General features: G+C 62.9%; 58 protein-coding genes (2 of these 58 cut by a window edge). 29 read left to right on the top strand and 29 right to left on the bottom strand.

Features of this window, described 5'->3' with window-relative positions; translation table 11 throughout:
- A protein-coding gene (locus KUW18_RS05900) for a PaaI family thioesterase (protein WP_206942244.1) crosses the window boundary here: on the bottom strand, window positions 1-142 show its 5' end (the start). The gene continues 272 nt to the left of window position 1, outside the view; 142 of the gene's 414 nt are visible here — the first part of the coding sequence; it begins with the start codon at window positions 140-142; its stop codon lies off the left edge, out of view.
- A gap of 151 nt (window positions 143-293) precedes the next feature.
- Window positions 294-2,480: a malate synthase G gene (locus KUW18_RS05895; RefSeq protein ID WP_222560991.1), complete on the bottom strand. Its 2,187-nt coding sequence runs from the start codon at window positions 2,478-2,480 to the stop codon at window positions 294-296.
- A 450-nt stretch (window positions 2,481-2,930) separates the two neighbouring features.
- Here KUW18_RS05895 and KUW18_RS05890 point away from each other — a divergent pair, with 450 nt between their 5' ends.
- Both KUW18_RS05890 and KUW18_RS05885 read left to right on the top strand, forming a co-directional pair.
- Window positions 2,931-3,956, top strand: a complete 1,026-nt coding sequence (locus KUW18_RS05890; RefSeq protein ID WP_222560990.1) for an alpha/beta hydrolase — start codon at window positions 2,931-2,933, stop codon at window positions 3,954-3,956.
- The gene (locus tag KUW18_RS05885) at window positions 3,941-4,501 is read left to right on the top strand and encodes a hypothetical protein (RefSeq protein WP_261396430.1); all 561 of its coding nucleotides are present in this window, start codon (window positions 3,941-3,943) and stop codon (window positions 4,499-4,501) included. The genes KUW18_RS05890 and KUW18_RS05885 overlap by 16 nt, the downstream gene beginning before the upstream one ends.
- Window positions 4,502-4,582: 81 nt before the next feature.
- On the opposite strand, the gene KUW18_RS05880 is transcribed toward KUW18_RS05885, so the two are convergent.
- Both KUW18_RS05880 and KUW18_RS19720 read right to left on the bottom strand, forming a co-directional pair.
- The gene (locus tag KUW18_RS05880) at window positions 4,583-6,088 is read right to left on the bottom strand and encodes a YifB family Mg chelatase-like AAA ATPase (RefSeq protein ID WP_222162199.1); all 1,506 of its coding nucleotides are present in this window, start codon (window positions 6,086-6,088) and stop codon (window positions 4,583-4,585) included.
- A 141-nt stretch (window positions 6,089-6,229) separates the two neighbouring features.
- Complete coding sequence (locus tag KUW18_RS19720; protein ID WP_224851911.1) at window positions 6,230-6,604, bottom strand: accessory factor UbiK family protein; 375 nt, start codon at window positions 6,602-6,604, stop codon at window positions 6,230-6,232.
- A 399-nt stretch (window positions 6,605-7,003) separates the two neighbouring features.
- Here KUW18_RS19720 and KUW18_RS05870 point away from each other — a divergent pair, with 399 nt between their 5' ends.
- The 3 genes from KUW18_RS05870 (at window position 7,004) to glnK (ending at window position 9,169) form a co-directional block, all read left to right on the top strand.
- The gene (locus KUW18_RS05870) at window positions 7,004-7,342 is read left to right on the top strand and encodes a P-II family nitrogen regulator (protein WP_206942240.1); all 339 of its coding nucleotides are present in this window, start codon (window positions 7,004-7,006) and stop codon (window positions 7,340-7,342) included.
- Window positions 7,343-7,389: 47 nt separating this feature from the next.
- Window positions 7,390-8,640, top strand: coding sequence for an ammonium transporter (locus tag KUW18_RS05865; protein ID WP_206942239.1), 1,251 nt, complete (start codon window positions 7,390-7,392; stop codon window positions 8,638-8,640).
- A gap of 190 nt (window positions 8,641-8,830) precedes the next feature.
- The gene (glnK, locus tag KUW18_RS05860) at window positions 8,831-9,169 is read left to right on the top strand and encodes a P-II family nitrogen regulator (RefSeq protein WP_206942236.1); all 339 of its coding nucleotides are present in this window, start codon (window positions 8,831-8,833) and stop codon (window positions 9,167-9,169) included.
- A 274-nt stretch (window positions 9,170-9,443) separates the two neighbouring features.
- On the opposite strand, the gene KUW18_RS05855 is transcribed toward glnK, so the two are convergent.
- Window positions 9,444-9,659 (bottom strand): DUF3820 family protein, encoded by a 216-nt coding sequence (locus KUW18_RS05855; RefSeq protein WP_045993906.1) that lies wholly within the window; start codon window positions 9,657-9,659, stop codon window positions 9,444-9,446.
- 139 nt (window positions 9,660-9,798) lie between these two features.
- On the opposite strand from KUW18_RS05855, the gene KUW18_RS05850 reads away from it, so the two are divergent.
- Window positions 9,799-10,434, top strand: coding sequence for an SDR family oxidoreductase (locus KUW18_RS05850; RefSeq protein WP_222560989.1), 636 nt, complete (start codon window positions 9,799-9,801; stop codon window positions 10,432-10,434).
- A gap of 108 nt (window positions 10,435-10,542) precedes the next feature.
- Here the strand turns inward: KUW18_RS05850 and KUW18_RS05845 are convergent, their stop codons facing one another.
- The gene (locus KUW18_RS05845) at window positions 10,543-11,319 is read right to left on the bottom strand and encodes a ferredoxin--NADP reductase (RefSeq protein WP_045993904.1); all 777 of its coding nucleotides are present in this window, start codon (window positions 11,317-11,319) and stop codon (window positions 10,543-10,545) included.
- 204 nt (window positions 11,320-11,523) lie between these two features.
- Here KUW18_RS05845 and KUW18_RS05840 point away from each other — a divergent pair, with 204 nt between their 5' ends.
- Entirely contained in the window at window positions 11,524-12,450 is a 927-nt protein-coding gene (locus KUW18_RS05840) for a LysR family transcriptional regulator (protein WP_206942223.1), read from the top strand.
- 53 nt (window positions 12,451-12,503) lie between these two features.
- Here the strand turns inward: KUW18_RS05840 and KUW18_RS05835 are convergent, their stop codons facing one another.
- A complete protein-coding gene (locus KUW18_RS05835) occupies window positions 12,504-12,932 on the bottom strand; it encodes a host attachment protein (protein WP_206942221.1) in 429 nt (142 codons plus the stop codon).
- Window positions 12,933-13,201: 269 nt separating this feature from the next.
- On the opposite strand from KUW18_RS05835, the gene KUW18_RS05830 reads away from it, so the two are divergent.
- Window positions 13,202-13,702, top strand: coding sequence for a hypothetical protein (locus tag KUW18_RS05830; protein ID WP_206942219.1), 501 nt, complete (start codon window positions 13,202-13,204; stop codon window positions 13,700-13,702).
- 19 nt (window positions 13,703-13,721) lie between these two features.
- Here KUW18_RS05830 and KUW18_RS05825 read toward each other — a convergent pair whose 3' ends face one another.
- Both KUW18_RS05825 and hemE read right to left on the bottom strand, forming a co-directional pair.
- Entirely contained in the window at window positions 13,722-14,054 is a 333-nt protein-coding gene (locus tag KUW18_RS05825) for a VanZ family protein (RefSeq protein ID WP_224851913.1), read from the bottom strand.
- Window positions 14,055-14,106: 52 nt separating this feature from the next.
- On the bottom strand, window positions 14,107-15,183 hold the full coding sequence (hemE, locus tag KUW18_RS05820) for a uroporphyrinogen decarboxylase (RefSeq protein ID WP_206942215.1): 1,077 nt from the start codon (window positions 15,181-15,183) through the stop codon (window positions 14,107-14,109).
- Window positions 15,184-15,361: 178 nt separating this feature from the next.
- On the opposite strand from hemE, the gene ribA reads away from it, so the two are divergent.
- From ribA to KUW18_RS05790, 6 genes are all read left to right on the top strand, one after another.
- Window positions 15,362-15,997 carry a GTP cyclohydrolase II gene (ribA, locus tag KUW18_RS05815; RefSeq protein WP_206942213.1) on the top strand — a complete coding sequence of 212 codons (636 nt, stop codon included), beginning with the start codon at window positions 15,362-15,364 and terminating at the stop codon, window positions 15,995-15,997.
- 86 nt (window positions 15,998-16,083) lie between these two features.
- Window positions 16,084-16,362, top strand: a complete 279-nt coding sequence (locus tag KUW18_RS05810) for a hypothetical protein (RefSeq protein WP_222162202.1) — start codon at window positions 16,084-16,086, stop codon at window positions 16,360-16,362.
- 188 nt (window positions 16,363-16,550) lie between these two features.
- Complete coding sequence (locus KUW18_RS05805) at window positions 16,551-16,751, top strand: hypothetical protein (RefSeq protein ID WP_222560988.1); 201 nt, start codon at window positions 16,551-16,553, stop codon at window positions 16,749-16,751.
- A 347-nt stretch (window positions 16,752-17,098) separates the two neighbouring features.
- Window positions 17,099-17,392, top strand: coding sequence for a hypothetical protein (locus tag KUW18_RS05800; protein ID WP_206942208.1), 294 nt, complete (start codon window positions 17,099-17,101; stop codon window positions 17,390-17,392).
- 271 nt (window positions 17,393-17,663) lie between these two features.
- Window positions 17,664-17,957: a hypothetical protein gene (locus KUW18_RS05795; RefSeq protein ID WP_222560987.1), complete on the top strand. Its 294-nt coding sequence runs from the start codon at window positions 17,664-17,666 to the stop codon at window positions 17,955-17,957.
- 121 nt (window positions 17,958-18,078) lie between these two features.
- Window positions 18,079-18,372, top strand: a complete 294-nt coding sequence (locus KUW18_RS05790) for a hypothetical protein (protein WP_222484323.1) — start codon at window positions 18,079-18,081, stop codon at window positions 18,370-18,372.
- A 207-nt stretch (window positions 18,373-18,579) separates the two neighbouring features.
- On the opposite strand, the gene KUW18_RS05785 is transcribed toward KUW18_RS05790, so the two are convergent.
- Together KUW18_RS05785 and KUW18_RS05780 are read right to left on the bottom strand one after the other, a co-directional pair.
- A complete protein-coding gene (locus KUW18_RS05785) occupies window positions 18,580-20,139 on the bottom strand; it encodes a Na+/H+ antiporter NhaC family protein (protein WP_206942202.1) in 1,560 nt (519 codons plus the stop codon).
- Between the two features lie 163 nt (window positions 20,140-20,302).
- The gene (locus tag KUW18_RS05780; protein ID WP_222237959.1) at window positions 20,303-21,319 is read right to left on the bottom strand and encodes an aldo/keto reductase; all 1,017 of its coding nucleotides are present in this window, start codon (window positions 21,317-21,319) and stop codon (window positions 20,303-20,305) included.
- A 215-nt stretch (window positions 21,320-21,534) separates the two neighbouring features.
- Here KUW18_RS05780 and KUW18_RS05775 point away from each other — a divergent pair, with 215 nt between their 5' ends.
- Window positions 21,535-22,455: a LysR family transcriptional regulator gene (locus KUW18_RS05775; RefSeq protein ID WP_222560986.1), complete on the top strand. Its 921-nt coding sequence runs from the start codon at window positions 21,535-21,537 to the stop codon at window positions 22,453-22,455.
- Window positions 22,456-22,535: 80 nt separating this feature from the next.
- On the opposite strand, the gene djlA is transcribed toward KUW18_RS05775, so the two are convergent.
- From djlA to KUW18_RS05755, 4 genes are all read right to left on the bottom strand, one after another.
- Window positions 22,536-23,315, bottom strand: a complete 780-nt coding sequence (gene djlA, locus KUW18_RS05770) for a co-chaperone DjlA (RefSeq protein WP_206942196.1) — start codon at window positions 23,313-23,315, stop codon at window positions 22,536-22,538.
- Between the two features lie 476 nt (window positions 23,316-23,791).
- A complete protein-coding gene (dxs, locus tag KUW18_RS05765) occupies window positions 23,792-25,693 on the bottom strand; it encodes a 1-deoxy-D-xylulose-5-phosphate synthase (protein WP_222560985.1) in 1,902 nt (633 codons plus the stop codon).
- A 16-nt stretch (window positions 25,694-25,709) separates the two neighbouring features.
- Complete coding sequence (gene ispA / locus KUW18_RS05760) at window positions 25,710-26,579, bottom strand: (2E,6E)-farnesyl diphosphate synthase (protein ID WP_222162508.1); 870 nt, start codon at window positions 26,577-26,579, stop codon at window positions 25,710-25,712.
- Between the two features lie 4 nt (window positions 26,580-26,583).
- Complete coding sequence (locus KUW18_RS05755; protein ID WP_206942185.1) at window positions 26,584-26,862, bottom strand: exodeoxyribonuclease VII small subunit; 279 nt, start codon at window positions 26,860-26,862, stop codon at window positions 26,584-26,586.
- Window positions 26,863-27,199: 337 nt separating this feature from the next.
- Here KUW18_RS05755 and serA point away from each other — a divergent pair, with 337 nt between their 5' ends.
- The 4 genes from serA (at window position 27,200) to KUW18_RS05735 (ending at window position 32,729) form a co-directional block, all read left to right on the top strand.
- On the top strand, window positions 27,200-28,450 hold the full coding sequence (serA, locus tag KUW18_RS05750; RefSeq protein WP_206942183.1) for a phosphoglycerate dehydrogenase: 1,251 nt from the start codon (window positions 27,200-27,202) through the stop codon (window positions 28,448-28,450).
- Between the two features lie 149 nt (window positions 28,451-28,599).
- Window positions 28,600-29,502 carry a DMT family transporter gene (locus KUW18_RS05745; protein ID WP_206942182.1) on the top strand — a complete coding sequence of 301 codons (903 nt, stop codon included), beginning with the start codon at window positions 28,600-28,602 and terminating at the stop codon, window positions 29,500-29,502.
- Between the two features lie 322 nt (window positions 29,503-29,824).
- Window positions 29,825-31,180 carry an 8-oxoguanine deaminase gene (locus KUW18_RS05740; protein ID WP_222560984.1) on the top strand — a complete coding sequence of 452 codons (1,356 nt, stop codon included), beginning with the start codon at window positions 29,825-29,827 and terminating at the stop codon, window positions 31,178-31,180.
- A 199-nt stretch (window positions 31,181-31,379) separates the two neighbouring features.
- Window positions 31,380-32,729, top strand: a complete 1,350-nt coding sequence (locus KUW18_RS05735; protein WP_222560983.1) for a uracil-xanthine permease family protein — start codon at window positions 31,380-31,382, stop codon at window positions 32,727-32,729.
- 116 nt (window positions 32,730-32,845) lie between these two features.
- Here the strand turns inward: KUW18_RS05735 and KUW18_RS05730 are convergent, their stop codons facing one another.
- Window positions 32,846-33,406, bottom strand: a complete 561-nt coding sequence (locus tag KUW18_RS05730) for a GNAT family N-acetyltransferase (protein WP_222484318.1) — start codon at window positions 33,404-33,406, stop codon at window positions 32,846-32,848.
- A gap of 231 nt (window positions 33,407-33,637) precedes the next feature.
- Here KUW18_RS05730 and KUW18_RS05725 point away from each other — a divergent pair, with 231 nt between their 5' ends.
- The 4 genes from KUW18_RS05725 (at window position 33,638) to KUW18_RS05710 (ending at window position 36,449) form a co-directional block, all read left to right on the top strand.
- Window positions 33,638-34,447, top strand: coding sequence for an enoyl-CoA hydratase (locus tag KUW18_RS05725; protein WP_222162213.1), 810 nt, complete (start codon window positions 33,638-33,640; stop codon window positions 34,445-34,447).
- A 154-nt stretch (window positions 34,448-34,601) separates the two neighbouring features.
- Window positions 34,602-35,438 carry an IclR family transcriptional regulator gene (locus KUW18_RS05720; RefSeq protein ID WP_222162214.1) on the top strand — a complete coding sequence of 279 codons (837 nt, stop codon included), beginning with the start codon at window positions 34,602-34,604 and terminating at the stop codon, window positions 35,436-35,438.
- A 43-nt stretch (window positions 35,439-35,481) separates the two neighbouring features.
- Entirely contained in the window at window positions 35,482-35,856 is a 375-nt protein-coding gene (locus tag KUW18_RS05715) for a Rieske (2Fe-2S) protein (protein WP_222237949.1), read from the top strand.
- Between the two features lie 92 nt (window positions 35,857-35,948).
- Window positions 35,949-36,449 carry a nucleotidyltransferase family protein gene (locus tag KUW18_RS05710; RefSeq protein ID WP_222238054.1) on the top strand — a complete coding sequence of 167 codons (501 nt, stop codon included), beginning with the start codon at window positions 35,949-35,951 and terminating at the stop codon, window positions 36,447-36,449.
- Window positions 36,450-36,571: 122 nt separating this feature from the next.
- Here KUW18_RS05710 and KUW18_RS05705 read toward each other — a convergent pair whose 3' ends face one another.
- Window positions 36,572-37,078, bottom strand: coding sequence for a MarR family winged helix-turn-helix transcriptional regulator (locus KUW18_RS05705; RefSeq protein WP_206942173.1), 507 nt, complete (start codon window positions 37,076-37,078; stop codon window positions 36,572-36,574).
- Window positions 37,079-37,307: 229 nt separating this feature from the next.
- Complete coding sequence (locus KUW18_RS05700) at window positions 37,308-38,516, bottom strand: GGDEF domain-containing protein (protein ID WP_261396429.1); 1,209 nt, start codon at window positions 38,514-38,516, stop codon at window positions 37,308-37,310.
- Between the two features lie 524 nt (window positions 38,517-39,040).
- Between KUW18_RS05700 and hmgA the strand changes: the two genes are divergently transcribed.
- The 4 genes from hmgA (at window position 39,041) to KUW18_RS05680 (ending at window position 43,472) form a co-directional block, all read left to right on the top strand.
- Window positions 39,041-40,360 carry a homogentisate 1,2-dioxygenase gene (gene hmgA, locus KUW18_RS05695; protein ID WP_222486937.1) on the top strand — a complete coding sequence of 440 codons (1,320 nt, stop codon included), beginning with the start codon at window positions 39,041-39,043 and terminating at the stop codon, window positions 40,358-40,360.
- A gap of 26 nt (window positions 40,361-40,386) precedes the next feature.
- Complete coding sequence (locus tag KUW18_RS05690) at window positions 40,387-41,403, top strand: fumarylacetoacetate hydrolase family protein (protein WP_222484310.1); 1,017 nt, start codon at window positions 40,387-40,389, stop codon at window positions 41,401-41,403.
- Window positions 41,404-41,424: 21 nt separating this feature from the next.
- On the top strand, window positions 41,425-42,060 hold the full coding sequence (gene maiA, locus KUW18_RS05685; RefSeq protein ID WP_222486936.1) for a maleylacetoacetate isomerase: 636 nt from the start codon (window positions 41,425-41,427) through the stop codon (window positions 42,058-42,060).
- A gap of 197 nt (window positions 42,061-42,257) precedes the next feature.
- Window positions 42,258-43,472 carry a multidrug effflux MFS transporter gene (locus KUW18_RS05680; RefSeq protein ID WP_222560982.1) on the top strand — a complete coding sequence of 405 codons (1,215 nt, stop codon included), beginning with the start codon at window positions 42,258-42,260 and terminating at the stop codon, window positions 43,470-43,472.
- A gap of 73 nt (window positions 43,473-43,545) precedes the next feature.
- Here KUW18_RS05680 and KUW18_RS05675 read toward each other — a convergent pair whose 3' ends face one another.
- Together KUW18_RS05675 and KUW18_RS05670 are read right to left on the bottom strand one after the other, a co-directional pair.
- Entirely contained in the window at window positions 43,546-43,950 is a 405-nt protein-coding gene (locus KUW18_RS05675; protein WP_206942163.1) for a hypothetical protein, read from the bottom strand.
- Between the two features lie 198 nt (window positions 43,951-44,148).
- Complete coding sequence (locus KUW18_RS05670; protein WP_206942161.1) at window positions 44,149-45,048, bottom strand: PhzF family phenazine biosynthesis protein; 900 nt, start codon at window positions 45,046-45,048, stop codon at window positions 44,149-44,151.
- A gap of 264 nt (window positions 45,049-45,312) precedes the next feature.
- Between KUW18_RS05670 and pyrB the strand changes: the two genes are divergently transcribed.
- Window positions 45,313-46,341 (top strand): aspartate carbamoyltransferase, encoded by a 1,029-nt coding sequence (pyrB, locus tag KUW18_RS05665; RefSeq protein ID WP_206942159.1) that lies wholly within the window; start codon window positions 45,313-45,315, stop codon window positions 46,339-46,341.
- A 173-nt stretch (window positions 46,342-46,514) separates the two neighbouring features.
- On the opposite strand, the gene KUW18_RS05660 is transcribed toward pyrB, so the two are convergent.
- Window positions 46,515-47,474 carry a DMT family transporter gene (locus KUW18_RS05660; RefSeq protein WP_222560981.1) on the bottom strand — a complete coding sequence of 320 codons (960 nt, stop codon included), beginning with the start codon at window positions 47,472-47,474 and terminating at the stop codon, window positions 46,515-46,517.
- Window positions 47,475-47,821: 347 nt separating this feature from the next.
- Between KUW18_RS05660 and ada the strand changes: the two genes are divergently transcribed.
- Window positions 47,822-48,913, top strand: coding sequence for a bifunctional DNA-binding transcriptional regulator/O6-methylguanine-DNA methyltransferase Ada (gene ada / locus KUW18_RS05655; protein ID WP_206942155.1), 1,092 nt, complete (start codon window positions 47,822-47,824; stop codon window positions 48,911-48,913).
- Between the two features lie 36 nt (window positions 48,914-48,949).
- On the opposite strand, the gene ruvX is transcribed toward ada, so the two are convergent.
- From ruvX to KUW18_RS05615, 8 genes are all read right to left on the bottom strand, one after another.
- A complete protein-coding gene (ruvX, locus tag KUW18_RS05650) occupies window positions 48,950-49,405 on the bottom strand; it encodes a Holliday junction resolvase RuvX (RefSeq protein WP_206942154.1) in 456 nt (151 codons plus the stop codon).
- Window positions 49,405-49,962, bottom strand: coding sequence for a YqgE/AlgH family protein (locus tag KUW18_RS05645; RefSeq protein WP_206942153.1), 558 nt, complete (start codon window positions 49,960-49,962; stop codon window positions 49,405-49,407). Before KUW18_RS05645 ends, ruvX begins: the two co-directional genes overlap by 1 nt.
- Before the next feature lie 177 nt (window positions 49,963-50,139).
- Entirely contained in the window at window positions 50,140-51,114 is a 975-nt protein-coding gene (gene gshB / locus KUW18_RS05640) for a glutathione synthase (protein ID WP_206942152.1), read from the bottom strand.
- 64 nt (window positions 51,115-51,178) lie between these two features.
- Window positions 51,179-51,931 carry a S1 RNA-binding domain-containing protein gene (locus tag KUW18_RS05635; RefSeq protein ID WP_206942151.1) on the bottom strand — a complete coding sequence of 251 codons (753 nt, stop codon included), beginning with the start codon at window positions 51,929-51,931 and terminating at the stop codon, window positions 51,179-51,181.
- Between the two features lie 109 nt (window positions 51,932-52,040).
- The gene (locus KUW18_RS05630) at window positions 52,041-52,385 is read right to left on the bottom strand and encodes a hypothetical protein (RefSeq protein WP_222560980.1); all 345 of its coding nucleotides are present in this window, start codon (window positions 52,383-52,385) and stop codon (window positions 52,041-52,043) included.
- A 102-nt stretch (window positions 52,386-52,487) separates the two neighbouring features.
- A complete protein-coding gene (locus KUW18_RS05625; RefSeq protein WP_222560979.1) occupies window positions 52,488-53,405 on the bottom strand; it encodes an amidohydrolase family protein in 918 nt (305 codons plus the stop codon).
- Window positions 53,406-53,414: 9 nt separating this feature from the next.
- Window positions 53,415-54,695 (bottom strand): TRAP transporter large permease subunit, encoded by a 1,281-nt coding sequence (locus KUW18_RS05620; RefSeq protein ID WP_222162238.1) that lies wholly within the window; start codon window positions 54,693-54,695, stop codon window positions 53,415-53,417.
- Window positions 54,692-54,915 carry the end of a TRAP transporter small permease gene (locus tag KUW18_RS05615; protein WP_222560978.1) on the bottom strand. The gene runs 334 nt beyond the window's last position, so only the last 224 of its 558 coding nucleotides appear in the window; its start codon lies off the right edge, out of view — the gene reads right to left on this strand; the stop codon is at window positions 54,692-54,694. The genes KUW18_RS05620 and KUW18_RS05615 overlap by 4 nt, the downstream gene beginning before the upstream one ends.

Here is a 54,915-nt window from a genome sequence, read left to right as displayed (position 1 = left end):
TGGCACCGGGCCGCAAATGCTCGTCCTCGATGGCCAGACTCATGGTCGCACGCATCTCGGACACGGCCTCGATGGTGCCACAGCGCTGTGGGAAGACATCATCGAGAAAATCCTCGATGGCGGCGGCGGTCATCACGGTCATGGCTCTCTCCCTGAAAGCAGTCCAGCGACTTCACCATACCCCAAGGCGCGACACCATACCTCAACGCCCTTGCCACCAGGGCACAACGCAGCACCCCCGGAAACAGGGTTCCGGGGGTGCTGGTGATGCGCTCGACAACGTCTTGAGCGTCTTACTTCGCCTTGTGGACCTGGCGCCAGTGGTGCAGCAGCGGCTCGGTGTAGCCGGCAGGCTGCTCACGCCCCTTGAAGATCAGATCGCTGGCGGCCTGGAAAGCGCTGGAGTTGGCAAAGTCCGGGCTCATCGGCGTGTAGGCCGGGTCGCCTTCATTCTGCCCATCCACCACCTTCGCCATGCGCTTGAGCGTCTCTTCCACCCGCGCAGCATCCACTACGCCGTGATAGAGCCAGTTAGCAATATGCTGGCTGGAAATACGCAGCGTGGCACGATCTTCCATCAGGCCCACGTCATGAATGTCCGGCACCTTGGAAGCACCAACGCCTTGCTCGACCCAGCGCACCACGTAGCCAAGAATACCCTGGCAGTTGTTGTCCAGCTCCTGCTGAATCGCCTCATCGGACCAGTCCGCGGAGCTGACCACCGGTATCGTCAGCAGGGCCTTGAGCAGCTCTTCACGCTGCTCGCTTTCATCCAGTTCCTCGAGCTCGCGCTGCACCTGGGCCACGTCGACCTGGTGGTAGTGAAGCGCGTGCAGTGCCGCCGCCGTCGGAGACGGCACCCATGCGGTGTTGGCACCGGCCTTGGGGTGACCAATCTTCTGCTCGATCATGGCCGCCATCAGGTCCGGCATGGCCCACATGCCCTTGCCGATCTGAGCACGACCACGCAGGCCACAGGCCAGTCCGACCAGCACATTGCTGCGCTCGTAAGCCTGGATCCAGTCGGCACCTTTCATGTCACCCTTGCGCAGCATCGGGCCCGCTTCCATGGCGGTATGCATCTCGTCGCCGGTGCGATCCAGGAAGCCGGTGTTGATGAACACCACGCGACTGGTGGCTTCATTGATGCAGGCCTTGAGGTTCACCGAGGTACGCCGCTCCTCGTCCATGATCCCCATCTTGAGGGTATGGCGAGCCATGCCCAGCAGGTCTTCGACGCGTCCAAACAGCGTGTTGGCGAACGCCACTTCCTTCGGACCGTGCATCTTCGGCTTGACGATATAGACAGAGCCGGTGCGCGAGTTGCGCGGCTGATCATCGCTCTTGTTGAGGTCATGCAGCGCAATCAATGAGGTCATGATGGCGTCGAGAATGCCCTCGGGCAATTCGTTGCCGTCAGCATCCAGCACGGCCGGGTTGGTCATCAGGTGACCAACGTTGCGCACGAACAGCAGCGAGCGGCCGGGCAGCGTCAGCTCGCCACCATCCGGTGTCAGGTACTGACGGTCCGGGTTCAGGCGACGGGTGAAGGAACTGCCGCCCTTCGACACCTCGGCCGTCAGGTCTCCTTTCATCAGGCCCAGCCAACTGGCATAGACCCCCACCTTGTCCTCGGCGTCCACCGCCGCAACCGAGTCCTCACAGTCCATGATGGAGGTCAGCGCGGCCTCGACGACCACATCTTTGACATGAGCCGGATCGGTCTTGCCGATGGGGTGGCTGTCGTCCACCTGAATTTCCAGGTGCAGGCCGTGGTGGGACAGCAGCACAGCGCTGGGCGCAGCGGCATCTCCCTGATATCCCACCAGCTTGCCGGGCTCCTTCAGACCGGTCTCGCGTCCACCTTCCAGTGAGACGACCAGGTGTCCGTCGCGCAGGAAGTACTTCACCGCATCACGATGTGAGCCTGTGGCCAGCGGCGCCGCCTGGTCCAGCACATTGCGAGCGTAGGCCACCACCTTTGCCCCACGCTTGGGATTGAAGCTCGAGCCTTTCTCGCAACCGTCCTCCTCGGAGATCGCGTCTGTGCCGTACAAAGCATCATAAAGGCTGCCCCAACGCGCATTGGCCGCATTCAGGGAATAGCGAGCATTGTTGACCGGAACCACCAGCTGCGGGCCGGCTTGAGACGCGATCTCGCGGTCCACGTTCTCGGTAGTAACCTCGACCTTGGCAGGCGGGTCCACCAGATATCCGATGTCCTTCAGGAAGGCTTGATACGCCGCCATGTCACTGACCGGGCCGGGGTGCTCGCGATGCCAGGTATCAAGCTTGAGCTGCAGGGCATCACGTTCGGCCAGCAACTCACGATTCTCGGGCGCCAGGTCGTGAAAGATCGCGTCTACGCCTTTCCAGAAGTCCTCGGGATCAATACCTGTGCCGGGCAGCGCCTGATCATTGATGAACTGGTCCAGCTCGGCGGCCACCTGAAGGCGATGGCGAGTAATGCGTTGCGTCATGGGGTCTAGCTCCTCGTTGGGCCTTGGGTGCCCCCCTGGCACCATCCGGCCGGACAGGATGAAAGGTGACTGCTCCCGAAAGATTTTGTGGAAAATAATTCCACATGTAAACCCAAACGCTTCGTCTTTCCCCCAAGGCTAGACCAAAAGATAAGCCTGCGACGTAACCAATGATTAGGAAACAGTGGTGCCGAACAGGCGCAATCGCTAGCATGGAATGAGCAAGGATGCGTTAACAGGAAGGTTTTCAGGCCTGCCGATGGGCTGCCTCACGCTGTGCCGGACCAGATGGATGACGGCAACCACCGGCCCCATCTCGCTGTCTTACTCAGACAGGGACTGGGCAGGCAAGCGAGGGGCAGCGCGCTGGTGGCTCCCACCCAGCGTACCCGATGACTTTGTTAGCTTCGGGCTCCCGCCACACGGCCGCACCTTCCCGCGGAGGATGCCATGACCGATTACACCCCACTCGAAAACATCGAGACGCTGACGACCATCGTCAATCAGGGGGGCCGACTGTCCGCGGCTGGCGCCACCCCGGCCCTGGAGCAGGTGCTCGAACAGTACCTGTCGCACTATCGCCTCGATGCGATACTCGACGACCGGGTCACCCTGCATGCGGGCAATATCGAGACCCCGCGCTTTCGCCTATGGACGCAGGTCTGGCGTCCACGGAAGCCCAGGGGCACCGCTGTAGTGGTCCACGGTTATTACGACCACCTTGGCCTTTATCGGCATCTGCTCAAGCTGTTGCTGGAGCTCGAACTGACCGTGGTGCTGTGGGATTTACCTGGGCACGGTCTGTCCAGCGGTGAGCGTGCCGATATTGAAGACTTCGCGGACTATGGTGACTGCCTGCGCGCCCTTCAGCAGTACCTGGGGGACCATGGCCTCGCCTCTGGCCCCTGGATTGGGCTTGGACAGAGCACCGGAGGGGCGATCCTCGCCACCGACGCTCTGAGCCGCGGTGACGACGGTCACTGGTCTGCGCTGGTGCTGCTGGCACCGCTGGTCAGGCCCTGGGGATGGACCCGGGCAGCATGGGTCCACCTGCTGGTCAGCCCATTCGTCGATAGTGTGCCAAGAAAGTTTCGCCCCAATACCAACGATGATGATTTCGCGACCTTCCTGCGGGAGCAGGATCCCCTGCAGCCGGTCCGCTTACCTACCGGCTGGGTCACGGCCATGCGTCGCTGGATGCCGCGCCTGATGCAACTGCCGCCCTGTCAGCTGCCTACCCTGATCGTGCAGGGTAAAAAGGACATGACCGTGGATGGCCCATGGAATCTGGCCGTGCTCGGCAAGAAGTTCCCCCAGGCCACGGTGCATTGCCACGCCGAAGCGAGACACCACCTGGTAAATGAAGCCGAGGACATACGGCTGGAACTTTTCGAGGAAGTGCGTCACTTTTTGGAGCAACAGCTCAGCGCAGAGCCCCCCGTGAAAAGGATGTCACGACGATGCCCAGACGCCTGACCCAGAGTCGGTTCCTCCCCAACGTCTTTGCCCGCCCATCCAGCACCCGTCATTCCTTCAGCACTCTGCGATGGCTGACGTGGCTGGTGGCGGTCTGGCTCAGCGGCTGCGCGGGAGCGCCGGAGCGCCCCGATAGCTTGCGTCAGGCGCTGCTGGGACTTGGCCACCATGCCGCCGAGCAGGTCGCCCAGGCTCCTCCCCTGGCGGAGACGCCGCTGATCGATCAGGTGCTGCTGCTGTCGCCGCCCAATGTGGATGAACGGTTGTCATTGAGCGTCGCCCGCGTGCAGGAGAGCCTGACCCGCGGCCTGCTGGCCATCGACGATGGCCCCCAGGTACTGGACTGGCAACCCGGTGATACCCCCGCCGCGGACACCCAACAGTGGCTGATCGATAGCCGTCTGATTGCCGATGGCCCGCGCCTGCGTCTGTCAGATCGGGAGCTGGTGCCCTATCGCTTTGAACTACGCCTGAGGCGGCCTGGCGACGGCGCGGCACTGTGGTCGACGGTGCTGAATGGCGCCTTCGACGCCGACGCGCTGTAATCACACCGGGCCATATCCCACGACATGCTCATGCTCGTGGTGGCATTCTGGCCCCACTGGTCAGGTGCCCCCCGTGTCCGGCTAACCTCGCTTGAGCAAACGGTCCAGTTGGCGGTAGCCAATCGCCTCGATCAGTTCGTCATGCCCTGGTGCGTCCTTGGCACCGAGATCGGCCAGCGTCAGCGCCACCCTCAGGACGCGGTGGTAGGCCCGGGCCGACAGTCGCAGGCGCTCCAGCGTCTGCGCCAGCCAGGCGCGCTCGGTGGCATCCAGGGCACAGGCGTTTTCCAGTGCCCTGCCCGATAAGCGCGCGTTCAACCCTCCCCGCGCCATTTGCCGCTCCCGCGCAGCCATCACCCGCGCCCGCACCATGGCGGTGCTTTCGCCAGGCTGCTGAGAGGTCAACTCTTCAACCGGCAGTCCCGGCACTTCGACCTGCAGGTCGATGCGGTCCAGCAGCGGGCCAGACAGCCGCGACTGGTAACGCTGAATCTGTGACGCCGTGCAGCTGCAGTCCTGGCGTGGATCCCCCAGGTGGCCGCAGGGGCAGGGGTTCATGGCAGCCACCAGCTGGAACCGAGCCGGAAAACGACGCTCGTGACTGGCTCGGGTGATGTGAATCTCTCCACTCTCCAGTGGCTCCCTGAGCACTTCCAGCACCTGCCGGCTGAACTCAGGCAATTCATCGAGAAACAGCACGCCGCAGTGGGCCAGGGAAATCTCGCCGGGACGCGGCCTCGACCCGCCCCCCACCAGGGACACCGCGCTGGCAGTGTGGTGGGGAGAGCGAAAGGGACGACAGCCAAAGCCTTCTGACAATGGCAGCGCACAGACGGAGCGAATGGCCGCCACTTCCAGGGCCTCATGATCTTCAAGGGGCGGCAGGATGCCGGGCAGGCGACTGGCCAGCAATGTCTTGCCGGTACCTGGCGGACCGGCGAACAGCAGGTTGTGACCGCCAGCCGCCGCTACCTCCAGGGCGCGACGCGCTTGATACTGTCCGCGCACATCACAGAGATCCAAGGCTGCCTCAACCGGCATCGACGATGCTGCCGCAGTACACGTCTGTAGCGGCACCCGTCCACTCAAGTGGGCGATGACATCCAATAGGTGGTCGGCGGGAAGCACCTCAAGGCCGCTGACCAGCGCAGCCTCCTGGGCATTGGCGGCAGGCAGGATCAATCGCCGCCCAGCCCGAAGGGTGGCCATGGCAAAGGGAAGCATGCCGGCGACAGGACGAAGCCGCCCATCCAGCGCCAGCTCTCCGGCACACTCGATGCCGTCCAGCGCCGCCGCAGGCAACTGCCCCGATGCCACCAGCAGTCCCAGCGCAATAGGCAGGTCGAAGCGTCCCCCTTCCTTGGGCAGATCGGCAGGGGCAAGATTCAGGGTGATACGACGCAAGGGGTAGTCGAGACCACAGGTCGCAAAGGCACTGCGCACCCGCTCGCGACTCTCTCTGACGGCGGTTTCCGGCAGTCCCACCAAGGTCATTCCGGGTAAGCCGTTGGCCAGGTGCGCCTCGACCTGAACTTCTGGAGCATCCAGCCCCACCCCGGCACGGGTCGTGATGATGGCAAGCGTCATGGGCTCCCTGCCTGACGGCTGACGTTATGGCTGTCAGTAGACCACGATCATCGGCCCCTCGCCGCCTGCGCACGCCAGAAACAGCCGGGCCGGCATATCCCTATGCCGGCCCGCTACATTAGCCAAGTGCTCTGGTAGAGATCACGCCGATGGCGTTTCACCGCCCTTGGCCGCGCCGTCCTGTCCTTGGGTCGCAGGGGGTACGGGGATTTCGGCAGCCTCCTCGCTGACCGCGGGCGTTGCATCGGCACCTGTCTGACCCGCCGCTGCGCGCTCATCGACCAGGCTCTCCAGAGCTGCGACCTGTTTCTCGAGGGCCTCGACGCGTGAGCGGGTACGCTGCAATACATCCATCAGGATGTCGAAATCTTCACGCGAGACCAGCTCCAGGCGGTCGAAGGCGCCACGCACTACCTGTTGCACGCCCTTCTGGATGTCTTCCGGGGCCTGAGAAGCGCCCTGCAGACGCTCTCCAATCTGCTGGGCTAAACGGCTGATGCGATCCTGACTGATCATGGGGCTCTCCTTGTGCATCAAAACGGCGACTCTATTGCCGACAGCATACGCAAGCCTGACGCCCAACGCATGTCTCTTGGCTGCCTACGTTGGCTACAACGCTGGCGGGCCAGGTGGGCTAACGACGACGGTCCTTCCCGCCGTCATGACGGAACGTCGCGCGCTCACTGATGGCGCACGCGCCTCAGCGCCAAGCACCAAAGTAGTGCATCGTCATTGATGCAGTGCCGCAATTTACCCCCGCTATGCAGCCTCCCGCATATCCAACACGCCCTCAATTAACTCCAAGTTCATGTAATAAAAGATATTAGGAATAAAGTGGCACATTTCCCGCTATGACAACGTATCCATGCACCGAGCGGAAACAAGCCGCCACCCATGCACGTAGGGAGCCATGCCATGAAACTGATCACCGCCATCATCAAGCCTTTCAAGCTGGACGACGTTCGTGAAGCGCTGGCCGACAACGGCGTCCAGGGCATCACCGTGACAGAGGTCAAGGGATTTGGCCGTCAGAAGGGCCACACAGAGCTCTACCGCGGCGCGGAATATGTCGTGGACTTTCTGCCCAAGGTCAAGGTCGAGGTGGCCGTCGACGAAGCTCGCCTGGACAGCGTGCTGGAAGCGATCTGCAACGCGGCCAACAGCGGCAAGATCGGTGACGGCAAGGTTTTCGTCACGCCGCTGGAAGATGTCATCCGCATTCGCACCGGCGAACGCGGTTCGGACGCGGTCTGATGTCCGCCCCTGCCCTGACTCCCGATAATAAATAGCGAGACACTCTCATGGTTGATATCAGTGAACTCAGCTACGCGCTGGATACCTTCTACTTCCTCATCTGCGGCGCCCTGGTCATGTGGATGGCAGCCGGTTTCGCCATGCTCGAGGCCGGGCTGGTCCGGGCCAAGAATACCGCCGAAATTCTGACCAAGAATATCGTGCTGTTCGCCGTGGCCTGCACCATGTATCTGCTGGTGGGTTACTACCTGATGTATTCGTCCGACGGTGGCGGCATCATTCCCAATCTGGGCTTTCTGATCGGCACTGAGAACAGCGTCGATGCCGTGCTGGCCGGTGGCGAAGATGCCCCCTACTACTCTGCTCGCGCCGACTTCTTCTTCCAGGTCGTGTTCGTGGCCACCGCCATGTCCATCGTCTCCGGTGCCGTTGCCGAGCGCATGAAACTGTGGGCCTTCCTGGCCTTCGCTGTGGTCATGACGGCCTTCATCTATCCAGTGTCTGGCTACTGGACCTGGGGCGGCGGCTGGTTGTCTGAAGCAGGCTTCTCCGATTATGCAGGTTCCGGCATTGTTCACATGGCGGGTGCCGCTGCCGCCCTGGCGGGTGTGCTGGTCCTCGGCCCGCGTAAGGGCAAGTACGGCAAGAACGGCGCGATCTACGCGATTCCTGGCGCCAACATGCCGCTGGCCACACTGGGTACCTTCGTCCTCTGGCTGGGCTGGTTCGGCTTCAACGGCGGCTCCGAGCTCAAGGTTTCCGACGTCGCTTCTGCCAACAACATGGCCCAGGTACTGGTCAACACCAATGCGGCTGCCGCAGGCGGCGTCATTGCAGCACTGATCCTGGCCAAGATCTGGTTCCGCAAGGCGGACCTCACCATGGCATTGAACGGTGCCATCGCCGGCCTGGTCTCCATCACTGCCGACCCGCTGTCCTCCAGCGCCCTGGGCGCCACCCTGATCGGCGCAGTAGGCGGCATCCTGGTTGTGGTCGCCATCGTGGTGCTCGACAAGCTGCGCCTTGATGATCCGGTCGGTGCCATCTCTGCCCACGGTGTTGCAGGTATCTGGGGCGTCCTGGCGGTACCGCTGAACAACGCCGACGCCACTTTCGGTGCCCAGCTGCTCGGTATTGCCGGCATCTTCGCCTGGGTCTTCACCGCCAGCCTGGTCGTCTGGCTGATCATCAAGGCGATCATGGGTGTCCGTGTCAGCGAAGAAGAAGAATACGAAGGCGTCGACCTTGCCGAATGCGGCCTCGAAGCCTACCCCGAGTTTAACGTCGCCAAGAAGTAAGCCTGAGCTTACCCGCGACTCCAGTGAGCTGGCGTGCTCCACCTGGCCCCTTCGGGGGCCTTTTTTATTGCTGGTTGCCAGGGGTATGCTTTGTCACACTAGTCAGGTCAGGCGCAACGGCGCGCCGCCCACGGGTTAGCGACGGACATGCCGCACGCCGCCCCTACACGGACAGGATGAGGAAACCGCCATGAAACTGGTGACCGCGATTATCAAGCCTTTCAAGCTCGACGACGTGCGCGAGTCGCTCTCCGAGATCGGCGTTCAGGGCATTACGGTGACAGAGGTCAAAGGCTTTGGACGACAGAAGGGCCACACCGAACTGTATCGAGGCGCGGAGTACGTGGTGGATTTTCTGCCCAAGGTGAAGCTCGAAGTCGCGGTGGATGACAGCATGACGGAGCAGGTCATCGAAGCCATCGTACAGGTCGCCAACACCGGCAAGATTGGCGATGGCAAGATCTTCGTTACCCCCCTCGAGCAGGTCATCCGCATTCGTACCGGAGAAACCGACAAGGACGCGGTCTGACCGGCGATGGCAGCTTTCTTTACGCCACTCCCCTGGAGCAGGTCATCCGTATTCATACGGGCGAGACCGACAAGGACGCCGTCTAAGCGAACCTTGAAGGGTGGCGGGTGGTCGCCAAAGGGCGATGGCAGCTTTCTTTACGCCACCCCCCTCGAGCAGGTCATCCGTATTCGTACGGGCGAGACCGACAAGGACGCGGTCTGACTAGACCGGCAGGGACGCCGTCATTGCGACGGCTTCCTGGGGATTCCCTCCCGATACCGCTCGCTACCGCTTACCCCCGGCGTCGCAACGGCTCCAGCAGGTCGCTCAGGCCGTTGTGGTCGATCTCGTGCATCAACGCCAGCAGACGTCCAATCTCTCCGGGGGGAAACCCGACCCGAGCAAACCACGCCAGGTAGGGCCCGGGCAGATCGGCGATCAAGGTGCCCTGATGCTTGCCGAAAGGCATCGGCAAGGTAACCAGGCGTTCCAGGTCCTGAGGATTCATCGCTGCTCCTGAGCGGGTGGGTAAGGGGAAGACGCACAGGGTACCGGCCTGCAGGCGGCGTCGCCATCGATTCGCTCCCCATTGAAAGTCTTCCCCTTCGACGCCATGGTCTTTCCCAGGTATCGACAAGGAGGACGACATGACCACACTCGTGATAGGTGCCAACGGCCAGATCGGCCGCCAGGTCTGCGCCATCGCCCACCGCCAGGGACATCCGATTCGCGCCATGGTCCGACGCGCCGAGCAGCGCGACTGGTTCGAGCAACAGGGGATCGAGACGGTCGTCGCCGACCTGGAGGACGACTTCGCCGCCGCCTTCGATGGTTGCGATCAGGTGCTGTTCACCGCCGGCTCAGGTCCGAACACCGGGCCCGACAAGACACTGTTGATCGACCTCTACGCCGCTACACGGGTGGCGGACGAGGCCAGCCGCCTGGGGCTGGACCGCATGCTGATGGTCAGCGCCATGCGAGCCGAGCAGCCGCTGCAAGCGCCGGAGAAGCTCAGGCCCTACATGGCCGCCAAGTTCGCCGCCGATGCCTATCTGCGCAGCAGCAAGGTGGACCATGTCATCGTCAAGCCAGGCCGGCTCACCGACGACGACGCCACCGGCCGGGTGGCCACGTCACTGGACGAGACCGGGGGCAACAACCAGATATCCCGAGCCAACGTGGCCCTCGCCCTGGTCCATCTATTGGGGCAAACAAAGATTCGTAACCACGAGACGGTGCTGCTGGACGGCGAACGCGAGATCGCCGAGGCGCTCGGCGACTGACCACCGCCACACCGGCCAGTCCAGGCAATTCAATCCGCCAGCTCCAACGACGACGCCGATGGCAAGTGGCCATCGGCGTCGTCGTTTACGGCGTCCTGTCGAGGTGCCTTACTTCTCCACGAAGGCACGCTCGATGACGTAGTCGCCAGGCTCGCCCATGCGCGGGGAAATATTGAAGCCGAGCTCGTCGAGCAATGCGCTGGTGTCATCCAGCATGGCCGGGCTGCCGCAGATCATGGCCCGGTCCTGCTTGGGATCGATGGGCGGCAGGCCCTTGTCGTCGGTCAGCTTGCCAGTGCGGATGTGATCGGTCAGGCGGCCCATGGTGTGGAAGTCTTCACGGGTCACGGTGGGGTAGTAGACCAGCTTCTCGCTGATCTCCTCGCCCAGGTACTCGTGAGCCGGCAGCTCCTTGGTGATGAAGTCGGCGTAAGCCAGCTCATTCACGTGACGCACACCGTGCACCAGCACCACCTTCTCGAAGCGCTCGTACACTTCGGGGTCCTGAATCAGGCTCAAGAACGGCGCCAGGCCGGTGCCGGTGGAGAGCATGTAAAGGTTACGCCCAGGCAGCAGATCGTCGCATACCAGGGTACCGGTAGGCTTGCGGCTGACCATGATCTGGTCGCCCACCTGCAGGTGCTGCAGACGTGACGTCAGCGGACCATCCGGCACCTTGATGCTGAAGAACTCAAGGTGGTCTTCATAATTGGGACTTGCCACGGAGTAGGCACGCATCAGTGGCTTGCCATTGACCTCGAGCCCGATCATCACGAACTGGCCGTTCTTGAAGCGCAGGCTGCGCTCACGAGTGGTGCGGAAGGTGAACAGGGAGTCGTTCCAATGGTGAACGCTCAGCACCTCTTCCAGGGCAAACTTGCTCATGCCAACTCCTTAAAAGCGTGGGCTTATACGTTTAAAGAATAAGCCTTGATATTAAATCTTGCGGATAATTCTAAGACCGGCCATATTATCTGTTAAATGAATTGTATGGATATGTCTTATCTGTTTCTTTGATATAGACAGTCTTCATCGGGAATTTTCGCTATCCGCGGCGGGTGCCTGATCCCCCCTCAAGGAGCCTCAACCATGCGCTACACCCTTCGCCAGCTGGAGGTCTTCGTGGCCGTCGCCCAGCACGAAAGCGTGTCTCAGGCAGCCCGCGCCCTGTCCCTGTCCCAATCCGCGGCAAGTACCGCCTTGGCAGAGCTTGAGCGACAATTCGACTGCCAATTGCTGGATCGCATCGGCAAACGGTTAAAGCTCAATGCCCTGGGCTTCCAACTGCTGCCCAAGGCGGTGGCCTTGCTCGACCGCGCCGAAGAAGTGGAAGAACTGCTCCGGGGACAGCAGGGCATCGGCACTCTGGATGTGGGCGCCACCCTGACCATCGGCAACTATCTGGCGACCCTGCTGATCAGCGACTTCATGCAGCGACATCCCGGCAGTCGCGTCCGCCTGCAGGTACGTAATACCCGATCCATCATTGATGCGGTGCGCCACCACCAGCTCGACCTCGGCCTGATCGAAGGGCAATGTGAAGAAGATGACGTTATCACCCAGCCCTGGGTCGAGGATGATCTGGTGGTGTTCTGCTCACCCCGCCACCCCCTCGCCAACACGGGGCCAGTGGAACTGGACCGTCTGCTGAGAGAGCCCTGGATCATGCGAGAGGAAGGGTCAGGGACGCGCCTGACTCTGGAGCAGGCGGCACGTCATCGTCGTGGACGCTTTACCATCCTGCTGGAGCTGGAACATACCGAGGGGATCAAACGTGCGGTGGAGTCGGGCCTGGGGATCGGTTGCGTCTCACGACTGGCGCTACGCGACGCCTTTCGGCGTGGCAGCCTGACCCCGTTGCCCACACCGGAGCTGGATCTCAGTCGTCAGTTCACCTTTATCTGGCACCGGCACAAGTACCTCACGGCCGGCATGCGGGAATTCCTTAGACAGTGCCGCCACATGACAGAGGGCATCCAGCGCAGCGACCAGATCGATCTGCCCCAGATACCGTGACGGCGCCCCACGTCGCGCCGTGCCTGTTGAACGGCCGCGACGTGGGGCCTATTTCAGCGCAGATCATCCACCGCATCGCTGATACGCGCACTGTCTGCCTTGGTCAGGTCCTTGGACAGCGTGTGTATGACCAACTTGGCAGTCGGAGCATCGAGCTTATCGCGCAGATGACCAAGGAAGCGGGGGGGCGCTACCATGATCAGCTTCTCCATGCTGTTATCCACTCGGGCCTTGTACAACCGATCGGCCACTTCTCGTGCGAACAGTACTTCGTGGTGATGCGTTGCGACGTCCTCGCTACCCGCTTGGCGAGATGACGTTGCACTGGACTCATGAACATCGCCGCCCTTGTCGGTCACTAGATCCCCCTCATGCAGCCGGCCTTCGGCATGCACAAGACTCTCCAGCTCTTCAAACCGGCGCCCTTCACGGGTGAAAATCCGCGCCCGTGACGCATCGGCTACCACGATATAGGTCGTCATGATCAGTCCTCGCCTCCCTGAGCTCTGTCACTCCGGCACAATGACCGGTACAGAATCACCATGGCAACGGACCTCAGATGCGTCAACTGATGGTTTTCGGCGACACCTGCGTCGCCCATCTCGGACACTGACCACAAGGACACTATTTGGGGTAGGATGCAGCGACTTGGCCCGCCGGCGAGCCAAGTGAGCACACACTCTCCCCCGCCGAGCAAAGATTCATATCTGTGGATAGTCCAAAACGGGCTACCTGCTGGAGGACCCAGACCATGCGCCAGTTCCTGCTACCCCGCGCCCCCCTGGCCCGGCGCACCCTGCTTTGTTGCCACCTTCTGGCCCAACTCGGTGTTCTTGCTGCCGGCCTGTGGTGGCTGATACCACGCTCTCCATGGGTCACCATGTCGAGCTGGAGTGACAGCTGGCCACCTCTGGCCGTGGGCGCGGGGGTCACCCTGCTGACCATGCTGGCTTTGCGTCTGCTGGCGGAGCTGTGGTTACTGCCCCACCACCTGAGTGCCCAGCGCCCCGGCTTTGCGCCAGGCGCCGTAGTGACGCGCTCCTATGACCGGCGTCCGGCGGTACATGATGGCGACAAGGCCTGGACATCGCAGGCACGCTCCATCGAGGACGACGACGCCGTCGTCGGCAGCGCGCGGGTGACCCGCGAGGCCGAGCCCCTCGCCCAACGCAAGCAACGCGAGCCGGGGCTGGATTTCCATCGTGCCCAGCAGGAAGAGCCCGCCGGACGACGCCAGGAGCCAAGCCTCTAGCGCGCCGCCAAAGCGGCTGTCAGCGTCCTCGCCATAACCGTCGCCGCCATAGCCGTCGGCACTGACAGACGAGCAGTACGCCAAGCAGCGCACCTAGCGTGTTGGCCAGCATATCCCAAGGGTCTCCCCCCAGGCGGCCAGGCACCGGGATCTGCGCAAGCTCGATCAGCACCCCGTAGCCGACGGCCAGCCCCACCGATAGCCACGCCCTGTCACAGGCCAGCGCCACCAACGCCGCCAATCCGGCATACGCCAGCAGGTGGTTGGCCTTGTCCCATGGCAGGTCTTCGGGCAACTCGCTGGCCGGCATCAAACTGCCCCAGGCGATGACCGCCGCTAGCAACAACGCCATCCCCCACCACCCGCCTGAATGACGCGGGCGCTGGCGGGTGGCGCCACTAGCGTCAGCCTGTCGCGATGTTGGCATGGTAGGCCGGGCTCAATTCATGCAGCGCGTCCATGAAGGCAGTCACGTTGCTCGGGTCGGTAAACTGGTTGATCCCGTGGCCCAGGTTGAAGATGTGACCAGGCCCTTCGCCGTAGCTATCGAGAATACGGCCGACTTCGGCACGAATCGCCTGGGGAGTGCCAAACAACACGTTCGGGTCCATGTTGCCCTGCAAGGCCACCTTCCGGCCGACCCTGCCGCGCGCATTGGAAAGCTCTGTGGTCCAATCCAATCCCAGCGCATCCGCCCCGGTGTCCGCCAGGTCCTCGAGCCACTGCCCGCCATTCTTGGTAAACAGGATCACCGGCACCCGGCGGCCGTCATGCTCTCGCTCCAGTCCCGCCACGATCTGCTCCATGTACTTGAGCGAGAACTCGCGATAGGCCGGCGTCGACAGCGTCCCTCCCCAGGTATCGAAGATCTGTACCGCCTGTGCACCGGCTCGAATCTGCGCATTGAGGTAGTCCGTCACGGCATCCGCCAGCGTATCCAGCAATTGATGCATGACGTCGGGGGTGGCGTAGAGCATGCTTTTGACGTGACGGAAGTCCTTGCTGGAGGCTCCCTCGACCATGTAGGTCGCCAGCGTCCAGGGACTCCCGGAGAACCCGATCAGCGGCACCCGACCATTGAGCTCACGCCGAATGGTGGAGACCGCGCGCATCACATAGTCGAGATCTCGCTCGGCATCCGGCGCCTGCAGTGCAGCCACGTCAGCGGCGGTCCTCACCGGCTTGCGGAACTTCGGACCTTCTCCAGTCTCGAAGTACAGCCCAAGGCCCATGGCGTCGGGGATCGTCAGGATGTCCGAAAACAGGATGGCGGCATCCAAAGGAAAGCGTTCCAACGGCTGCAGCGTCACCTCACAGGCACGATCGGTATCGCGGCACAGGTCCATGAAGCTCCCGGCCTCGCCACGCACCCGCTTGTACTCGGGCAGGTAGCGCCCCGCCTGGCGCATCATCCATACCGGTGTCCGGTCCACTGGCTGCCGTGCCAGAGCGCGCAAAAATCGATCGTTCTTCAGTTCCATGCAGGCATCATCCAACAGGAGATTTGCCCGCATTGTACCGCAATGACTGGCTGACGAGAGGCCCCTGCGACCGTGTGTCGTGGCTTACCCGAGTGCTTCCCGTGAGCCCAGCGCGAGTTCCTGATAGACTAAACGCCCCCTTGACGGCCCGACCGTTGTCTTGACTTCGAGGTACCTCGTGACGATCCGCTTCATCGCCGCCTCCCGCCTACCCACTCCCTGGGCGACGTTCACCATGCATGGCTTCGAAGACGAAGCCACCGGCAAGGATCATATCGCCCTGACATTAGGCGATATCGACGATGGCGCCCCGGTGCTTGGTCGCGTGCATTCTGAATGCTTGACGGGGGACGCCTTGTTCTCGATGCGCTGCGACTGTGGCTATCAGCTGCAAGAGGCGCTCAAGCGTATCGCTCAAGAGGGGCGCGGGGTGATCCTCTACCTGCGCCAGGAAGGTCGCGGCATTGGTCTGCTCAACAAGATCCGCGCTTATCATCTGCAGGATCAGGGCGCCGACACGGTGGAGGCCAATGAGCGGCTGGGATTCGCCGCCGACTTGCGACGCTATGACCTGTGCGTCCCCATGCTCGACCACCTTGGCGTGCAAGGCCTCAAGCTGATGACCAACAATCCCAGAAAGGTCGATGCCCTGACCCAGGCCGGGGTGCAGGTGGTGGAGCGCGTAGCCCTGACCACCGGGTTGAATCCCCACAATGAGCACTACCTGTCGACCAAGGCTGGCAAGCTTGGACACATGATGGCCCTTGGTGATTTCACTCAAGCAGACGACGTGGACATCGAAAGAAAGTCCTGAGGTTGTAAGGAACCTGAAGGCGGCCCCGACAGAGGATCAAACGTCAACAATGGCGTTCCATGGATTCCTACTGATGAGGTGTCACCATGAAATTCAAGTTCCTGCTGCCCCTTGCTGCCATCGCCGCTCTTCCCCTGACCGCCCAGGCTGATGCTCGCGCCACCGATCTCGCCAGGGCGCTCAACAGCGAACCCCTGTCCATGCGCGACGCGATGGCCAAGCCAGGGGACGACATCATCAATGCGCATATCGCCAGTGACAGCACTGAGGCCTTGAGCAAGGCTCGCCTCCGCCTGCAGTCCCGTCATGTCGACATGACCAACTTCATGCTGAACCTTGATTTAAGCCGAGCCGCCACAAAGTAAGGCTTTATTTTCAACACCCTAAAGACATACGACCGTTTTAATAGAAACCGTCAATCAGCATCATTGAAGACCTTGGCTGGCACACAGCACCGCTGCCCAGCATACTCACTTCAGCGTTCGGCGGGGCCAGCAAGCGCTCACACTGTGAGCTACCTTCAGGCTCCGCTGTAACGGCAAGGAGAGACATCATGAAACGCGCTCTACGACTCGTTACCGTCACCGCTGTTCTCGCCGTCGTCCTGCCCGCTACGGCCATGGCAGCGCCACCCAAGTACGCGCTGGCGCAGCTGGACACAGTTGACGGAGATAGCACACAGCATCAGCTACGCACCCGTATGCCGGCAATGATCGAGGCACAGCAGCCTAGCCAGGTGCAACGCTATAGCTGAGAGCCCTGATCTTTCTCCGTAAGAGCGGGTCAGCAAAAACGAGCCCGGAGAAGCGAGTCCTGAAAATCGCGCCATGGAACGAAGCGGAGTTAGACCAAGGTTGAAAAGGTATTTGACAGTTAGTTAGTCTGTTAATATTATGTCGCCAAGCAATAGCCACCCCCATCAGCGACCGACAGGTTCGACGTTACGCCTGAAAAAGGCGGTGGATGGCTAAGCACTCGTGACAGCCAAGACACGGTAGGCCCAGATGGGCCAAAAAATGCCGGAAAAATTAAAACGACCGTTTTATTTTAAACAGGTCGACCAATGAGAAGGGGGCCAAGCGGCCCGCAAGGAGAGACATCATGAAAGCCAAGATTACCGCCACAGCCCTGCTGATCGCTGCTGCCCTGCCACTGACGGCAAACGCTGATCCTGCCACCGACCGCGCGCAACACATCAACGCCGAGCCGCTGGCACAGGTATCAGGCGCCGCTGTCGATGCAGCACACCAGGTCGGCAACACCCATATTGCCGACAACGGCAGCAATGCCATGGCCAATGCCCGCCTCGAGCTACTGCGTGAGCAAGACAAGCGCACCGACTTCGCCATGAGCGAGCATGACCTGGATCTGGCTCGTCAGGCCACTACCGGTTAACGTTTTCGGCGGAAATTAAAACGACCGTTTAATTAAGGCCAGATCACCGTGTCATCGAGTCGACGACATCGATGGCGACGACACACGATCACCGGTGAGATGGCCTCTTGATCCATGGTTGCGCCGATCGTTTCGGCGTGAACAACAAGCGAAAGCCGCGACTCGCTGACCATAGACATGGGATGCGTCACGGCAGCAACACCACTCACGACATCACTGACACAGCTTGACCGATAGAAGCTCCCTGGAGAGCTTCCACAGGAGAGAGACCATGAAAGCCAAGATTGCCGCTACCGCCCTACTGATCGCCGCCGCTCTGCCGCTGACTGCCCAGGCCGATAATGCCAGTGAGCGTGCCCAGGCGCTTAACGCTGAGCCGCTGTCCCAGCTCACTGCTGACGCCGTGAGCATCGCCAATCAGGTGGGCAACACCCATATCGCCGACAACGGCAGTGACGCCATGGCTCACGCCCGTCTTGAGCTGCTGCGCGAGCAAGCCAAGCGCACCGATTTCGCCATGAGCGAGCACGACCTGGACCTGGCTCGTCAGGCCACTACCGGGTAACGTTTTCGGCCGAAATTAAAACGACCGTTTTATTCAAGCCAAGATATGTCACAGCCTCGGTGCCCACGGCATCGAACTGACCGACAGACGATCTGTCGAGAGCTTCCACAGGAGAGAGACCATGAAAGCCAAGATTGCCGCTACCGCCCTGCTGATCGCTGCCGCCCTGCCGCTGACCGCCCAGGCAGACCGGGCCAGCGAGCGTGCCCTGGCCGTTAACGCCGAGCCGCTGTCCACGATTGATGCTGGCGCACTTGAAACAGCACACCGTGTTGGCAATGCGCATATCGCTGACGACGCCAGCAACGCCATGGCCAATGCCCGGCTGGAACTGCTGCGCAACCAGGCACGCCATACTGACTTCGCCATGAGCGAAGACGATCTGGACCTGGCTCGCCAAGCCACCACTGGCTGATCAGGAGATGTTGCCGAGCGAAGCTAACCGCTCGATACCTGACCCTCCTGCTCCGCTAAGCGCAAAGGCCCCGCCCACCTGGATGTTGCCAGGCAGACGGGGCCTTTTGCTGTACTGCTCTCGGCCATCGCCTGGCTGCAGGGCGCCAGCAGCGATGTTCGATATGTCTTCAGCGCCACGCTGCCAGCGTAGACCTGAGCCAGCACGTTACTCGCGGTACGTCACTTCATCCCTCACCCCGTCACTGCGGGGCTGCCACAAAAGCTTCAACAGCAGCGCCAAGGACAGCATCACGGCAATGCCACTGACAGCGCCCATCCACACCGTGCCACTGATTCCTGCCACAAAGAACGCCACTAGCCCGGCGATGCCGGCGGTCATGGCGTAGGGCAGCTGGGTCCGCACATGGTCGATGTGGTCGCAGCTTGATCCCGCCGACGAGAGAATGGTGGTATCGGAAATGGGCGAGCAGTGGTCACCAAAGATGCCTCCACTCAGCACCGACGCGATCGCCAACGCCATCGGCAGATCCATGGCCGCGGCTACCGGCATGGCAATCGGGATCATGATGGCAAAGGTCCCGTAGGACGTGCCGGTGGTGAAGGCCACCACGGCGCCAATCAAGAACAGCAACACCGGCACCAGGCTGGGCGGAATACTGGCCTCGGTCAGACTCACCAGATAGTCAGCCGTGCCCAGCTCCGAGGTGACGCTGCCGATGGACCAGGCCAACGCCAGAATGATGTACACCAGCGTCATGCTCTTGATGCCTTCCACGACAATATCCATCGCCTCGCGGAAGTCGAACAGGCGCTGGCTCATGCCCATAGTCAAGCCGACCATCACCGCCACCAGGGTCGCGATCAGAATCGACTGACCGCCGTCGGCGCTGCCGACCGCTGTCACCAGGTCGTTGTTCGGGAAGTCACCGGTCCACAGAAACAGCGGTGGAATCATGGCCAGCAGAACACCGATAGGCACCAGCATGTTGCGCTTGCGGGCAGTATCCTGTGGCGCCTTGAGCTCCATCGCATCGGTATCAGAGGGCGGCTTGGCGGTGTCTTCCATCAGCTTTCCGGTCTCACGGGCACGGCGTTCCGCCCGCGCCATGGGGCCAAAGTCCCATTGGGTGATGACAATGAAGAAGATCATGCCCAGCGCCAGCCAAGCGTAGAAGTTCAGCGGAATCGATGACAGATAGATCAGGTATTCCGAGCCACTCAGCTCCATCTCGCCAAGCTGGGTGCCAATCAGGCCCATGACAAACACCACCCAGGTGGATACGGGGCCCAGTAGGCACATCGGCGCCGAGGTCGAATCGACGATATACGCCAGCTTTTCACGGGAGACCTGCATGCGATCGGTGATGGGACGCATCACGCTGCCCACTGTCAACGCATTGAAGTAGTCTTCAAAGAAGATCAGCATGCCAAGCCCCAGGGTGCTGCCTTGTGCGCCTCGCGCACTGGCCACCTTGCGGGAAATGGCGCGGGCAATGGCATGGGCCCCGCCGGTACGCTGCAGGACACTGATCAGCACGCCGAACAGGCCACAATAGATCAGTACGGTGGCATTCCACTCGTCACCGATACTCGGCACGATGAAGTCAGAAAAGCTGTTATAGAGGCCGGCTGCGGGATTGTAACCAGCCAGCATGGTGGCCCCGAGCCAGACACCGCAGAACAGTGCGGGTATGACATTGCGTGTCGCCAGCGCCAGCAGAATCGCCAGCAGCGGCGGCAGCAGGGATAAGAGTCCGAAGGACATCGGGAGTCTCCTGGGTTCTTGTCGGTCTTGGCCCGAGGGGGCAACACCATGGGAGGTGGCGTCGCGCGGGCAGCGGGGCATCCTAGGCGCTAACGGCACAAACGGCAACCGCGCTGTCCCATCCCCGCAACCCATCCTCTTTAGGTGCAAGTCGACACGCCGTTCAACCAGGCTGACGAGTCTCCACCTCGACCCCTTTCATGCCCTCCTCAGTGTAGCGCTCCCCTGCCACGGCCTCCCGGTGAAACCAGTCGTTGAGACTCGCCAGATCGGCGTCACTCAAGGACAGCGACAGCGCTCCTAGATTCTCGTCCAGGCGGTTCAGCTTGCGGGTGCCAGGAATGGGGATGATGGCGTCGTCCTGAGCCAGTAGCCAGGCGAGTGCCACCTGGGCGGGGGTGGCACCTCGCTGCTGTGCCAACCCTTCCAGCCGATCCAGCAGGGCGATGTTACGGGCCAGGTTCGGCGCCGAGAAACGCGGTGCGTGGCGACGAAAATCGGTCTCGCTGATGTCAGCACGACGTCGAATCTGGCCGCTGAGGAAACCGCGACCCAGCGGTGAGTACGCCACCAGTGACACCCCCAACCGCTGGCACGTAGGGAGCACGCTGTCCTCCACTCCGCGACTCCAGAGTGAGTACTCACTCTGGACTGCAGCAATGGGATGCACCGCCACAGCTCGCTCCAGGGTGGCAGGTGACACCTCACACAGCCCTAGCGCACGAACCTTGCCCTGGGTGACTAGTTCGGACATGGCGCCGACGGTCTCTTCGATCGGCACCTCGGGATCGAGACGGTGGGCGTAGTAGAGGTCAATCGTGTCAATCCCAAGGCGTGCGAGAGAAGCCTCACAGGCAGCGCGAACATACTCTGGGCGCGTGTTGATCGACCGGGCGTAGTCGCCAGGCCTGCGCACGATGCCAAACTTGGTGGCAATCACAGCGCTGTCTCGCCTACCGTGCAGTGCCTTGCCCAAAAGTTGCTCGTTATGGCCCTGGCCGTAGGTGTCGGCACTGTCGAACAGGCTCACGCCTCGCTCCAGGGCCTCGTGAATCAGCCGGGTGGCATCACGGTCATCACTGGCACCATAGAATTCGGACATGCCCATGCACCCTAGCCCCAAGGGCAGAACGTGCAGGTGGTCACCCAGTGAACGTGGGGAATGTGAGGGAGAGGTCATCGCAGGCTCCTTAACCTAAGGCGGATCACTTCAGACGCGTTGTCTGACCTGCTGCATGATCCTGGCCGTGGGCCCGCGGGAGAATTGCTGATAGATTGATACTTGCAGCGTATCAATCCCTGGCGTCCACAAGACGCCTCCCGGTCATCCACGATGGGTCGACCGCCGGGGGCAGTGGCGTCCTTGCTTCTCTTCACTATCCTGACGAGCGCCCCATGCCGCCCAGCAGACAATGGTTCAAGCGTTGCGACCGGCTCATCAGCTTTCTCGCCGTTGCCGATACTGGGCACTTTCGCCAGGCCGCGGATAGGCTGCATCTCACTCAGCCTCCGCTGACGCGCCACATCCAGGCGCTGGAACAGGAGCTGGGCGTCACGCTGTTCACCCGCACCACTCGTCAGGTGCGCCTGACCCCGGCAGGAGAGCGCCTTGCTCGCCGGCTGCGCCCCTGCTTTGAGGAAATAGAAGCCGCCTGGCACGAAGCCAGCGCACCTACCGACCAGCCCTGCCCCATTGCCATCGGCATGACGCCCGCAGTGGATGATGGCCTGCTGCCCTCCCGCGCATGGCTCGAGGCGCAGCTGGACCAGAGCGTGGACATCGAGCGCCAACCGTCCAGCAGGCTGCTGTCACGCTTGCTGAAGGATGACGCGAGGCCGCTATCGTTGGCCCTTGTCGGTCTGCCCATCACCCTCCCTGAGCCGTTGAAGTGCCACATCGTCGCCGACGACCCGCTATGGGTGTTGATGTCCGACGCCCTTGCCGAGCGGCTTGAAGAGGACCGGGACGTGGATCTTTGCAGGCTGAGCGACCGCCCCCTGTTCTGGTTTTCCCGCAGGGACAATCCGGACTACTTCGACCACTGCGAGCGCCTGTTTCGCATTCACGGCTACCAGCCCCAGCGACTGCGTGAGCCCGACGACCATCACCAATTGCTGGCGCTGGTCGCGGCAGATGAGGGCATCGCCCTGGCGCCCCAGAGCTTTCTGGTGACTCACCGGCAGGGCGTGACCTCGCGACCATTGTCGCCTCGCTGGAGCGACCTGCGCACTCGCCTCGCCCTCGCCTGGAACCGACATGACGACACGTCCTGCCGACTGGCACAGCGCCTTGTGGCGGCCCTACAGAGCAACTGAAGCGTAAGCAGAGCAACTGAAGCGTAAGCAGAGCGACTGAGGCGTAAGCAGCACGGCTCAGCCGCGTCGTCCAAGTACGGTCAGGCCTGGCCCCGGGCCTGCCGGATGCGCTGATAGGCATTGCCGATCTCGACGGTGCGGGCCTCGGCGACCTCGCGCATGCTGTCCGGCAGTCCCCGGCTGGCCAGCTTGTCAGGATGGTTTTCGCTCATCAGCTTGCGATAGGCGCGCTTGATTTCGGCATCGCTGGCCTCCGGGCTGATACCCAGCACCTTGTACGCGTCCTCCAGCGGGCTCTGGCTTTCCTGAGTGGCGCCTGCCCCATGGGAGGCTCCACCGCGCAGCATGGCCTCGATCTGGGCTATTTCCGCCTCACTGCAGCCAAGGCCGCGGGCCACCCGCATCAGCATGTTGTGCTCGGCTGGGTGCAGCACGCCGTCTGCTGCAATGGCCGACAACTGCACCTGCAAAAAGATCTGTCGCAGCGCACCGCGACCACGGGTCAGGCGTGCCACTCTGGCGATCTCGGCATCCAGATCGAAGTCACTGGCCCGTCCGCGTTCGAATGCGGCACGAGCACTGGCCTTGGTGCTTTCGGGCAAGCGCAGGCGCACCAGCAGTTGCTCGAGCACCTGACGCTCTTCCCCGCTGACCTGACCGTCTGCCTGGCACACGGCGCCCATGACGGCGAAGGTGGAGTCCATGAACTGGCGTTGCATCTCGGCCAGACCCTTGCCGAGCATCACGCCGCCGCGCAGACGTCCGCCCAACCACCAGCCGATGCCGCCACCGATCAACATGCCCAGCGGGCCTCCGGTCAGCAGCCCAATTACCGCCCCGATAACAATGATGGTCAGCATAATTCCTCTCTGTCGGAGCCGTGTTTCAGTCCACGGCGTGCTGTCTGCTCAGGTGGCGCTGGCAGGTGCTTGAACGGTCATCGACTCGCCATCACGCCCACCCACCACCATGGGGGTACGCGAGGCAGGATACCACCGCCACCCGGACGCGGGCGAAGGCGTGCGCCGCCCACCTTTTCATCGAATGGTCATGGGCGTCACCGATACTGGCCGCCAGGTTAACGACGAATGCACTGCCCAGGACGTCTTGTGCGACTTTCCTTCACTCGACTCGCCATTGTTGGCGCTATTGTTTCGGCTTGCGCCAGCGTCAGCGTGGCGTCCCACGCCGTAGCGCCGACCCACTGCGCACTGACGCCATCGGTCTCGGTGTTGCCGGTCTCTGTTTTGCCGGTCTCTGTGCTACCGACCCATATGCGATCGGCCCCCATGTAGGGGGCCGATCGCGTCGTGCTCTGAAGGGACGGTAGGCTGACTCAGCCGAGGCGCTGCCGGATCGCCGCTTCAATTCCCTCAGCGTCCAGACCGCAGTCTCGCAGCAATTCAGTCGGCTTGCCGTGCTCGGCAAAGACATCCGGCAGGCCCAGGTTGAGCACCGACACAGAGATCCCTTCGGCCAGCAACAGCTCATTGATGCCGCTTCCGGCACCGCCCGCCACGACGTTCTCCTCCAGGGTCACTACCAGCTCGTGAGCGCGGGCCGCCTCGAGCACGGCGTCCCGGTCCAGCGGCTTCACACTGCGCATATTGATGTGGCTGGCATCGAGGCGCTCCGCCACTTCGGCAGCAGGACCATTCAAGCTGCCAAAGGCCATCAACACTACGCCCTGGCCCTGGCGACGCGGTTCGGCCACCCCGATCGGCAGCGGCTCAAGGTGATCGGGAATCGCCACTCCTGGCCCCGTACCGCGCGGATAGCGCACCGCCGCTGGACCCGGGTGGTGATAGGCCGCACTGAGCATGGCGCGGCATTCTGCCTCGTCAGCCGGGGCCAGCACCACCATGCCGGGCACACAGCGCAAGTAGGATAGATCCAGGGCACCGTGGTGGGTGGGACCATCCTCCCCGACCAGGCCTGCGCGGTCGATGGCAAAGGTCACGTCCAGGTCCTGCACGGCCACATCGTGAATCAATTGGTCGTAGCCACGCTGGAGGAAGGTGGAATAGATTGCGACCACGGGCTTCATGCCTTCGCAGGCCATGCCGGCAGCCAGGGTCACCGAGTGCTGCTCGGCAATGGCCACGTCGTAGTAACGATCCGCATACTCCTTCGAGAAGCGGATGAGGTCAGAGCCTTCGCGCATGGCCGGCGTGATGCCGATCAGGCGCTCGTCTGCCGCGGCCATGTCGCAGATCCAATCGCCAAAGACACTGCAGTACTTCTTCTTTGGCGGCGCGGGTGGCGTTGCCACCTCAGCTTCCCGAGCCTTGGCCGCATCGGGAGTCTCGAGCTTGGTAATGGCGTGATAGCCAATAGGATCGGACTCCGCCGGCAGGAAGCCACGGCCCTTGCGCGTCTTGACGTGCAGAAACTGCGGCCCCTCGAGATCACGCATGCTGGTCAGGGCGGCACTCAAGGCATCAAGGTCGTGACCATCGATCGGCCCGACATAATTGAACCCCATCTCCTCAAACAGCGTGGCCGGGCTGACCATGCCCTTCACATGTTCTTCCGTACGGCGTGCAAGCTCCAGAGCACCCGGCAGATGAGACAGCACCTTCTTGCCGTTCTCGCGCATGCTCAGGTACGGCTTGCTGACCAGAATGCGGGCCAGATAGCTGGCCACACCGCCGACATTCTCGGAAATCGACATTTCATTGTCGTTCAGCACCACCAGCAGATTGGCATCCACATGGCCGGCATGGGCCAACGCCTCGAAGGCCATGCCGGCGGTCAGGGCACCGTCACCGATCACCGCGCAGACGCGACGATCCTGGCCCTGGGTACGTGCCGCCAGCGCCATGCCCAGAGCCGCCGATATCGAGGTACTGGAATGGCCGACGCCAAAGGTGTCGTACTCCGATTCGGCACGCCGCGGGAAGGCCGCCAGGCCACCGTAGCGGCGTATGCCGGTCATCGCTTCGCGACGACCGGTCAGGATCTTGTGTGGATAAGCCTGATGACCCACATCCCACACCAGGCGGTCATGGGGCGTACGAAAGGCATGATGCAGGGCGACGGTCAGTTCGACCACGCCAAGGCCGGCACCAAAGTGGCCGCCGGAAACACCAACGCTGTAGAGCAGGTAGGCGCGCAGTTCATCCGCTACGCGCTTGAGCTGGTCTGCGGTCATCGCACGCAGCGCAGCCGGGGTATCCAGAGTATCGAGCAGCGGCGTTGCCGGCCGCTCGGTGGGAATCGTGTCGAACAGCTTCATGGTAGCCCTGTGGTCGTCAGTGATCGCGTTCGATCATGTAGCGGGCGAGCCCTGCCAGAGGCGCCGCCGACTCGCCCAAGGGGGCGATGGCCTCGAGCGCCTCATCGATCAGTGCCGTCGCCTTGGCCCGAGCTCCCTCAAGCCCGAGCAGGGCGGGATAGGTCGGCTTGTCACGGGCCGCATCGGCACCCGACGTCTTGCCCAGCGTATCGGTGTCACCCGTGACATCAAGCACATCGTCATGTACCTGAAAGGCCAGGCCGATAGCGGCGGCATAGACATCCAGGGCGGCCAGGCGCGCGTCGTCTGCGGGCACCGCGATCAAACCGCCAAGCCTGACGGCGGCGCGAATCAGCGCGCCGGTCTTGTGGCGATGCATGGTTTCAAGGCTGGACAGGTCCGGGCGTTCGCCCACTGCCGCCAGGTCCAGCGCCTGTCCGGCCACCATGCCATCACGCCCGGACGCTTGCGCCAGCGTGGCCACCAATGCCCCCAGGCGAGGAGACGTAGAGCTGGCGAGCAACTCGAAGGCCAGTGTCTGCAGGGCATCGCCGGCAAGAATCGCAGAAGCCTCATCGAACGCCTTGTGCACCGTGGGCTGACCGCGGCGTAGGTCGTCATCGTCCATGGCCGGCAGATCGTCATGCACCAGCGAGTAGGCATGCACCAGCTCAATGGCCGCAGCAGGAATGTCGAGATCGTCGTCGTTGGCGCCCAGCGCCCGACCGGCGGCATAGACCAGAATCGGGCGAAGCCGCTTGCCGCCGACAAGCAGACCATGGCGCATCGCCGCTTCGAGTCTCGGTTCGACAGTCTGGCGACCCACGAACAGCGTCTCCAGGCAACGATCGACTCGCGCCCTGTCGGCGGCCAGACGGGCCAGCATGGTATCAGCGTTCACCCGCGTCCTCCCCGATATCAAAGGGCGACAGCTGCATCCCCCCCTCGGCGTTCTCCGTCAGACTGCGAACCTTGAGCTCCGCATCGTCCAGGCGTTGCTGAGCATGGCGGGTTAAGGCCACGCCCTGCTCGAACGCCTTCAACGACTCCTCGAGCGACAGCTCCCCCGACTCCAGCCGTTCCACCAGGTGCTCCAGTTGCCCCATGGCCGCGGCAAAGTCCTGAGGCTCGGCATCTTGCTGTGATGGCTGGCGGTCCTGCGTTGCCATGCGCCCCTCCAGACAGTGGGCCAGGGACTGACCCGAAATGGCTTGGTCACGGCCATCGCCGACCGTGCGGGACACCGTGACGCCATCGCCAGGCACCCGGTCACCCTAAAGGGCGACAGTATACACGCTCTGCCCCTGGGGTCGTCTGCCCCGCGTTCCTTGCGCCTTGGTCGAAGACGTCACCGCGTTGGCCAGCGTACATGCACAAGACTCATGCTGCGGTGCAAGGATTTTCAACGTGGCAAAGGCTGCATGTGGTAGGCTATCGACCCTGATTTAGCGCCTTCTCCGCCAACCAGCCGCTGGCTGCCGCCACTTCCAAGAGGTTGATTCGACCATGGCCAAAACGTCCCTGGACAAAAGCAAGATCAAGATCCTGCTGCTCGAGGGCGTCCACCAGAGTGCAGTGGACAATTTTCTCAATGCCGGATACACCAACATCGAGCATCTGCCGACCTCGCTGGACGAGGCCACGCTGATCGAGAAGATCCGGGACGTGCACTTCATCGGTATCCGCTCCCGCACTCAGCTCAATGAGCGGGTGTTCGCGGCAGCCGAAAAGCTGGTCGCGGTTGGCTGTTTCTGCATCGGCACCAACCAGGTCGACCTGGGTGCGGCATTGGTGCGCGGCATCCCGGTATTCAATGCGCCCTACTCCAATACTCGCTCGGTGGCGGAACTGGTGCTGGCCGAAGCGATCATGCTGCTGCGCGGTATTCCCGAAAAGAATGCGCGCGCCCACCAGGGCGGCTGGCTGAAAAGTGCCAAGAACAGCCACGAGGCCCGCGGCAAGACCCTGGGCATCGTGGGCTATGGCAGCATCGGGTCGCAGCTGTCGGTACTGGCAGAAGCGCTTGGCTTTGACGTCATCTACTACGACGTCATCACCAAGCTGGCGATGGGCAATTCTCGCCAGGTCGCCAGTATGGAGGAGCTGCTGGCCCGCTCCGATGTGGTCAGCCTGCACGTGCCGGACCTGCCGTCCACGCGCTGGATGATCGGCGAAGAGCAGATCAGCCTGATGAAGCCTGGCGCCATCCTGATCAATGCCGCCCGCGGCAGCGTGGTGGTGATCGAGGCGCTGGCCGAGGCCATCAAGGAAGGCCGCCTCAATGGCGCCGCCATCGATGTCTTCCCGGTCGAGCCGAAGGGTAACGACGACATCTTCGAAAGCCCGCTGCGGGGTCTGGAGAACGTCATTCTTACCCCGCACATCGGCGGCTCCACCCTGGAAGCCCAGGAAAACATCGGCGTCGAAGTATCTGAGAAGCTGGTGACCTTCTCCGACAATGGCACCAGCATTACCTCGGTCAACTTCCCCGAGGTGGCCCTGCCGGCCCATCCGGACAAGCACCGCCTGCTGCACATCCACGAGAACGTGCCTGGCGTGATGTCCGAGATCAACCGCGTGCTGTCCGAAAATGACATCAACATTTCCGGCCAGTACCTGCAGACCAATGAAAAGGTCGGCTACGTGGTCATCGATGTGGACAAGGCCTATGGCCCCCAGGCCCTGGAGGCGCTGCGCGAGGTCAATCACACCCTGCGTACCCGGGTTCTCTATTCCGAGACCAACTACGCCGACTAGGCCGCCGGACGCTGTTCCAGCTCGACGACGCCGCGCTCCTTCGGGAGGGCGGCGTCTTGCTGTCGTCCCGGGATGAGCGACAGACGACATTTCATGCCAACAAGACCTATCTTGATCTCTCCCCGCTGAGCGCTTCACAAGGATGCCTGATGCCGACCGGACTGGCCTACCTGATCGTGGTACTGGTGTGGGCCTCGACGCCCCTCGCCATCAAATGGAGCGCAGAAGCCGGCGCCCCCATCGGCAGCGTCATGCTGCGCATGGGGCTGGCGCTGGTGGCCGGCATCGTGCTGCTGCTGGTGTTGCGCAGAACACTGCGCACAGACCGCCGCGCGCTGGTCAGCTACGCCGCCGCCATTCCGGGTGTGTTTGGCGCCATGGCGCTGAGCTACTATGCCTCCCAGTTCTTGCCATCGGGCATGCTCTCGGTGATGTTCGGCATGGCCCCTCTGATCTCTGGCATCATCCTGCAAGCGCTGCCGGGCAGCACGCGGCTGAAGCGCTGGCACTGGATTGGCTGCGGCCTGGGAGTGACAGGCCTGGCGGTGGTCTTTCTCGACAGCCTCGCCCTCGGCAGTGGCCAGCAGCTGGTGGCCCTGGTCATGATGCTGTCCGCCGTCACGCTGTTCAGTGGCAGCGGCATAGCGGTCCAGCGCATCTCTGCGGGACTTCACCCTCTCGAGCAGACCGTCGGCGCCCTGGCGGGCTCTATGCCGTGCTTTCTGGTGCTGTGGCTAGCCAGTGGCGAGCCCCTGACCATCCCCCTGAGTGACCGCGGCCTGTGGGCAGTGCTCTATCTCGCCCTGTTTGGCTCCTTGATCGGTTTCCTCTGCTACTACCTCATTCTGTCGCGGCTGCACGCGGCCAGCGTTGCATTGGTCACGCTGATCACTCCGGTTCTGGCGCTATCTCTTGGCATGCTGTTCAACCAGGAGACCCCTTCAGCCTCCATGCTGGCCGGCGCCGCGCTGATTCTCGTCGCGCTTGGCGCCTATCTGTTCGGTGACCGCCTGAGCCGCCGTCGGGCGGCTCGGCATCACGGCGACACTTGACCCTTATGAGCGTCGGCTTGACAACTCATCAGGCCACGGCCATTTTGTACACAATAACTGACAGCGATTGCGTACCAGGACTGTGCACTCATATCGCACATCTGCTGTCATACACGGCCACCGTCGGTTCCATGGAGGTGCAGTCGGACACAGACCGCGCACACCTCCATCGGTAGCCATCCTTGAAGGCACCTGAACCAGGTATTCGGCCAGACGCCATGCGGTGACGGCTCCTGGCAGCGGTTCGTGTCATGAGCACTACCGCATGCCGAAAGCGCCTCACCCTGCCTGGGTAACCCTTCGCTTCGCGAAGGAGGAATGCATGCATTCACACACACCCACGACATGGATCCGGCAGCCGCTGGCCACCAGCGACCCCGCCGCTACAGCAGGCGTCGTGGTGCAGGGCTCGCGTATTGTCGAGAAGCTCGGCGCGGGCCAGGTGCCCAGCGTAGCCGTCGACGAGGTGTTCGATGCCTCCCGGCACGTGCTGCTGCCCGGACTGGTCAATACCCATCACCACTTCTACCAGACGCTGACACGGGCCTACTCGCCTGCGCTCAACAAGGAACTGTTTCCCTGGCTCACTACCCTGTACGACGTCTGGGCCCACCTGGATGAGGCTCAACTGGCGCTGGCCAGCGAACTCGCCATGGTGGAACTGTTGATGAGCGGTTGCACCACCGTGGCGGATCATCACTATGTGTTTTCCGGGGCCCTGGAACATGCCATCGACGTACAGGTCGAGACAGCTAATCGGCTGGGGGTGCGGGCAGCGCTGACGCGAGGCTCCATGAGTGTGGGTCGCGATCAGGGCGGCCTGCCACCTCAATCCGTCGTCCAGGACGAAGCCACCATTCTCGATGAGAGCACCCGCCTGATCGACGCCTATCACCAGCGCGGCGATGGCGCCATGATTACCGTGGCATTGGCACCTTGCTCCCCGTTTTCGGTCAGCCGCGAACTGATGATCGACAGCGCCCGCCTGGCCGAGGCCAAGGACGTTCGTCTGCATACCCACCTGGCCGAAACCGAAGACGAGACCCACTACTGCCAGAAACTGTTCGGCATGCGTCCGCTGGATTATCTGGAAGATACCGGCTGGCTCAGCGATCGCACCTGGCTGGCCCATGGCATTCACTTCAACGACGACGAGGTCAGCCGACTCGGCAAGGCGGGTACCGGTATCGCTCACTGCCCCTCTTCCAACATGGTCCTGGGCTCCGGCATGTGCCGAACGCTGGAGCTGGAGGCCGCCGGAAGCCCGGTAGGGCTTGCCGTGGATGGCTCGGCCTCGGCGGACCATTCCAATCTAGCCGAAGAGATGCGCCAGGCCATGCTGATCGGCAGGCTACGTTATTCCCCCAGCCAGGTGCGTCACCAGGACGTGATTCGCTGGGCCACAGAAGGCTCCGCCCGCTGCCTGGGCCGAACCGACATCGGCGGACTTGACGCTGGACAACAGGCGGACCTGGCGCTGTTTCGCCTGGACGAGCCTCGTTTCTCCGGCGCAGAAAACCCGCTTGCGGCGCTACTGCTGTGCGGCGCACATCGGGCCGATCGCGTCATGGTGGCCAGCCGCTGGCGAGTCGTCGACGGGCTGCCCGTCGACGTCGACCTGGGGTCCCTGCTGGCCCGTCATGGCGAGGCGGCGGCGCGGCTTCGACAAGCGGTCTAGCCAGCAGGACAACACGGCAAGAGCGATACCGACGCCACGGAGCCCTGCTGCGTGGCATCGTTCTTGCAACGCCATTGTTCATCACCGCTGCATCACGGCAGTCAGCCACCAGGACTGACACCTGATGCGGTGGACCGGACTCATCGCCCAGGCCAGGGGACGGCCTGGCACTACAACGACAACAGGAGAGGATCCCGCCATGCATACGCAAGAATCCACTGGCGATAACCGCGACCGGCCCACGGTTCGCTCCACCCACGACGTCAATGCCATGCCGCCACTGGGAAGGGCGATACCGCTTGGCTTGCAGCATGTGCTGGCGATGTTCGTCGGCAACGTGACCGTTCCCATCCTGATTGCCGGTGCTGCGGATCTGCCGGCGGATCAAACCACCTTCATGATCCAGGCGGCGATGTTTGTCGCCGGTGTCGCCACCTTGGTGCAGTCACTCGGTATCGGCCCCATTGGTGCTCGACTGCCTATCGTGATGGGCACCAGCTTCGGCTTCGTGCCGGTTCTGATTCCCATCGCTGTAGGCATGGGCCTGCCAGCAGCGCTCGGAGCTGCACTCTGCGGCGGTATCGCCATGGCCCTGGTAGGCCTGTTTCTCCCGGTCTTTCGCTTTCTGTTCCCGCCAGTGGTCACCGGCACCTTTGTGGTCATGCTGGGTACACTGCTGATGCCGGTGGGCTTTGCCTACTGGGGTGGCGGCTTCGGCGCGGCGGACTTTGGCGCCACCCATCACCTGCTGCTGGGCGCCCTGGTACTGATCGTCACCTTGGGCCTGCACCAGTATGGACGCGGCATCTGGTCCGAAACGGCACCGTTGATCGGCCTGGTCGTCGGTTACGTGGCGGCCACCAGCTTTGGCTTGATTGATTTTTCAGGCATCGGCAAGGCTGACTGGCTGTCCCTTCCTGTGCCCCTGGCCATCGGCATCGAGTTTCATCTGGCTGCCGTTCTTCCCGTGGTGCTGCTGGCCATCGTCACCTGCGCCGAATCCATCGGTGATATTGTCGGCACCACTGCCGGAGGCCTGGACCGGGAGCCGACGCCCAAGGAACTGTCCGGTGGTGTCATGGCGGACGGCATCTCCAGCGTGTTCGCCGCCATCTTCAACGCCTTTCCGCAGATCAGCTTCAGCCAGAATGTGGGCATGGTCGCCCTCACCGGCGTCGTCAGTCGCTACGTGGTCGCCATTGGCGGTGCCTTCCTGCTGCTGGCCGGGCTCATCCCCAAGCTGGGCGCGATTGTCTCCAGCATTCCCAACTCCGTGCTGGGTGGGGCCGTGTTGATCATGTTCGGCATGATTGCCAGCGCCGGCATCAAGATGCTGTCTCACATCGACTTCAACAAACGCAACATGGTCATCATCGGCGTATCGCTTTCCGCCGCGGTGGGTCTACCCGCCCAGGAGGGGCTTTACGCCAACCTGAACGAGAACCTTCAAGCCATCATTGAGTCGGGGCTGATTCCTGGTGCGCTGTTCGCCATCACCCTCAACCTGGTTCTACCGAAAAGCGACCGAGTGTTCCGTGACGACGTCTAAGCCTCAGCGCCATCACCGGCAGCGACCGAACTGAACCGGCCCTGCTCACGACATCCTTCTCCCGCGCAGAAACAGCACCCACGAGCCCCAACCAGGGCCCGTGGGTGCATCCAGACTCAGCAGCTTCTGACGTCACGGTAGCGATGCCGCCGGTAGACCTTGACGCGCTGGCCCTGCAGCGTCGTCATCCCTTCCCATTGGAAACCTGCATGCTGAGCCACTCGCGTCGATGGCACATTGGCAGGATCAATGACCGCCACCAATGACTCGCTGTCGGTGACCGTAAAGGCATGGGTGACGACAGCACGCGCCACTTCAGTAGCCAGGCCCCTTCCCCAATGACGCACCGCATAGCGATAGCCAATCGCCAGTTCCTGCTCGCCATCCAGGGTCTCGTGGTCGAAACCGCAAAACCCCATCAGGGCACGAGAGACCGGATGCACCACGGCCCAGTAACCAAACCCCTTTTGCCTGTACGTCTGACGACACGCCTCGATAAATGCCTGACTACGCGCAACGTCGCAGACCCCACCGAGGGAATAACGCATGACCCTGGGATCGGCCAACAGCCGGCTCAAGGCGGGCAGATCGTACGCTTCGAAGGGGCGCAGGCGGCTGCGCGGCGTGGCCAGCACGTCGCCGCTCATCGGTATCGGCGGTTGCTCGTCATTGTGCATGCGGGCTCCGTATCGTCAGGCATGCCAACGAATCTACGTCATCCTGGCAGCGCCTGACCATGGTCTAGCACGAGCCTCTGGGTCTGGCCTCCCTCACGATCTATCACCACCGGGCTCGATCACTCGCCCGATGATCGCGTTCCTTGGTCTAGCCCTTTGGTCGAAGCACGCCCCGACAACCGGTGCTCCCGCGCTAGTCTTGCCAGGTTCGCCCTCGTTGGAGCCACCACGATGTCCGCCTCACCCTCTGCGCTACCTGCCAACGACGACGCTGCCGTCGTCCGCCACGACGACCGCGGGATCGTGCACCTGACCCTCAATCGTCCCGCCAGCTTCAATGCACTGTCCCAGGACATGCTGACGGCGCTGGATGATGCCTTTACGACCATCTCCCCCAGCCCTGACCTGCGTGCCGTGGTGATCGCCGCAGAGGGCCGGGCGTTCTGCGCCGGCCACGACCTGAAGGAGATGCGCGCCCTGGAAGATGAAGACGCCTACCGCCAGCTGTTCGCCCAATGCTCGCGGGTGATGCAGCGCCTGCAGGACTGCCCGGTCCCCGTCATCGCCCGGGTTCAAGGCCTGGCCACTGCCGCGGGTTGCCAGCTGGTCGCGAGTTGCGACATGGCGGTCGCCTCCAGCAGCGCGCGCTTCGCCGTATCTGGCATCAACGTGGGTCTATTCTGCTCGACACCCGCCGTTGCCCTGACCCGCAACATCGGCCCCAAGCAGGCGGCTGAAATGCTGTTTACCGGTGACTTCATTGATGCCGAGCAGGCGTTGGCGTGGGGATTGATCAACCGTGTCGCCGAGCCCGACGCGCTCGATGACTGCCTTGAGGCACTGCTGGATAACCTGCGCGCCAAGAGCCAGGTGGCGCTGTTTACCGGCAAGTCGATGCTGGCCCGCCAACGGGCACTCCCCTTGGGCCAGGCCTACGCCTATGCGGGGGAGGTCATGGCGGCCAACATGATGGCCGAGGATGTGGCAGAGGGCATCGACGCTTTTGTCGCCAAGCGCCGCCCACGGTGGACACATCGATAAAGGGCGCTCGACTCACGACGTTCTCCTTTCATCCTTCACTTTTCACCCAAGGACTGGTTATGGAAGCGTTTTCCGTAAACGCGACAAGACGCTGCACCTGCAGGTATGCTAGCCCTTCAGCAACAGGTTCATGGCTAGCCCCAGGAGAAGACAGGTGACGGAGAACAAGCGCAGAGCAGCCGGGCGACCGGCCACCGGCAAGACCAGCGGAGGCCATAGCCAGTCGCTGGTGCGGGGACTCAATCTGCTGGAGCTGCTGGCCATGCGCCCCGGCGGGCTGGCCCTGTCCGATATTGCCGAGCAGGCCGACCTGGCCCCCTCTACGACGCACAGGTTACTGCAGGCACTGCTGAGCCAGGGCTTCGTGACACAGGACGAAACCCTTGGCGTGTGGCGCATCGACGTCAAGACCTTCCGCATCGGCAACAGCTTTCTCGAGGCTCGCGACTTTGTTGCCACCAGCCGCCCTTACCTGCGCAGGCTAACCAGAGACACCGGCGAAACGGCCAACCTGGGCGTACGCGATGGAACAACCGCGGTATTTCTGGCCCAGAGCGAATCCCCCCAGATGATGCGCATGATCACCCGCCTGGGCTCTCGTGCACCGCTGCATGCCTCAGGCGTGGGCAAGGCACTGATGGCCTGGCTGCCCGATGATGATCTAGAGCGGGTCCTGGCAGAACGTGGACTGGACCGCGTTACCGTCAATACTCTGTCGAGCCCTTCGGAGCTGCGCCGCGCCATGGCCGAGATTCGTCAGCGTGGATACGCCTGCGACCGCGAGGAACATGCCATCGGCCTGCACTGTGTGGCGGCCTGCATCCATGACGAACTCGGCACGCCTCTGGCCGCCATTTCGGTGTCGGGTCCGGTAGCACGCATCCCCGATGAGCGACTGGACGCGCTGGGCGAAAGGGTGCGCGATACCGCTGCCGAGATCACCGCACAACTAGGCGGGCGCGTTCCCGAGGCCGACGAGTTCAAGCCCTGATATCTCTACCGGCATCATTCCGTCATCCTCCACAGGAGCTGTCATGAGCGACGCCTGGCGTCAGTACAAGAGCGCTCCACCCGCCGGTACCGTGCTGCTGGAATGCTCCCGCCTGCCCCCTGGTGACAGTCAGTGCCTGTCCCTGGAAAGCGATAACGGTCGGTTTCCTCTGATCATCGCCCGTGATGCCGGCGGAGAGGTGCGCGCCTACGTCAACGCCTGCCCCCACCAGTACCTGCCCCTGAACGGGCGCAGCGACACGATAATGAGTCGGGACGGCGAACTGCTGATCTGCACCCATCACCAGGCCTGCTTTCGCCTCGACAGCGGTGAAGGCATCTCCGGCCCCGCCCAGGGCGAAGCGCTGGACCCGGTACCCGTGGTTGAGAAAGATGGCTGGTGGGTGATAGGTGAATGAAAACGCTATCCGCGCTTTCACACCGAAGAGCGACCCGCCACAGTGATCATGAAGCCACCCTAAGGACGTGGCTTCGCAGTGACGCATCAAGAATGCGAGCCCTCCGCCTGGCGGCGGAGCTGGACCTGGAAGATTGGTGCCTAGCCGCAGGCTTTGTGCGAAATCTGGTCTGGGATAAGCTTCATGACAAGCTGACGCCCTCCCCTCTCAACGACCTTGACCTCATCCACTACGCGCCCACCAGGACGTGTCAGAAGAGCGACGCGGCCATCCAGCACTTCCTTGAACAGCAATCCCCCTTGCCTTGGTCGGTCAAAAACCAGGCAAGAATGCACATTCGCAATCATGACGACCCCTATACGTCGACCGCGGATGCCATGAGCTATTGGGTGGAGCTGGAAACAGCGGTTGGCGTCAGGCTCTCACGCGATCAAGAGATCGAACTGATCGCCCCCTTCGGACTGGCGCCACTTTTCGCCGGCACAATTACACTCAACCCGAAAAGCGGCAAGGCCGACGCTTTTCGGCAGCGAGTCGAAGAAAAAGCCTGGCTTGCTCATTGGCCGAAGCTGAAGGTCCAGCAGCACCCGTGACGCTACATCGTCTCCCCGACCTCTCACCAAGTGAGGCTGATCATCACGGCGAGGGAGCGCCGTCGTAGGTCTCCCCCCTCAAGCACAGGTCAGCCACAGATCAGCCACAGATTAGGCAAAAATCATTCCCCAAGAGAGGAATCACACCCCTGCTCCAGCTGATCGAGCCGGTCCTCAAGCCGCCCGACCAGCCCCATCAGGTCGCGATATTCCTCAGCGCTGAGCGTGGCCACGACATCGGCTTCCCACTGTCTTGCCTCGGGAATCAGCGTGGACAACAGCGTCCTTCCAGCCGCCGTCAGGCGTAGGTGCTGCACCCGCTGGTCATGATCCGCGGGTTGGCGCAGGATGAACCCTCGCTCCTCCAGCGCCTGCACCGCGCGCGAGATACGCACCTTGTCCATGCCCGTGGCCTGGGCGATCTGCTTGGCCGACAGTTCATCCAGATGGGACAGCCACGCCAGCACCCTCCACTGGGCAATGGTCAGCTGGTAGCGCTCTGCGTACATCTGCGCCAGCGCCTGGCTGAGCCTGTCCGCCAGGCGATTCAGCCGATAGGGAAGAAACTGCTGCAGATCCAGCCTAGCAATATCGGTATTGGTAGCGGTATCGCGCTCACGCGAGCCCATGGCGTCTTCCCCGGAGGATACGTTCGGCCGCCGACGTGAACGCCAGCTTATGGATGAATACCGAACGATAGCCGGGATAGGCAGGGGCAGCAATGCGGTGACACCCCTGTAGTGACATCCCTGTAGTGACATCCGTGTGGTGATACGAACGTGACGCTTGCGACCGTCACTCATGATGCCATTCAGTATGCCCCCTGAGTCGGCGGGCTTAACACCCGGAGCACCCGACTCAGCTCACCACAACGCGATCCCGGCCTTCCCGTTTACCGACATACAGCGCCTTGTCAGCCCGCTTCAAGAGCGCATCCAGGTCCGTATCCCCTGGTCGCATGTCGGCAATGCCGATCGTCACGCTCAAGGCCAGCATGCTCATGTCGGAACGCGAGGCGAGCCCGGCGATAGCCTGCTGCAGGCGGGCAGCCACCTGTTTCGCATCGTCAAGGCGAGTGTCCGGCAGTGCCACCACAAACTCTTCGCCGCCGAAACGCCCGATAATGTCCTGTGGGCGCAGCGACTGCTGACAGGCCTCGGCAATTTCGATGAGGACCTGATCCCCCTGGCTGTGGCCCCAGGTGTCGTTGATGACCTTGAAGTGATCGACATCCAGCATGAACAGACTAAGCGGAATGCCTTCCACGCGGGAGCGCTGAAATAGGGTCTGGGCACGCTTCATGAAGTGGCCTCGGTTAGCCAGGCCGGTCAATGCGTCCTGCTCGGCCAGCCGCCTCAGCTGTGACTCCAGAGAACGCCGATGGGCCATTTCCCTGAGCAGCTGCCGATTGTGGCCGCGCTCCTCATGCAACAACGCAAACTGCTTGCGCTGCAGGTATTCCACCCGAAGCAGCGCAAAGAACCCCACCACATTGGCCATGATCAGCAGCAGCGTGATGCGCAAGATCACCACCGCAGAGACATCCGTCGCCAGCACCACAGCCACCAGAAAGCCCACGCTGAGATACAGGCTGGCGCCGGTCACCACCGTCAACAGGTTAGGAATCAGCAGGTAGAACGCCATGATCGCCACGATGACCGCCAGCATCTGCGTCGACAGCGTATCAGGGCGCAGCGGGACGATAAGGATAATGCCGGTCGCCAATATCCAGAGCGGCAGGGCGTGCAACCACAGGCGCTGGCTGTAGTTGCCCCAACGCCCTATGGCCATGGCCAGTGCCAGTGCCAGACAACAGCCGACGACAATGGCCCGCATGATGACCAGCGCATAAAAGGCAACGCTTTGACCGACATAAAAATAATCGGAAATGGTGAACATACCAAAGATCATCGCCGCCACGACAATCGCCAGGCGCGACTCAAAGCGAACCCTTGGTTTTATGGTGCGGCGATATACATCTTCACGGTCACGCTCGCGAAACTGCCCGGTCATCCAGTACACCTGGTGATCGGTTCTCTCTCTGAACTCAGGTGCCATCAATGACATCTCATCTCCCTGTCTGCCTCCCCGCCTATACCTGGCAGGTGTTGCCGGCGTCGCCTTGCCGGTCGGCAGAACGCGAGCCTGCAGCTCGTGCAACAGCCTGAGCGGCTGCTGTCCCCAGCAGAACCCCTAAATCATTATTTTATTAAATTAAACAAACGCTTATATTAAAATACAAACCATTGAAATTACACAAGTAAAGATCACCTGCAGTGAAAACCAACATCGATTTTAGGCCGTTAATCGTATCCGTACAGCGATGGTTGAACGAGACCGAAGTGCACTTTAGCCGCCGTGTTATCACGTCTTCACCACCGACAAAAATGTGCTTGTTCAGCATGAAAAAGTCCCGCTAGCAAGACGTTCTGCCGGAAAGTGGAAGCGCATAAACTTCACGCCCGTCTTGTGCGAGCCGTGTCGGAGAACACTCTTTGGGCGTATTCCACTAAAGTCACGTGCCAATTAGTTTCTTTTGAAACTATATTGAAAGGACATCAGCAGTCGTCTCTTCGATGGAGGTGTCTTTCATGTCTCCCCGCCCTGGACGAAGCTCTCTGACCTACCAGAGTGGCTTTCGTAACCACTTCACCAGCGAGGCACTGCCTGGCGCCCTGCCCCAAGGGCAGAATTCGCCCCAGCGATGCCCTTACGGGTTGTACGCCGAGCAGCTCACCGGCTCGGCCTTTACCGCGCCACGTAGCCACAACCTGAGAAGTTGGCTCTACCGCATCCGCCCGTCGGTGGCCCAAAGCGCCTACCATCCATTGGATAGCGGTGATCTTGCCACCGCGCCGCTATCACGGCCCGCCGCAGACCCCAACCAGATGCGCTGGGACCCAGCCCCTATGCCCGAGGCGGTCACCGACTTCATCGACGGCCTGACCACCATCGCGGTCAATGGCGACGCCGGCACCCAGACCGGCTGCGGCGTCCACCTCTATGCCTGCAACAGCGACATGACCGAGCGCTTCTTCTACAGCGCCGACGGTGAGCTGCTGATCGTGCCCCAGCTCGGCACCCTGCGCCTGCGCACCGAGTTCGGCACCCTGGACGTAGGGAATGGCGAGATCGCGCTGATCCCCCGCGGGGTCAAGTTCCAGGTACGCATTGTTGAGGGCGACCAGGCCCGAGGCTATGTCTGCGAAAACTACGGCAGTCCGCTGGAGCTGCCGGGGCTTGGCCCTATCGGGGCCAACGGCCTGGCCAATCCGCGCGATTTCCTGTCCCCCGTCGCCGCCTATGAGGAGGTCAGCGGAGACATCGAGCTGGTGGCCAAGTTTTCAGGCAGGTTATGGGCGGCACGGCTCGACCACTCGCCACTGAACGTGGTGGCCTGGCACGGCAACCTGGCGCCCTGCAAGTACGACCTGGCCAACTTCAACACCATCAACACGGTGAGCTTTGACCACCCGGACCCATCGATCTTCACCGTGCTGACTTCTCCGTCGGATACCCCGGGCATGGCCAATATCGATTTCGTGATCTTTCCGCCACGCTGGATGGTGGCCGAAAACACCTTCCGCCCGCCCTACTTCCATCGCAACCTGATGAGCGAATTCATGGGCTTGATCCATGGCGAGTACGACGCCAAGGCTGGGGGCTTCCTGCCCGGCGGCGCCAGCCTGCATAACTGCATGTCGCCCCATGGCCCCGACGCCGAGAGCTTCGAGAAGGCCTCGAACGCATGCCTGGAACCCCACTACCTGGGCGCGACTCTGGCCTTCATGTTCGAGAGTCGCTACGTGTTCCAGCCCACTGAAAAGGCTCTGGCCGCCGACTTCCGCCAACGCGACTACGTGAGCGTATGGCAGGGACTGCGCTCCCACTTCGACCCGAACCGGCCCTGAGCCACGCGACAACAAGGAATACTGCGATGAAACTGGCTAGCCTCAAGAGCGGGCGCGACGGCGAACTGGTGGTCGTCTCCCGTGACCTGACTCGCGCCGTGCGCGTTCCCCAGATCGCCACCACCCTGCAACAGTTGATGGAAGATTGGGACACCAACGCGCCCCAGCTCGAGGACATCTACCGGCGGCTCAATGACGGCGAGCTGGATCAGGCCTTCGAGCTCGACCATCACTCACTGCACTCGCCGCTGCCACGCACCTACCACTGGGCCGATGGCTCGGCCTATCTCAATCACGTACAGCTGGTACGCCAGGCGCGCAACGCCGAGATGCCAGAGACCTTCTGGAGCGACCCGCTGATGTACCAGGGCGGCGGCGACCGCTTTATCGGTCCCTTTGACGATATCGAGGCGATCAGCGAGGACCATGGCATAGACTTCGAGGGTGAGCTTGCCGTCATCACCGACGACGTGCCCATGGCGACCAGCCCCGAGCAGGCGGCCGGACATATCAAGCTGATCATGCTGGTCAACGACGTCAGTCTGCGTGGCTTGATTCCTGGAGAGCTGGCCAAGGGCTTCGGCTTCTTTCAGGCCAAGCCGGCCTCGAGCTTCTCGCCGGTCTGCGTCACCCCGGACGAGCTAGGCGAGGCCTGGCGCGACGGGCGCGTGCACCTGCCGCTGACGGTTCACCTCAACGGCGAGATGTTCGGCGCGCCCGAGGCCGGGCCCGACATGATTTTCAGCTTCCCCCGACTGGTGGCCCACGCCGCGCGCACCCGCCACCTGGGTGCCGGTGCGGTGATCGGCTCCGGCACCGTGTCCAACCCGGACCCGGATGGCGGTCCCGGCAAGCCGGTGGCCGACGGTGGCGTAGGCTATAGCTGCCTGGCCGAGGTACGCATGGTGGAGAAGATTCTCCACGGTGACAGCACGACACCCTTCATGCGCTTCGGCGATCGCGTGCGCATCGAGATGTTCGACGACAGCGGCCACAGCATCTTCGGTGCCATCGACCAGCGAGTGGTGAAGTACACACCCTGATCCCACCAGCGGATACTCCACATGCAGCTCTACGGCTATTTCCGCTCTTCGGCGGCCTATCGGGTGCGTATCGTCGCCAACCTCAAGGGCATCTCCCTCGACTATCATCCGGTCGACCTGAGCAAGGGCGAGCAGCGGAACAGCGCCAGCCTGGCGCGCAACCCCCAGGGGCTGGTGCCGACCCTGATCACCGATGATGGGCAGCCGCTGACCCAGTCCCTGGCGCTGTGCGAATATCTGGACGAATGCTATCCCGATCCGCCGCTGCTGCCCGGCGATGCCGCACAGCGGGCGCGCATCCGCGCCCTGGCCCAGGTCATCGCCTGCGATATCCATCCGCTCAATAACCTGCGGGTGCTGACGCATCTGACCGGCGCGCTAGGCCTGTCCCAAGACTCCCGGCTGGCCTGGTACCGCCACTGGGTCGCCACGGGGCTGACAGCGGTCGAGACCATGCTTGAGCCTCATAGAGGCAGGTTCTGTGTTGGCGATCAGCCGACCCTGGCCGACGTCTGCCTGGTGCCTCAGGTGTTCAATGCCGAGCGATTTGACTGTGACCTGTCCGCCTATCCCGCGATACAAGCGATCTGCGAGCAGGCTCGCTGTCTACCAGCGTTCGCTACAGCGGCACCCGAGGTTCAGCCCGACGCGCGCTGAGATCGGCTACACTACTCGGCTACGCTGCTCCGCTATCTTAGCCAGCTACCTTAGCCAGCTACCCTGGTCAGCCACCCGAGGCCCCACCAGGCGCTGCCGGTATGGCCGAGCAGCCCGCCATATCATCGTGAAGGGAGCGTCGCGCGGCGCTCCCTTCGCGTTCCCTGACACTTGCCATCGCCGATCTGGAGCTGCACGTGCTGAACCCGACATCCCGCGCCACGGTAGGCCTGCTGGCCGCGCTGACCGCTCTGGGGCCGCTGGCCACCGACATGTATCTTCCCGCCATGCCCGCCATGCGTGAGGCCCTCGGTACCGGCGCCGACCAGATCCAGTTGACTCTATCGCTGTACCTGATTGGCTTTGCCATGGCGCAACTGCTGTGCGGCCCACTGTCGGACCGTTTCGGCCGCAAGCCGATTCTCGCCGCTGGCATGGGTATCTTCCTGTTGGCAAGCCTGGCCTGCGCGTTCGCCCCCAACATCGAGACATTGCTGGCGGCGCGCTTCTTCCAGGCCCTGGGCGGCTCTGCCGGCCCGGTGCTGGGCCGGGCCGCAGTACGCGACATCCACGGCCCCTTCGAGGCCAGCCGTATCCTTTCCTACATGGCCAGCGTCATGGCCCTGGCCCCGGCGCTGGCACCGGTGGTGGGCGCGGGCCTGCTGGTGTGGTTCGGCTGGGACGCGATCTTCCTGGCACTGGCGTTCTACGCCCTGGCCATGCTCGGGCTGATCGCGATGATGCCGGAGCCGCTGCCCAAGGATCGCCGCCAGTCGATCAAGCCCTCGGCACTGGCTACCACCTTCCGCTCATTGCTCGGACAGCGAGACTTTATCGGCTATACCCTGGCCAACGCCGCGGCTTTCTCCGGCCTGTTCGCCTTTCTATCAGGCTCATCCTTCGTGCTGATCGACTACATGGGTGTCAGTCCCGACGTCTACGGCTATCTGTTCGCCGCTATCGTGCTGGGCTTCTTTATCGGCTCCATGGCAAGCGCCAAGCTCAGCCGTCGGCGTAGCCGACACCAGCTGCTGACGGTAGCGACGCTGATCGCTGCCCTGGGCGGTATCACCATGGCCTTGCTGTCAGTGGCCGGGGTGCATACGCCCTGGGCGGTCATCGTCCCCAACATGGTCTACATGGTCGGCTTCGGCATCATCATGCCGCAGACCATGGGAGGCGCCCTGGCGCCCAACCCTCATTGTGCGGGCTCGGCCTCGGCGCTGTTCGGGTTTATCCAGATGAGTATCGCCGCCGCCGCAGGCGCGCTGGTCGGCCAGTTACACGACGGCACCTCCCATAGCATGGCGATCGCCATCGGGCTTTCCGGAATGCTGGCGCTGGTCTGCTACCGCTGTATTGTGACCAGACCTCCTGCGGCTCCAGTAGGCACGGCCGCCACCGAGAACTGACCAGCAGGCGCTTACGCCAAGCGGCCCCGTGGAGGTGAACTGACCCAACGGGGCCGCTGGCATTGCGGCGCTGCTACTGGCGCCAGGCACGCACGAAGGTCCAGGTGCCGATGCCCCAGGCGCCATTGACCAGAAAGCCAATGGGAAACACGGCAAGATCGATACCGCGCCCCTTGAGCGGGAAGACCACCAGCATCGCCACCAGCGTCAGCGCGATACCGCCGAACAGGCCCGCCTTCCACCAGCCACCGCGCTCAATACGTGCTGCCGCAAACACCAGCATCATGACCAGGCCCCAGACACCGCCCCAAAAACTTGCAGAAAACCAGGCAGGGACGTCGAGAGGGGCGACCGGCGTCATGGAATAAGGTGAAAAGGGGATCACTCCGTAGGCGTTGAGCAATCCCACCACGGGTTGGTGGAAGCAGATGACGGCAAGAAATCCGGCGGCGAAGGCAAGGGCAAGATGACGGGACATGGCGACTCCTCCTGAGAAGCGTGGACAGGGATCATTCTCTGACACCAGCAGCGTCCGGCTGGTGTTCATCAGACTCCCACGGCGGCCTATATCGCTCAAGGGCCATCAGGAAAAGCGCCGCGTCCGCCGTCGTGGCGGGCTGGCTCCCCATGCCTCACTGTGCATGTCTTCAGCGGGCGCCGTCATCGAAAGCAGGCGTTAGCCACCGGGCTGAGGATAGAGTCCCCCCTCGCCGATCAACACGGCCTTGCCGGCAATTTCGATGCTCACCTTGTCCTTGTCATCGCGCTGGGCGCGCGCATGGATCAGGCTAGACCGCCCCATCGCATCGCCCTGATGGATTCGCCAGTCGGCGCTCTTGCCCTTCATTTCTGTTCCTAGAAACCCTGCCAGTGCGGCCGCAGCGCTGCCCGTTGCCGGGTCCTCGACAAAGCTGCCCCCGTGACGGGAGAACATTCGCGCGTGAAGCGTGCCGGCGCCCTTCGCCTGTCTGGCTGCACTCACGTAAAAATAGACCTGCTCCACGCCGCTGGGCGAAACGTGAGAATGCCAGACACTCGAGGCCAGCTGAATGCCCGACAGGGCATCGACACTGGCCAACGGAACCAGGTGGAACGGCAGCCCGCAGGACGCCTGGACCGGATCACCCGCGATGTCATCCGGGGCGAGACCGGCAAGCTCGGCCGCGTTGGCTTGTCCCAGGGTACTGGTGCCAACCTCCGGGGCACGGGCAGTGCGAAAGCGCGCCAGATCGCCTTCATAGGTCACCTTCAGGGGCCCTGCGGCAAGGTCCAGCACCAGTTCGCTGTGGGCGTTATCCACCAGTCCCTGGGCCGCCAGCAGGTGCGCCGTGCCAATGCAGGGATGCCCGGCAAAGGGCAGCTCCCTGTCGGGGGTAAAGATGCGCAGCGGAAAGTGAGCGCCGGCCTGGGCCCGCCCGACGAACACCGTCTCGGCCAGGTTGAGTTCATTGGCGATCGCTTGCATGCGCTCCGCCTCAAGGCCATCGGCATCGAGAAATACCGCCAGGGGGTTTCCGGCGAAGGGCCGGTCGGTAAACACATCGAGCAGATAATAGCGGGTCAAGGACGGTAGCATCGGCGACTCCACGGGAAGCAGGTTGGACCAGCAACAGGCAACATTCACCCGGGCCAGGTAGCGCCTTCCAGCATACTGGCCTGGGCCGCTTTCTCGCCAGCACATGGCGCGCCACTTGTCTCTACGGCAAAGTCAGCGCCAGGCCACGGCAACGGGGGCTATCAGGGGTTCCGAGCTGACCCCAGACAGCTGAGAGGCTTATCGAGGCTGAACTGACTGTGCTCCGGCGTTACACTAGCGCCCGTTCCCACTGCCGAGGCCGCTGTGATGTCCCACCTGCTCTCCATCGATTCCCTGTCCCGCGACGATATCGACCACCTGATGCGGGTGGCGGCCACCATGGAACCCATTGCCCAGCGGCGCAAGGTCACCAGGGTTCTGGAAGGCGCGGTACTCGGCAACCTGTTCTTCGAGGCCAGCACCCGCACCCGCGTCAGCTTCCACACCGCCTTCTCGCGGCTTGGCGGTAGCGTCTGTGACACCACCGGCTTTACCTTCTCGTCCATGGCCAAGGGGGAATCGCTCTACGACACCAGCCGGGTGATGGCGGGCTATTGCGACGCGATCGTGATGCGTCACCCCGACCAGGGGTCCGTGGCCGAATTCGCCAGCGCCACCCATGTACCGGTGATCAACGCAGGCGACGGTCCCGGCGAGCACCCGAGCCAGGCGCTGCTGGACTTCTACACCATCGACAAGGAGTTCAACCGCCAGGGCAAGGCGCTGAAGGGCGCTCATGTGCTGATGACCGGCGACCTGAAGTTCGGCCGTACCGTGCATTCGCTGATCAAGCTGCTGGCACTATACGCACCGATGCGTATCACGCTGGTGGCGCCGCCCGGGCTGGAGATGCCGCAACATCTGATCGAGCGCGTCAGCCGTCAGGGGTTGGACGTGGAAGTGCGCGACAGCCTGGCGGGCGATTTCTCCGACGTCGATGTGGTCTACACCACTCGCATCCAGAAGGAGCGCTTCACCGCCGAGATGAGCGAAGGCTTCAACCTGTCGCGGGATTTCACCGTCCATCGCGCCTTCATGGACAGCCGCTGCAACCCCTCGACCATCATCATGCACCCACTGCCCCGTGACAGCCGGCCAGAAGCCAACGACCTGGACGTGGACCTCAACGGAGACCCGCGCCTGGCGATCTTCCGTCAGACCGACAACGGCATCCCGGTGCGTATGGCGATCTTCGCGACGCTGTTGAAGGTCGAGCATCTGATCGAGCGCGACATGCGCGATGTTCCCTGGTTCGTGCCAGCCACCGTCGGGGTCGATGACGCAGCGTTCTAGGCAGATCGTCCCGGGCCGCACTTATCCGGCGGGCGCCTGAAGGAAGCGCTAGGCGCCCGCCGCGCAGCACCCCGAGCCTATGCGGTATAGGTGACGAGTTCGAGCAGCGCGCAACGCAGCGCATCGTCGGCGCAGGCATCTATGCAGTGTTTCCGGAACTCCCGCCGTGGGCGTCAGTGCCTCGCGCCTTCTCGCCGGGCCTCCCCACGCGTCCGGGCAACGCTTCGACACCATCTCCATGGCCGCCCGTCGATGGCCAACAGCCCAAGGCCGATCAGCCCCAGGCCCGCCAGGTGGCGCCACTCCAGGCGCTCGTCCAGCACCCACATTCCCAGCAGAATGGCGCTGGCCGGGATCAGCAAGGTGACCAGCAGCAGGTTCGTTGCCCCCGCACGCTCCAGCAGGCGAAAGTAGATCAGATATGCCAGGGCGGTCGAGAAGAGTGCCAGGCTGACCACCGCCGTCCACGTTGCCAGCCCCGGCCAGGGTGATTGCCAGAAACGCTCTACCCCCAAGGCCAAGGGCATCAGCACTAATGCCGAGGCCGTGACCTGGCCACAGGCGGCGATCAGGGGCGGACAGCCCAGGGTGCGAAAACGGCGCCCGAAGACCCCGGCAAAGGCATAGGACAGGGCGCCAGCCAGCACCGCAAGCGCTGCCCATGCGTGGCTCTCGGTACCCGCGTGAACCTCGCTGCCCAGCATATACACCACACCGGCAAAGCCGATCGCCACACCCAACAGCCGACCTGCGCTCAGGGGCTCGTCACGGGTAAGAAAGTGCGCCACGACGAGGGTAAAAAATGGCGTGGTGGCATTGAGAATCGACGCCAAGCCACTGGCAATAACCCCCTGTCCCCAGGCAATCAGGCTGAACGGCAGCATGTTGTTGAGCAACCCCATGGCAAAGAAGGCAGCCCACAGCCCTGGGTCCAGGGGCATGCGCTGGCCTCGCAGCAGTATCAGGACGTTCAGCGCCACAGCGGCCAGGCCCACTCGCAGGGCCACGATGGTGAGCGGCCCAAGTTCCGCGACGGCCACTCCCACGAAAAAGAATGAGCCACCCCACAATATCGACAAGCCCAGCAATAGCGCCCACTCCATGGGCCCCATGGTGCGATCGATCATCTTCATTACGCGACTCCGGTCGGGACACCCTGGCAGCCTATGTCGGTGAAGCGGCGAGGGAACTTCGTTTATTGCTGCGAAAGTCGAGATAACGTCGAGATAGCGTCGAGGTGGGGAATAGACAGAAACGAGATAGTGGTCACGCGACTCGACGCCACCTCAGAGGCCTTCCGTGCCTGGCGGTGGCTATCGGCGTGGTAGAGTGGCAGATGGGCGGGGCGGCACACGAGGTAACGGGCATGTCACGCCACCAGTGTGCAGGTGTTTTGAAAGCAAGAGGCGGAGTGTGTCAGGCGCCGTCGGGGCGCATCTTGTTCCCATGAAGATTGCCGCAGCCTCTGCAGGAGCCCGCCATGAACGAGATACCCGAAGATAGTCCGCAACGCTTCGCTTCCGATGAGGCCAGATGGGCCGCGGTACTGGCCCGCGACGTCGCCGCGGTGGATGCCTTCATCTACGCCGTGCGCACCACCGGAATCTATTGCCGCCCTACTTGCCCATCGCGCCGTCCGCGCCGAGAGAACGCCGAGTTTTATGCCGATGCGGCCGCCGCCGAGCAGGCCGGGTACCGGCCCTGTCAGCGCTGCCATCCCCTGGCCGCCTCCCTGCCCCAGCGGCACGCCCAGAGTGTCGCCAGGGCCTGTCGGCTGATACAGCACGCTGACACGCTGCCATCGCTTGATGAACTGGCCCAGGTGGCGGGGCTAAGTCGTTTCCACTTCCATCGGGTCTTCACTGCCGTCACCGGGCTGACGCCCAAGGCCTACGCGGCCGCTTGCCGCAGCGAACGGGTTCGCCAAGCGCTGACTCGGCAAGACACGGTCACCGACGCGATCTATGCGGCGGGCTTCAATTCCAGCGGACGCTTCTATGCCAGTGCCGAACGTATCCTGGGCATGGCCCCCAAGCGCTACCGTGAGGGCGGCAAGGGCATGGAGATTCAGTTCGCCCTGGGAGAATGCTCACTGGGCACGATACTGGTGGCGACCAGCGACAAGGGCATCTGTGCCATTTCCTTGGGGGACGATGCGGAACAGCTCTTGCAGGCGTTTCAGGAGCAGTTCGCGAACGCCAATCTGACCCCCGGCGACAAGCGCTTCGACGCCTGGGTGGCCAAGGTGGTGGCATTCGTCGAAGAGCCTGGTGTCGGACTGTCACTGCCGCTGGATATTCGCGGGACCGCCTTTCAGCAGCGGGTCTGGCAGGCGCTGACCGAGATTCCCCTTGGCAGCACCATCAGTTACGCCGAGTTGGCAGAGCGGATCGGCTCGCCCAAGGCGGTGCGAGCCGTGGCAAGGGCCTGCGCCTCCAACTCCCTCGCACTGGCGATTCCCTGCCACCGGGTCGTGCGCAGCGATGGAGCCCTGTCCGGCTACCGTTGGGGCGTAGACAGAAAGCGCACCCTGCTGATGCGAGAGTTGGCACAAGGAAAAGCCGCTAAGTGAACGGGAAATACGGGGCATAGAGATAGAGGAGGCCCCTCAGCGGCTGGGCAGGCCTTCCTCTTGGGCGAAGTAACCCTCCAGGATGAGGACGGCGGCGATGCCATCGACGCTCTCCTTGCGGAAATTCCCCCCATGTCCCTGCTCACGGGCGATGGCCTTGGCCTCCCGGGTGGTGCCGCGCTCGTCGAACATCTCGCACTCGACACCGTAGCGGCCAAACAGCCGCTTGCCGAATTTGCGCGCGCGGGTGCTCATCTCGCTCTCGCTGCCGTCCATGTTGAGCGGCAGCCCCACCACAAAGCGGTCGGGCTGCCACTCCTCCACCAGCGCGCTGATATGATCCCAGTCGGGAATGCCGTCGCGCGCCGGCAGCGGAGACAGCTCCCGAGCACTGCGCAAGAGCTCGTTGCCGACCGATACACCAATACGACGGGTGCCAAAGTCAAAGGCCAGGATCAGGCGCTCGCCCGGGGCGCGCTTGGAGCCGGCCATCAGCCGTGCCCGGCTTCACGGGTCATCAGGTTGAGGTCGACACCAAGGATGCCGGCACTGGCCGTCAAGCGCTGTTCCGGCGGCGTCTCGAACAGCACATGGGCGCTACCTTCCACGGTGAGCCAGGCATTCTCCATCAGCTCGTTCTCGAGCTGACCGGACTCCCAGCCAGCGCAGCCGAGGCACACCAGAAACTTCTCGGGGCCTTGGCCCTGGGCCAGTGCCTGGAGCATGTCCATGGACGTGGTCAGGGCGATGTCATCGGTGACCTGGATACTGGAGTCCCAAGGTTCGGCGGAGCCGGTATGCAGAATGAAGCCGCGATCCTTGTGAACCGGACCACCGTAATACACGGGGGCCTCGGCAATGGCGCCTTCCTCGACACTGATTTCCAGCTGCTCAAACAACGCTTCGAGGGTCAGATCGGTGGGCTTGTTGACGATCACGCCCATGGTGCCGTTGTCATCGTGATCGCACAGATAACTCAGCGTTCCTGCGAAATTCGGGTCTTCCAGATGCGGCATGGCCATCAGGAAATGATTCTTCAAGCTTTGCATGTGTCTCCCAGGCGGTCTCGCGCGCCATCCAGATGCATGGCCGGGGAAAGGCTGTCAGCCCATATGCCCCGGCAGAATGCCCCCATTGTACCATTCGGGGGCATCGCACTCAGTGACTATCGCGCTCAGCGACAGTGGGCCGGGCAAGCGTTGTCCGGCGCCACCCCGTGAGCCGAGTCAGCGCCCGGCGTGATGCGCAGCCACACGACGCTCGATGGCGTCCATCAGCAGTCCAGCGATGTCCGTGCCGCGCTGGTCATCGATCTCGCGCACGCAGGTGGGGCTGGTCACGTTGATCTCGGTGATGTAGTCACCGATCACATCCAGCCCAACGAACATCAGCCCCTTTTCCTTGATCACCGGTTTGACCTGCTCGACCAGCCAGTAGTCGCGGTCGGTGAGCTCGCGGCTGACCCCTCGGCCACCGGCGGCCAGATTGCCGCGGGTCTCGCCAGCGGAAGGGATACGGGCCAGGCCGTAGGGTACGGGTTCGCCGTCCACCAGCAGGATGCGGGTATCACCGTCCTTGATCTCGGGCAGGAAGCGCTGGGCCATGATCTGGCGCTGGCCGCGTTCGGTCAGAGTCTCGATAACCGCGCCAAGATTGCGGCCTTCGGGGCCGATGTGGAAGATCCCGCTGCCACCCATGCCGTCCAGCGGCTTCAGGATGACGTCGCCGTGCTCGGCCTGGAAGGCGCGGATCTCGCTGTCGCGACAGGACACCAGGGTCGGTGTACAGCACTGCGGAAATTGCTGGGCGAACAGCTTCTCGTTGCACTCGAACAGCGGCCGAGTGGGGTTGACCACCAGTACGCCTTCGCGCTCGGCGAAGGCCAGCAGGTGCACGGCATTGAGGAAGTGGCTATCCACCGGCGGATCCTTGCGCATCAGGATCACGTCAAGCTCGGCCAGGGGGAGTGACTCGGCCTCGCCCAGGTCGTACCAGTGGGTCGGATCACGGTGTACCTGGAGCGGGCGCTGCCGGGCATACGCCCGTCCTTCCCGCAGAAACAGGTCTTCCTGCTCCATGTAGGACAGGCTCCAGCCACGATCCTGAGCGGACCATAGCATGGCGAGGCTGGTGTCTTTCTTGTAGGTCAGCTGGTCGATGGGGTCCATCACCACGCCGACGCGAAGGGGGCGATTGGTCATTCGGGCGTCGTCCGCTAGCGGTTGATGACGTCAAGTATGCCCGACACCCCCGGCGCCACCAAGGTCAGTCACTGTCGGCAACCGAGCCCGATTCCCTGGGCGCCAGCCGCACGCCGCTGTCCTCGATGACGATCAGTCGGCGCTTGTAGAGCCTGCCGATCGCCTGCTTGTAGGCATTCTTGCTGACCCCAAGGCGTGCCTTGATCTCTGCAGCCTGGCTCTTGTCGGACAGGGGCAGATATCCCCCGGCATCTCGCAACGCCTTCAGTACCTGCTCCCCCACCACGTCCAGGCGGGCCTCGCCGGGAGGCAGCAACGACAGATCCAGCCGTCCATCCTCGCGCACGCGCTTGATGTAGCCCGTCAAGCGCTGGCCGCGACGCAGCGGGCGGCTGATCTCATCATGGTACAGAAGTCCCCAGCAGCGGTGATCGACCACCGCCTTGACCCCGAGCTCGGTGGTATCGGCAATGATCAACACCACCTGGTCACCGGTGCGGTGCTCGTCGCTATGATCGCTGAGGTAGCGCTCAAGCCGCTGAGAGGCCACCGGACGACCGCTGTGGTCCTCGCTGACCTTGACCAGCACACGGCGCCCGACCGCGGGCGTCAGGCGCTGTTCGCTGCGGGGCAACAGCAGGTCACGCTCGTGCCCCCAATCGAGAAAGGCACCGAAGTCGGTGACCTGCACCACACGCAGGTCGGCCACCTCACCCACCATCACCTTCGGCGCGCCGTGGCCCTGGCGGGTCCGTGAGGAGGAAGAACGGCTATTGCTGGAGCGCGGCGGCGCCCCGCGATGGCGGGAATCGGACATGGGGAAGGGTTCCGCAAAAGTGTGCAGCGCCTATTATGGCGACTACCGCGGGCACATGATACCGCCCGCGGCAGACCCTACGATCAGGCAGCGTCAGCAACGATGCCCTTCAGTTCGGCCAGCGGGGGCCCCGGCGCCCCAGGCGACGGCTGTTGGCCGACGTCTTGCGCCCCAGCGGCCGGATGGCTGCGGTCCATACCTGATCAGGGCTGTGGCCTTTCATCATGGCCCGCTGTGCGGCCAGGGCCGACTGGGTGAACGCCGTCATCTTCTCCGTGACCATGCGCACATCCTCGTTGGGCGCCACCGCCCACAGACCTCGCATACCCAGCAAGCGCATGCCCATGACCCACTGCGCTTCGACCATCATCTGGGTCATTTGCATGCCCATCCACCAATAGCCAAGGGGGGTTCCCCACTGAGCGGACGACATTCCGGCAGGACGTCTTGCCATGGCGCGACTCCTTCATCATCGGGCAGAAGTACCCTTTTCAGGGTAGGCAAAAAAGCATACTTCCTTACGATAGCGGAGAATGCTCCCCTTCAGGCATCACGTTCAGGCATCAAGGCGGTAACAGCGCACCGCGTTGTCGTGGAGAATCCGCTGGCGAGCCTGGGGCGCGGCCTGGGCGATGGCCCGCTCCACCATGGCCAACCAGGTGGCGTAGCTGGCATTGAGCCCGGTCACCGGGAAATTGCTGGCAAAGATGCAGCGCTCGGGCCCGAAGATGTCGATGGCCTCGGCCAGAATGGCGATATTAGCCTGTTCATCCCAGGCCGCCATGGGACTACCCAGCTCCGACAGCTTGACCGTAACCCGCGGGTTGTCGGCCAACCGGTGCATGCCCCGCCGCCACTGGGCAAGCCCTTCAGGGGAGCGGTCCCAGGGCAGACCGGTATGGTTGAGGATCACCTCGAGTGCGGGCGTCGCTTCCAGCGCCTCGGCGGCCTCTTCCAGATGCCAGGCAGGCACACGCAGATCCCAGGACAGCGACCGCTCCTCCAGCAAGCGCAGCCCCCGGGTCCAGCCAGGATCTCTGAGCGAGCCAGGCTGGCCGACGATCTCGCCCACCTGGTCAGGCCGCGCCGCGGTCACCGGCTTGGCGCGCACGCCACGAAACAGCGGCGAGGCCATCTGCGCCTCGAGTTGCGCCTCGCAGTCGGCGCTGGCGAAGTCGGCCCAACCCACCAGCGCCACCGGCAGCCCGTGGCGCTCGGCATGCTCGGTCAACCAGGCGGTTTCCCGGGCGGGATCGCTGCGCTCGGCCTCGGCCTCGCAGTGCACCGTGCCGACCAGGCGATAGCCTTCCGGCACCAGCGCCTTGATGTCCGGCGCCTGGAAGGGGCGGCGAAAGGCCTGATAGTCGCCGAGGAAGAAGTGGGGGTTGATCTCGTCCTCGAGCCAGGGGTAATGCACGCTGCCATCCAGCGCCCAAAAGTGATGGTGGGCGTCGATCAGGTCCTGAGTTGCCATGATGTTTCCTTATCCTGCGAGCCAGTAGAGCGGCGCGGTGATGATCTGCGGGAAGGCCACGAACAGCAGCAGGATCACCACATAGGCCAGGGCGAAGGGCATGACGCCCGCCACCGCTTTCTCGAACTTGAGCTGGCCCACGCTGGTGATGACGTTGAGCACGTTGCCGACAGGCGGCGTGATAAGCCCGATGGCACAGTTCAGTACAAACATGATGCCGAAGTAGACCGGATCGATGCCGGCGATCTTGACGATGGGCATCAGGATCGGTGTCAGCACCAGAATGGTCGGCGTCAGGTCCATGACCATGCCAACGATCAGCACGATGGCCATGATCGCCAGCATCAGCAGCCGCGGGTTGTCGGCCAGGGGCGCCAGCAGGTCCGCCACCAGCATCGGTAGCTGGGCAATGCTGATCAGCCATGAGGCCACGCTGGCAGCGGCGATCAGGAACATCACCACGGCGGTGGAACGCGCCGCCTGGACCAGCACCTGGTACAGCTCGGACAGATTCAGCTCACGGTAGATCAAGGTCGACACGACGATGGCGTAGACCGCCGCCACCACTCCGGCCTCGGTCGGGGTGAAGATGCCGGTCTTGATGCCCCCGATGATGATCACCGGCAGCATCATCGCCCAGAAGCTCTGGCGCAATGCCTTGAGGCGAGCCTTGCCGGACGCCTTCTCGGCCACCACCAGGTCTTCCTTGCGGGTCATGAACAGCCACATCACCACCAGGGTGACGCCCATGATCAGCCCCGGCACGATGCCTGCCAGAAACAGCTTGGTGATGGAGATGCTGCCCGCCACGCCGATGATGATCAGCGGAATCGACGGGGGAATGATCGGCGCGATGATGCCTCCGGCCGCCATCAACCCAGACGAACGCCCCAGCGGGTAGCCCGCCTCGCGCATCATCGGCAGCAGCATGCTGGCCAGCGCCGCGGTATCAGCCACCGCCGAACCGGACAGGCTGGCCATGACGATAGCGGCAAAGATGGCCACAAAGCCGAGCCCGCCCTTGCGATGGCCGACCAGGCTCATCGCCAGCACCACGATGCGCTTGGACAGGCCACCCCGGGACATCACCTCGCCCGCCACCAGGAAGAACGGAATCGCCAGCAGGGTATAGCTGTCGGCGCCGTTGACCAGGTTCTGGGCCAGAATCTGGGAGTCGAACAGCCCCAGGTGGAGCATCAGCACCACCGCACTGACCAGCAGTGCGAAGGCGATCGGCAGGCTGAGACCGATGGACGCCAGCAGTGACGTCAGAAACAGACCGATGGTCATGGCAATTCCTCCCCAGAGACAGCCGGGCGGCTCAACGAGGCCGGCGCTACCAGCCGAAACAGCAGGATCACCGACATCAGCCCCCCCGCCACCAGCCCCGCCAGATAGAACACCCCCACCGGGATACCGCTGATCGGCGAGACGTTGCTCCAGTTGAGCAGGGTCTGGGCGTAGCTACCCTTGAGCAGCATCAGGCAGCAGCCCAGCATGACCAGCGTCA

This window comes from Halomonas sp. DP5Y7-2 (assembly GCF_019802025.1).
GTDB lineage: Bacteria > Pseudomonadota > Gammaproteobacteria > Pseudomonadales > Halomonadaceae > Halomonas > Halomonas litopenaei_A.
This window is presented reverse-complemented; position numbering and strand designations above follow the sequence as displayed.

Coding starts and splice junctions, on each gene's coding strand:
- KUW18_RS05895 (WP_222560991.1), bottom strand. CDS start 2,480: ATGACGCAACGCATTACTCGCCATCGCCTTCAGGTGGCCGCCGAGCTG.
- KUW18_RS05890 (WP_222560990.1), top strand. CDS start 2,931: ATGACCGATTACACCCCACTCGAAAACATCGAGACGCTGACGACCATC.
- KUW18_RS05885 (WP_261396430.1), top strand. CDS start 3,941: ATGCCCAGACGCCTGACCCAGAGTCGGTTCCTCCCCAACGTCTTTGCC.
- KUW18_RS05880 (WP_222162199.1), bottom strand. CDS start 6,088: ATGACGCTTGCCATCATCACGACCCGTGCCGGGGTGGGGCTGGATGCT.
- KUW18_RS19720 (WP_224851911.1), bottom strand. CDS start 6,604: ATGATCAGTCAGGATCGCATCAGCCGTTTAGCCCAGCAGATTGGAGAG.
- KUW18_RS05870 (WP_206942240.1), top strand. CDS start 7,004: ATGAAACTGATCACCGCCATCATCAAGCCTTTCAAGCTGGACGACGTT.
- KUW18_RS05865 (WP_206942239.1), top strand. CDS start 7,390: ATGGTTGATATCAGTGAACTCAGCTACGCGCTGGATACCTTCTACTTC.
- glnK (WP_206942236.1), top strand. CDS start 8,831: ATGAAACTGGTGACCGCGATTATCAAGCCTTTCAAGCTCGACGACGTG.
- KUW18_RS05855 (WP_045993906.1), bottom strand. CDS start 9,659: ATGAATCCTCAGGACCTGGAACGCCTGGTTACCTTGCCGATGCCTTTC.
- KUW18_RS05850 (WP_222560989.1), top strand. CDS start 9,799: ATGACCACACTCGTGATAGGTGCCAACGGCCAGATCGGCCGCCAGGTC.
- KUW18_RS05845 (WP_045993904.1), bottom strand. CDS start 11,319: ATGAGCAAGTTTGCCCTGGAAGAGGTGCTGAGCGTTCACCATTGGAAC.
- KUW18_RS05840 (WP_206942223.1), top strand. CDS start 11,524: ATGCGCTACACCCTTCGCCAGCTGGAGGTCTTCGTGGCCGTCGCCCAG.
- KUW18_RS05835 (WP_206942221.1), bottom strand. CDS start 12,932: ATGACGACCTATATCGTGGTAGCCGATGCGTCACGGGCGCGGATTTTC.
- KUW18_RS05830 (WP_206942219.1), top strand. CDS start 13,202: ATGCGCCAGTTCCTGCTACCCCGCGCCCCCCTGGCCCGGCGCACCCTG.
- KUW18_RS05825 (WP_224851913.1), bottom strand. CDS start 14,054: ATGGCGTTGTTGCTAGCGGCGGTCATCGCCTGGGGCAGTTTGATGCCG.
- hemE (WP_206942215.1), bottom strand. CDS start 15,183: ATGGAACTGAAGAACGATCGATTTTTGCGCGCTCTGGCACGGCAGCCA.
- KUW18_RS05810 (WP_222162202.1), top strand. CDS start 16,084: ATGAAATTCAAGTTCCTGCTGCCCCTTGCTGCCATCGCCGCTCTTCCC.
- KUW18_RS05805 (WP_222560988.1), top strand. CDS start 16,551: ATGAAACGCGCTCTACGACTCGTTACCGTCACCGCTGTTCTCGCCGTC.
- KUW18_RS05800 (WP_206942208.1), top strand. CDS start 17,099: ATGAAAGCCAAGATTACCGCCACAGCCCTGCTGATCGCTGCTGCCCTG.
- KUW18_RS05795 (WP_222560987.1), top strand. CDS start 17,664: ATGAAAGCCAAGATTGCCGCTACCGCCCTACTGATCGCCGCCGCTCTG.
- KUW18_RS05790 (WP_222484323.1), top strand. CDS start 18,079: ATGAAAGCCAAGATTGCCGCTACCGCCCTGCTGATCGCTGCCGCCCTG.
- KUW18_RS05785 (WP_206942202.1), bottom strand. CDS start 20,139: ATGTCCTTCGGACTCTTATCCCTGCTGCCGCCGCTGCTGGCGATTCTG.
- KUW18_RS05780 (WP_222237959.1), bottom strand. CDS start 21,319: ATGACCTCTCCCTCACATTCCCCACGTTCACTGGGTGACCACCTGCAC.
- KUW18_RS05775 (WP_222560986.1), top strand. CDS start 21,535: ATGCCGCCCAGCAGACAATGGTTCAAGCGTTGCGACCGGCTCATCAGC.
- djlA (WP_206942196.1), bottom strand. CDS start 23,315: ATGCTGACCATCATTGTTATCGGGGCGGTAATTGGGCTGCTGACCGGA.
- dxs (WP_222560985.1), bottom strand. CDS start 25,693: ATGAAGCTGTTCGACACGATTCCCACCGAGCGGCCGGCAACGCCGCTG.
- ispA (WP_222162508.1), bottom strand. CDS start 26,579: ATGCTGGCCCGTCTGGCCGCCGACAGGGCGCGAGTCGATCGTTGCCTG.
- KUW18_RS05755 (WP_206942185.1), bottom strand. CDS start 26,862: ATGGCAACGCAGGACCGCCAGCCATCACAGCAAGATGCCGAGCCTCAG.
- serA (WP_206942183.1), top strand. CDS start 27,200: ATGGCCAAAACGTCCCTGGACAAAAGCAAGATCAAGATCCTGCTGCTC.
- KUW18_RS05745 (WP_206942182.1), top strand. CDS start 28,600: ATGCCGACCGGACTGGCCTACCTGATCGTGGTACTGGTGTGGGCCTCG.
- KUW18_RS05740 (WP_222560984.1), top strand. CDS start 29,825: ATGCATTCACACACACCCACGACATGGATCCGGCAGCCGCTGGCCACC.
- KUW18_RS05735 (WP_222560983.1), top strand. CDS start 31,380: ATGCATACGCAAGAATCCACTGGCGATAACCGCGACCGGCCCACGGTT.
- KUW18_RS05730 (WP_222484318.1), bottom strand. CDS start 33,406: ATGCACAATGACGAGCAACCGCCGATACCGATGAGCGGCGACGTGCTG.
- KUW18_RS05725 (WP_222162213.1), top strand. CDS start 33,638: ATGTCCGCCTCACCCTCTGCGCTACCTGCCAACGACGACGCTGCCGTC.
- KUW18_RS05715 (WP_222237949.1), top strand. CDS start 35,482: ATGAGCGACGCCTGGCGTCAGTACAAGAGCGCTCCACCCGCCGGTACC.
- KUW18_RS05710 (WP_222238054.1), top strand. CDS start 35,949: ATGCGAGCCCTCCGCCTGGCGGCGGAGCTGGACCTGGAAGATTGGTGC.
- KUW18_RS05705 (WP_206942173.1), bottom strand. CDS start 37,078: ATGGGCTCGCGTGAGCGCGATACCGCTACCAATACCGATATTGCTAGG.
- KUW18_RS05700 (WP_261396429.1), bottom strand. CDS start 38,516: ATGTCATTGATGGCACCTGAGTTCAGAGAGAGAACCGATCACCAGGTG.
- hmgA (WP_222486937.1), top strand. CDS start 39,041: ATGTCTCCCCGCCCTGGACGAAGCTCTCTGACCTACCAGAGTGGCTTT.
- KUW18_RS05690 (WP_222484310.1), top strand. CDS start 40,387: ATGAAACTGGCTAGCCTCAAGAGCGGGCGCGACGGCGAACTGGTGGTC.
- maiA (WP_222486936.1), top strand. CDS start 41,425: ATGCAGCTCTACGGCTATTTCCGCTCTTCGGCGGCCTATCGGGTGCGT.
- KUW18_RS05675 (WP_206942163.1), bottom strand. CDS start 43,950: ATGTCCCGTCATCTTGCCCTTGCCTTCGCCGCCGGATTTCTTGCCGTC.
- KUW18_RS05670 (WP_206942161.1), bottom strand. CDS start 45,048: ATGCTACCGTCCTTGACCCGCTATTATCTGCTCGATGTGTTTACCGAC.
- KUW18_RS05660 (WP_222560981.1), bottom strand. CDS start 47,474: ATGAAGATGATCGATCGCACCATGGGGCCCATGGAGTGGGCGCTATTG.
- ada (WP_206942155.1), top strand. CDS start 47,822: ATGAACGAGATACCCGAAGATAGTCCGCAACGCTTCGCTTCCGATGAG.
- ruvX (WP_206942154.1), bottom strand. CDS start 49,405: ATGGCCGGCTCCAAGCGCGCCCCGGGCGAGCGCCTGATCCTGGCCTTT.
- KUW18_RS05645 (WP_206942153.1), bottom strand. CDS start 49,962: ATGCAAAGCTTGAAGAATCATTTCCTGATGGCCATGCCGCATCTGGAA.
- gshB (WP_206942152.1), bottom strand. CDS start 51,114: ATGACCAATCGCCCCCTTCGCGTCGGCGTGGTGATGGACCCCATCGAC.
- KUW18_RS05635 (WP_206942151.1), bottom strand. CDS start 51,931: ATGTCCGATTCCCGCCATCGCGGGGCGCCGCCGCGCTCCAGCAATAGC.
- KUW18_RS05630 (WP_222560980.1), bottom strand. CDS start 52,385: ATGGCAAGACGTCCTGCCGGAATGTCGTCCGCTCAGTGGGGAACCCCC.
- KUW18_RS05625 (WP_222560979.1), bottom strand. CDS start 53,405: ATGGCAACTCAGGACCTGATCGACGCCCACCATCACTTTTGGGCGCTG.
- KUW18_RS05620 (WP_222162238.1), bottom strand. CDS start 54,695: ATGACCATCGGTCTGTTTCTGACGTCACTGCTGGCGTCCATCGGTCTC.